Annotated in this window: 38 protein-coding genes and 1 pseudogene (1 of these 39 running past the window's edge); 24 read left to right on the forward strand and 15 right to left on the reverse strand. The window is 43.7% G+C overall.

The annotated features are described in order from the left end of the window. Positions 1-59 precede the first annotated feature (59 nt). On the forward strand, positions 60-359 hold the full coding sequence (locus tag H6F77_RS26435) for an endonuclease domain-containing protein (RefSeq protein ID WP_190491909.1): 300 nt from the start codon (positions 60-62) through the stop codon (positions 357-359). 336 nt (positions 360-695) lie between these two features. On the opposite strand, the gene H6F77_RS27525 is transcribed toward H6F77_RS26435, so the two are convergent. Further along, the gene (locus H6F77_RS27525; protein WP_199321567.1) at positions 696-1,415 is read right to left on the reverse strand and encodes a helix-turn-helix domain-containing protein; all 720 of its coding nucleotides are present in this window, start codon (positions 1,413-1,415) and stop codon (positions 696-698) included. A gap of 458 nt (positions 1,416-1,873) precedes the next feature. Between H6F77_RS27525 and H6F77_RS26445 the strand changes: the two genes are divergently transcribed. After that, positions 1,874-2,140, forward strand: a complete 267-nt coding sequence (locus H6F77_RS26445; protein ID WP_206753498.1) for a hypothetical protein — start codon at positions 1,874-1,876, stop codon at positions 2,138-2,140. 265 nt (positions 2,141-2,405) lie between these two features. Here the strand turns inward: H6F77_RS26445 and H6F77_RS26450 are convergent, their stop codons facing one another. Together H6F77_RS26450 and H6F77_RS26455 are read right to left on the reverse strand one after the other, a co-directional pair. Beyond that, the gene (locus H6F77_RS26450; RefSeq protein ID WP_190491911.1) at positions 2,406-3,038 is read right to left on the reverse strand and encodes a Uma2 family endonuclease; all 633 of its coding nucleotides are present in this window, start codon (positions 3,036-3,038) and stop codon (positions 2,406-2,408) included. A 203-nt stretch (positions 3,039-3,241) separates the two neighbouring features. After that, positions 3,242-4,531 (reverse strand): DEAD/DEAH box helicase, encoded by a 1,290-nt coding sequence (locus H6F77_RS26455; RefSeq protein WP_190491912.1) that lies wholly within the window; start codon positions 4,529-4,531, stop codon positions 3,242-3,244. Positions 4,532-4,625: 94 nt separating this feature from the next. Between H6F77_RS26455 and H6F77_RS26460 the strand changes: the two genes are divergently transcribed. Beyond that, positions 4,626-4,847, forward strand: a complete 222-nt coding sequence (locus tag H6F77_RS26460) for a hypothetical protein (protein WP_190491913.1) — start codon at positions 4,626-4,628, stop codon at positions 4,845-4,847. A 12-nt stretch (positions 4,848-4,859) separates the two neighbouring features. Beyond that, positions 4,860-5,243 (forward strand): endonuclease domain-containing protein, encoded by a 384-nt coding sequence (locus tag H6F77_RS26465; RefSeq protein WP_190491914.1) that lies wholly within the window; start codon positions 4,860-4,862, stop codon positions 5,241-5,243. A gap of 139 nt (positions 5,244-5,382) precedes the next feature. Here the strand turns inward: H6F77_RS26465 and ptsP are convergent, their stop codons facing one another. After that, positions 5,383-7,908 (reverse strand): phosphoenolpyruvate--protein phosphotransferase, encoded by a 2,526-nt coding sequence (gene ptsP / locus H6F77_RS26470; RefSeq protein WP_190491915.1) that lies wholly within the window; start codon positions 7,906-7,908, stop codon positions 5,383-5,385. Between the two features lie 231 nt (positions 7,909-8,139). On the opposite strand from ptsP, the gene H6F77_RS26475 reads away from it, so the two are divergent. The 3 genes from H6F77_RS26475 to H6F77_RS26485 all read left to right on the forward strand — a co-directional run bounded on the left by H6F77_RS26475 (position 8,140) and on the right by H6F77_RS26485 (position 13,218). After that, entirely contained in the window at positions 8,140-8,697 is a 558-nt protein-coding gene (locus H6F77_RS26475) for a DUF3122 domain-containing protein (protein WP_190491916.1), read from the forward strand. A 406-nt stretch (positions 8,698-9,103) separates the two neighbouring features. Then, positions 9,104-11,566, forward strand: a complete 2,463-nt coding sequence (locus tag H6F77_RS26480; RefSeq protein ID WP_190491917.1) for a glycoside hydrolase family 31 protein — start codon at positions 9,104-9,106, stop codon at positions 11,564-11,566. Between the two features lie 26 nt (positions 11,567-11,592). Next, the gene (locus tag H6F77_RS26485; protein ID WP_190491918.1) at positions 11,593-13,218 is read left to right on the forward strand and encodes a cyclic peptide export ABC transporter; all 1,626 of its coding nucleotides are present in this window, start codon (positions 11,593-11,595) and stop codon (positions 13,216-13,218) included. 29 nt (positions 13,219-13,247) lie between these two features. Here the strand turns inward: H6F77_RS26485 and H6F77_RS26490 are convergent, their stop codons facing one another. Beyond that, on the reverse strand, positions 13,248-14,711 hold the full coding sequence (locus H6F77_RS26490; RefSeq protein WP_190491919.1) for a phenylacetate--CoA ligase family protein: 1,464 nt from the start codon (positions 14,709-14,711) through the stop codon (positions 13,248-13,250). 510 nt (positions 14,712-15,221) lie between these two features. Between H6F77_RS26490 and H6F77_RS26495 the strand changes: the two genes are divergently transcribed. After that, the gene (locus tag H6F77_RS26495; protein ID WP_190491920.1) at positions 15,222-16,298 is read left to right on the forward strand and encodes a glycosyltransferase family 4 protein; all 1,077 of its coding nucleotides are present in this window, start codon (positions 15,222-15,224) and stop codon (positions 16,296-16,298) included. Positions 16,299-16,435: 137 nt separating this feature from the next. Here the strand turns inward: H6F77_RS26495 and lepB are convergent. Beyond that, positions 16,436-17,017, reverse strand: a pseudogene (gene lepB, locus H6F77_RS26500) (signal peptidase I). Between the two features lie 105 nt (positions 17,018-17,122). Next, positions 17,123-18,637, reverse strand: a complete 1,515-nt coding sequence (gene crtH, locus H6F77_RS26505; protein ID WP_190491921.1) for a carotenoid isomerase — start codon at positions 18,635-18,637, stop codon at positions 17,123-17,125. 322 nt (positions 18,638-18,959) lie between these two features. Here crtH and upp point away from each other — a divergent pair, with 322 nt between their 5' ends. From upp to H6F77_RS26520, 3 genes are all read left to right on the forward strand, one after another. Beyond that, positions 18,960-19,610 (forward strand): uracil phosphoribosyltransferase, encoded by a 651-nt coding sequence (upp, locus tag H6F77_RS26510; protein ID WP_190491922.1) that lies wholly within the window; start codon positions 18,960-18,962, stop codon positions 19,608-19,610. A gap of 101 nt (positions 19,611-19,711) precedes the next feature. Further along, on the forward strand, positions 19,712-20,053 hold the full coding sequence (locus H6F77_RS26515; protein WP_190491923.1) for a ssl2009 family thylakoid membrane protein: 342 nt from the start codon (positions 19,712-19,714) through the stop codon (positions 20,051-20,053). Positions 20,054-20,171: 118 nt separating this feature from the next. Further along, positions 20,172-20,453: a YggT family protein gene (locus tag H6F77_RS26520; RefSeq protein ID WP_190491924.1), complete on the forward strand. Its 282-nt coding sequence runs from the start codon at positions 20,172-20,174 to the stop codon at positions 20,451-20,453. A gap of 48 nt (positions 20,454-20,501) precedes the next feature. Here H6F77_RS26520 and H6F77_RS26525 read toward each other — a convergent pair whose 3' ends face one another. Next, the gene (locus H6F77_RS26525) at positions 20,502-20,939 is read right to left on the reverse strand and encodes an FxLYD domain-containing protein (protein ID WP_190491925.1); all 438 of its coding nucleotides are present in this window, start codon (positions 20,937-20,939) and stop codon (positions 20,502-20,504) included. Between the two features lie 309 nt (positions 20,940-21,248). Between H6F77_RS26525 and H6F77_RS26530 the strand changes: the two genes are divergently transcribed. After that, on the forward strand, positions 21,249-21,884 hold the full coding sequence (locus H6F77_RS26530; RefSeq protein ID WP_190491926.1) for a hypothetical protein: 636 nt from the start codon (positions 21,249-21,251) through the stop codon (positions 21,882-21,884). Between the two features lie 150 nt (positions 21,885-22,034). On the opposite strand, the gene H6F77_RS28145 is transcribed toward H6F77_RS26530, so the two are convergent. The 3 genes from H6F77_RS28145 to H6F77_RS26555 all read right to left on the reverse strand — a co-directional run bounded on the left by H6F77_RS28145 (position 22,035) and on the right by H6F77_RS26555 (position 36,115). Beyond that, complete coding sequence (locus H6F77_RS28145) at positions 22,035-29,891, reverse strand: non-ribosomal peptide synthetase (RefSeq protein WP_242022642.1); 7,857 nt, start codon at positions 29,889-29,891, stop codon at positions 22,035-22,037. A gap of 164 nt (positions 29,892-30,055) precedes the next feature. Further along, entirely contained in the window at positions 30,056-35,563 is a 5,508-nt protein-coding gene (locus tag H6F77_RS26550; protein ID WP_190491927.1) for a trifunctional serine/threonine-protein kinase/ATP-binding protein/sensor histidine kinase, read from the reverse strand. 312 nt (positions 35,564-35,875) lie between these two features. Then, positions 35,876-36,115, reverse strand: coding sequence for a hypothetical protein (locus tag H6F77_RS26555; RefSeq protein ID WP_190491928.1), 240 nt, complete (start codon positions 36,113-36,115; stop codon positions 35,876-35,878). A gap of 120 nt (positions 36,116-36,235) precedes the next feature. Here H6F77_RS26555 and H6F77_RS26560 point away from each other — a divergent pair, with 120 nt between their 5' ends. From H6F77_RS26560 to H6F77_RS26570, 3 genes are all read left to right on the forward strand, one after another. Next, positions 36,236-36,442, forward strand: coding sequence for a hypothetical protein (locus H6F77_RS26560; protein WP_190491929.1), 207 nt, complete (start codon positions 36,236-36,238; stop codon positions 36,440-36,442). 128 nt (positions 36,443-36,570) lie between these two features. Next, on the forward strand, positions 36,571-42,540 hold the full coding sequence (locus tag H6F77_RS26565; RefSeq protein ID WP_190491930.1) for a hybrid sensor histidine kinase/response regulator: 5,970 nt from the start codon (positions 36,571-36,573) through the stop codon (positions 42,538-42,540). Next, positions 42,537-44,105 carry a hybrid sensor histidine kinase/response regulator gene (locus tag H6F77_RS26570; RefSeq protein ID WP_190491931.1) on the forward strand — a complete coding sequence of 523 codons (1,569 nt, stop codon included), beginning with the start codon at positions 42,537-42,539 and terminating at the stop codon, positions 44,103-44,105. Before H6F77_RS26565 ends, H6F77_RS26570 begins: the two co-directional genes overlap by 4 nt. A gap of 55 nt (positions 44,106-44,160) precedes the next feature. Here H6F77_RS26570 and H6F77_RS26575 read toward each other — a convergent pair whose 3' ends face one another. Then, positions 44,161-45,129 carry a protochlorophyllide reductase gene (locus tag H6F77_RS26575; protein WP_190491932.1) on the reverse strand — a complete coding sequence of 323 codons (969 nt, stop codon included), beginning with the start codon at positions 45,127-45,129 and terminating at the stop codon, positions 44,161-44,163. Between the two features lie 407 nt (positions 45,130-45,536). Next, positions 45,537-46,172, reverse strand: a complete 636-nt coding sequence (locus tag H6F77_RS26580; RefSeq protein ID WP_190491933.1) for a discoidin domain-containing protein — start codon at positions 46,170-46,172, stop codon at positions 45,537-45,539. Positions 46,173-46,454: 282 nt separating this feature from the next. Between H6F77_RS26580 and H6F77_RS26585 the strand changes: the two genes are divergently transcribed. From H6F77_RS26585 to H6F77_RS26630, 9 genes are all read left to right on the forward strand, one after another. Further along, positions 46,455-46,628, forward strand: a complete 174-nt coding sequence (locus tag H6F77_RS26585) for a hypothetical protein (protein WP_190491934.1) — start codon at positions 46,455-46,457, stop codon at positions 46,626-46,628. A 175-nt stretch (positions 46,629-46,803) separates the two neighbouring features. Beyond that, positions 46,804-48,846: a BsuBI/PstI family type II restriction endonuclease gene (locus tag H6F77_RS28150; RefSeq protein WP_242022644.1), complete on the forward strand. Its 2,043-nt coding sequence runs from the start codon at positions 46,804-46,806 to the stop codon at positions 48,844-48,846. A 129-nt stretch (positions 48,847-48,975) separates the two neighbouring features. Continuing rightward, on the forward strand, positions 48,976-49,827 hold the full coding sequence (locus H6F77_RS26600) for a zinc-binding metallopeptidase family protein (protein WP_190491935.1): 852 nt from the start codon (positions 48,976-48,978) through the stop codon (positions 49,825-49,827). A 3-nt stretch (positions 49,828-49,830) separates the two neighbouring features. After that, on the forward strand, positions 49,831-50,913 hold the full coding sequence (gene dhaK / locus H6F77_RS26605) for a dihydroxyacetone kinase subunit DhaK (protein ID WP_190491936.1): 1,083 nt from the start codon (positions 49,831-49,833) through the stop codon (positions 50,911-50,913). A 43-nt stretch (positions 50,914-50,956) separates the two neighbouring features. After that, the gene (dhaL, locus tag H6F77_RS26610) at positions 50,957-51,589 is read left to right on the forward strand and encodes a dihydroxyacetone kinase subunit DhaL (RefSeq protein WP_190491937.1); all 633 of its coding nucleotides are present in this window, start codon (positions 50,957-50,959) and stop codon (positions 51,587-51,589) included. Then, positions 51,586-52,632, forward strand: coding sequence for a S66 peptidase family protein (locus tag H6F77_RS26615; protein WP_190491938.1), 1,047 nt, complete (start codon positions 51,586-51,588; stop codon positions 52,630-52,632). Before dhaL ends, H6F77_RS26615 begins: the two co-directional genes overlap by 4 nt. Before the next feature lie 134 nt (positions 52,633-52,766). Then, positions 52,767-54,254, forward strand: a complete 1,488-nt coding sequence (locus H6F77_RS26620; protein ID WP_190491939.1) for a polysaccharide deacetylase family protein — start codon at positions 52,767-52,769, stop codon at positions 54,252-54,254. Between the two features lie 285 nt (positions 54,255-54,539). Beyond that, on the forward strand, positions 54,540-55,052 hold the full coding sequence (locus H6F77_RS26625; protein WP_190491940.1) for a pyridoxamine 5'-phosphate oxidase family protein: 513 nt from the start codon (positions 54,540-54,542) through the stop codon (positions 55,050-55,052). A gap of 77 nt (positions 55,053-55,129) precedes the next feature. Further along, positions 55,130-55,540, forward strand: coding sequence for a DoxX family protein (locus H6F77_RS26630; RefSeq protein WP_190491941.1), 411 nt, complete (start codon positions 55,130-55,132; stop codon positions 55,538-55,540). Positions 55,541-55,622: 82 nt separating this feature from the next. Here H6F77_RS26630 and H6F77_RS26635 read toward each other — a convergent pair whose 3' ends face one another. Together H6F77_RS26635 and H6F77_RS26640 are read right to left on the reverse strand one after the other, a co-directional pair. Beyond that, entirely contained in the window at positions 55,623-56,756 is a 1,134-nt protein-coding gene (locus H6F77_RS26635; RefSeq protein WP_190491942.1) for an AbrB family protein, read from the reverse strand. Between the two features lie 71 nt (positions 56,757-56,827). Then, a protein-coding gene (locus H6F77_RS26640; RefSeq protein ID WP_190491943.1) for a cytochrome P450 crosses the window boundary here: on the reverse strand, positions 56,828-57,671 show its 3' portion. The gene runs 506 nt beyond the window's last position; the window shows 844 of its 1,350 coding nt (coding positions 507-1,350); its start codon lies beyond the right edge, outside the window; its stop codon occupies positions 56,828-56,830.

Consider the following 57,671-nt stretch of genomic DNA (forward strand, 5'->3'; position numbering starts at 1 on the left):
GTTGCTGTGGAAGAAATTCTTGCCCAACTTAGCCAAACAGTAATTGCTTCGGTGACGGGATGGGATTTTATTCTGGAAGCTTTATCTGTATCAGGAATTTAGTGAAATGGTATAAGTTTCGCAGCCAATACAGCGTCGGCAAATTCGTTGTCGATTTTTATTGCACTGAAGTTAAACTCGCTATAGAAATTGATGGAGATAGCCATTTTCAGGAGGGCGCCCAAGAATATGACCGAGAAAGGCAGGCTTTTATTGAGTCAGTTGGGATTAGGTTTTTAAGATTTACAAATGATGAGGTGTATAAGAATTTGGAGGGTGTTTTAGAGATAATTTCACTGAAGGTTCGGGAATTAAGATGAGGTGATGAATTCCCGCTCTTACCCCCCCAGCCCCCCTTAATAAGGGGGGAGCAAATACCAGCGCCAGGTATCGGGAACTTAGAACTGGCGTGGTTTCATGGCAACCGTCTCTGTAGTTGGCACAACTACTAATTTTGCTATCTGCTGGTTACTGATGCCACTTCTCAATTGACGGTTCAGGGTATCAATCGCAGACTAATTGCATCGATTGGCTCTCCATCAAATCGAAATAGCGCTTGCTTTAGCCCTAATGCTTTTACTCGTTGGAAGAGTTCAGTTTTTAGGGCAATTCTCGTTGCGTCATCCCCTACCATGCCTTGATGTTCCACGTCCTTATTACGCTTTAGACTGCAACTTGGTATCGGCTTTCTGCCATTCCTTCAACATTACATCTGTAATGTTGATGTACGAGTCGTCCACAAACTCTTTTAGCGCTTCCTTCCCACCTGCTTGAAAAGCGCTCACGAACCGCTTCCTATCGGTTAGAGGAAATGCAGCAGTGACAAAAGCTTTTTGCTGTGCCTGACTAGCAGTAGGGTTGGTCTGTTCTAGTTGCTTCAGTAGATCCTGGATCTTGGCAGCAGCCTGAGCTAGAGTTTGCCTTTGCTCAGGAGTGTAGTTATCTTGACTTAATTTAGCTGATTGACCCTTACCCTTAGTCTTCTTCCTCTTAATACCTGTAACTGCTTCTCGGATAACCTCTAAGTCTTCCGGCTTTGCCCACTTAGTTACAAGAGTTACTCTGTACTCATCTGTGCGTCCTGCACGTTTCTCTTGGGTAAGGAAACCAGCCTCACATAGGAACTTTAATGAATACTGGACGCGACGAACACTCATCTGGCAGATATCAGCTGTCTTGCTAAGACTAGCAAAATACTTACCATTAGGCTTTCCCCCTGTCCTACGAACAGCATGCGCATAAACCCGAAACTCGTAGGGGTCTAACCCATACTCATCAAGTTTGTTGTGAACAAACATTACTGAGTTAGAACTAGGTGGGCTGTTTGCGTCTGGAGCTTCTTCTTCCGTTACTAAAGAGGCTTTCTCGGTTGACATACGGTTGTTTTAGGTATGTTTTTACTACTGAAGACTGACGTTACTCTGACGGCTAGGCTTATTCCGAGGGTGTTATGTATTTCATGCCACTAGCTTTAACTATTATACATATGCTCATGCATTAAATGCGTACCACCAGTGATTTTAATGCCGTAGCCCTGGTATATATTCTAGGTATTTACTTGAGGGGCATTGATTTCAAAGGGTATAACTTGCGGCAAAACACAAAAGGCCAACAACTTAACCCGACTAAATTTTGGGATTAACATCCAAAAGTAGGGCTGCATAAGGATTGTCAAAACAGACTAACATGGGTCATACTGATAAAAGTAAAGGCTATCGACTGGACATCGATAGCCTTCACAGCACAAATATATTGGGGGACGGGTATGCTTGAGCGGCCATCCGTCCTTTAATTCAAATCCACCCACGACTTCCAAAAAGGAGGAATGTTTCGCATGGCAGGTTTATATATTAACCATGATAGCTCAGAATTGCCAGAAAACAAGCCCTGGGATGCTTTACTGGCACTTATTCATGAGTTCAATTGCGCCCAAGTCAAGGCATCAGGACTCACGCTAAACAGCAATCTAGAGAACCTGATCCGTCAATCTCGTGTAGAAGACGTTCGCTATGCTCTCAAAGTTGTTGAGGATAAGCGCAAACAAGAAGTGGTAAAAAACCCAGAAGGGTTGTTCTACCGCGTACTTGTAAATCGGCGTTAGGGTTATAGCAATTTAACTCAGTTTGGCACCACGTAGATTGACCTAGTTTAAGTACATTAAAGGAGACACACGAGAGGGGAATTCCTCCTCTCGTGGATTTCCAATACCAATCATCCGTTCAAAAATGGCTATATCAAAGTCATTAATGAGTAGCTCAGAGCCATTGCCAAACAGCGATCGCTCCTACCGTATTTTGTACCCCACCACCTGCTGACCCACAGTTGGGGAGATTGAAAAGCGCGATCGGGGTAAATCTTTCCTGATATTAACCCAGTTGTATTTTCAGTTCGCGCAGCATCCGACTGGTTCCCTCATCAATGGCTTTTTGTACCAGTTGGGGAATCATTTTGGTGATGGGAAGATCGGGAAAGATAGAACTGACAGATGATTCCGCGTAGTCACCGTTTTGGAGAATGTAAATCTTAAGTTGGCGACTCCGATAGATCCACACTTCCGGAACGCGCAGGGCTTCGTAGGCGTTCAAGGTGGTCTTTGAAGTTACATCAGACTCAATGGCAAGATCCGGGGGTGGGTAAACTGCTAAATCCATATTGGTGCAACCCCGGACACGACTGGCATTCTGGATGTAAAAGCAGGTATCGGGTTCCACTCCGGCAATTTCTGGTTGCTTCAGAGTAGTTGAGCCAAAATCTTCCCAGTCCCGCCCTTGAGCATCTAAGATAGCTTTGACAATATCGGCAATGATGCGATGAGGGCGTTCGTGCAGTGCCAAAGGAGACATGATTTCCAGCGTTCCTTGGTAGTATGCAATGCGGGTGCTGCGCTGTTCTCCCAGTTCCGTAAGAATCTGTTCAAAGTCCTGCCAAGACAAGTTATGAATGCTAATCGTGCTACCGGGAGTGAGTTCAATGGCACGAATGGGAATGGTAACAGTCATTGGTGTTCCTCTGTCGATTACTGGGGTAGCTTCTTCAACCGTAACTCGCCATTCTACCCATGAGCATCATTAATGATTAACTACCGCACCACCAGCTAACCAAGAGTTTGGGAGATTAAGAAGCGCGATCGCAGCTAATAAAAAAAGTAGGGTGGGCATTGCCCACCCTACTGAAAAATTAGAAGTTGTTTTTAGACGACTCCTTAAACACTGTGGAGGCGTTTTCGCCCGCGAGTCCCTGGGGATGCGGACTTTTTGCTGCGGGCGGGTGCCGATTCTGTCTTCGACTTCCCCCCGTTACTGCGACGTTGATTTGAGCGTTGAGGCTTCGGTTGGTCTACCCCTCTCTGGGCTGGCGAAGTTGGCTCGTATCCCGGAATCACGTTTCTGGCAAGGGTTTGATTGAGCAATCGTTCGATGTTCTTTAGGAGTAGATATTCATCCCCACAGACTAGCGAAACGGCTCGTCCTTCATTGCCAGCGCGACCCGTGCGACCAATGCGATGCACGTAGTCTTCTGGTACATCTGGTAGTTCAAAGTTGACTACATGTGGTAGTTGATCGATATCTAGACCCCGCGATGCTACGTCGGTGGCGACTAATACCCGCACTTTCCCTTGCTTAAAGTCTTGCAGGGCGCGGGTACGGGCTGCCTGACTTTTGTTGCCATGAATTGCAGTTGTTTTCAGCCCATCTTTAGAAAGCTGCTCGGCTAGACGGTTTGCGCCATGTTTGGTGCGGGTGAAGACTAGCACCTGTTGCCAATTGTGGAAGCCGATGGTGTAAGAAAGCAATTCGCGCTTGCGATCGCGATCCACAAGATATACCAACTGTTCTACCTGCTCTGCTGCTGTATTGCGGGCAGCCACTTCGATCTGAGTCGGAGACTTTAGCAGGGTGCTGGCAAGCTGCTGAATCGGTTTAGAGAAAGTAGCAGAAAACATCAGCGTTTGCCGAGACTCGGGCAGTTTCGCCAAAATTTTGCGGATGTCGTGGATGAAGCCCATGTCTAACATGCGATCGCATTCATCCAGCACCAATATCTCTATCTGGGAGAGATCTATTGTCTTTTGCCCAACGTGGTCGAGCAACCGACCGGGCGTAGCGACTACAATATCAACTCCCCGACGCAGCATATGAACTTGCGGTACCATTCCGACGCCACCATAAACCACTGTCGATCTCAGCGACAGGTATTTGCCATAGGTTTTGACGCTATCGTTGACCTGGGCTGCCAGTTCGCGAGTGGGTGTGAGAATGAGTGCGCGAGGCGTGCGATGCACGTGGTTGGGGTTATTAGTGCCCAGGAGTTGCAGTAGCGGTAGGGTAAAGCCAGCCGTCTTGCCCGTTCCAGTTTGGGCGCTGGCGAAAACGTCTTGTCCTTGCAGGATGGCGGGAATTGCTTGCTGCTGAATGGGTGTTGCTTCGGTGTAGCCAGAGTCAGCAACAGCACGAAGCAGGTCGGTCGAAAGACCGAGGTTACGAAATGTCATAAATGCGATCGCTCCTAGTAATGCCCCTATCCCAAATCAAGTGCCTGGGGCCAGTCTAAGAGCAGGAAATTTGTAGTTCAGTTGGATGGCTTGAATGAGCAAGTTCCAATCGCCAGCAACAGACCGGAATGTACTGGCAGAGTTTCATACTAACAAATATTACGGCTCTTTATCTGGAGAAGCTTGCCCTCACCCTAACCTCTCCCACAGGAGAGGGAACCGGAGTGGCTCCCCTTCTCCTGCGGGAGAAGGGTTGAGGCATGAGGGTGTTAGCGCCTACAGAAAACTTGGGTATTTTCTGAATAAGAGCTATTGAGCAATTGAATAGATGGATAATCAGCTTTCTAGGATTGCAGGCTGTCGTCGGCAAATTTCACCACAACTGTTGCAATATGCCCGCGAACTAAGGCAAAGGCAAACCTCAGCCGAAGAAGTGTTGTGGGAGTGTTTGCGCGATCGCCGTTTGTTCAATGCAAAATTTCGCCGACAGCATAATATCGGGCGCTATATTGCTGATTTTTATTGCCATTCCAGCCGATTGGTGGTCGAGGTGGATGGAGAAATTCACAAGTTGCGTCAGCTACAGGATGCAGCGCGGGATGCGTGGATGCGGGAGCATGGTTTGACGGTGCTGCGATTTACCAACGATCGGGTGTTGAACCAGTTGGAGGGGGTTTTGAGTGCGATCGCGGAGTGTTTGCCCTCACCCTAACCCTCTCCTGTGGGAGAGGGAACCGGAGTGGCTCCCCTTCTCCTGCTCAAAGAACAATTTTCCTCCCCTTCTCCTGCGGGAGAAGGGGTTGGGGGATGAGGGTCTTTAGCTCCATTGCAATGTTATTTTTAAAATAACTTTACCGAGCAGCAAGATAATTTTTAACTGCTTCGGCAGAATCTAGCTCTAAAACAGCATAGGCGATCGCTTGTGCTTCTTCCATTGTTAATTCTGAAATAACTGCCTTCACAGCAGGTATTGCTGAGGAGTTCATACTCAATTCATCTACCCCCAAACCAACTAAAATTGGTGTCGCTAAAGGCGATGAAGCTAACTCGCCGCAGACTCCTACCCAGATGTTAGCTTTATGAGCCGCGATCGCAGTTTGTTGAATCATCCGCAATACTGCTGGTTCAAAAGCATCGGCAAGATTAGCTACTTTGGGATTAGTGCGATCGCTTGCCATTACATACTGGCTTAAGTCGTTAGTTCCTATACTAAAAAAATCTACCTCTGTTGCTAATTTATCAGCCATAACAACAGCGGCAGGAACTTCTATCATAATTCCCACTTCCAGAGATTCGTTAAACTGGATTCCCTCAGTTCGCAATTCTGTTTTTGCTGTTGCTAAAATCTCCTTTGCAGCTCTTATCTCTCTCGCTGAAGACACCATCGGAAACATTAATTTAATTGGGTGTTGGTAGCTTGCTCGTAAAATTGCCCTTAGCTGAGTTTTTAATATATCGGGAAAATCTAACAAACTCCGAATTCCCCGCCATCCCAAAAATGGATTAGCTTCTTGTGGCAAGTTTAGATAATAAATTGGCTTGTCTCCACCAATATCCAAAGCGCGAATAATTAGCGGATGGGGAGATAAAGTAGACGCGATCGCTTGATAAACTTCTAGCTGTTCTTCTTCACTTGGAGCTATTAACCGCTCCATATATAAAAATTCACTACGCAGCAATCCCACTCCCTCAGCACCGTTTTCCAGGGAATTTTTTGCATCCCCAACCGTTAAAATGTTTGCCATTACTTTGATTTGATTTCCATCGCGAGTAATTGCTGGTTGTTGTGCTACTGTTTTTAATGCTTGAACTGTAGCTAACCCCTCATCTCTTTTTATTTGCAATTCGTTTAACTGTTGCTCATCTGGTTGTAACCATATTTGACCAGTTTCTCCATCCATAGCAATGAGAGCGCCATTTTCTAAACTCAGCAACTCCGCACCAACGCCGAGTACAGCGGGAATATTAAGCGATCGCGCTAAAATTCCACTATGAGAATTTGCACCGCCTAAAACTGTACAAATTCCTAAAACCTTAGTTACATCTAACTGTGCAGTTTCTGAAGGAGTTAAGTCAGTAGCTAGCACAATCGCTGGTTCTTGTAAATCTAAAGTAGTTGGTACAGTACCCACAAGCGATCGCAACACTCGCTGTCCCACATCAGAAACATCCCCAGCGCGTGCTTTTAAGTATAAATCTGACATAGCTTCGTAGGAAGCAACTGTCTCATCTATTACAGTTTTCCAAGCTGCTGCTGCAATAAAAGTATCCTCAAAAATTAGCTGGCGCGTCCGCTGTATTAAAACTGGATCTTCTAAACAAAGTAAGTGAGCATCGAAAATAGCCGCTTCCTCTTCTCCTGCTGTAGCAGATATTTGATTGCGGAGAATTTGAATCTGATGACGAGCCGTAGAAATTGCTGTTTGTAACTGCTGCCATTCTGCTTGGGGATTTTCTGTTTTCTGCTGTTCTACGGTGAGAAATGCTGGTTGATATAGTGTTACTTTGCCAATAGCCACGCCTGGAGATGCAGGAATACCAAACAAACAATTTTGAATTTTCTCTCCCTTATTTTTAACGGGTTCAGGCGCAATCGAATTTTGGCCTAAGATTGTTTCCCGTTCCCCTACTTCTTCACCGAAGTTTGCTTCTACAAGCTCTTGCAATGCTGCCAAAACTTCATCTGCATCAAGTCCAGAGGCGGCGATCGCTATCTTATTTCCGTTGCGAACTCCTAATGTAACTACCTGATTAATGCTCTTGGCGTTAACTGCATCGCTGTTATTAGTTAAGTTTTTCAGAGTAACTTTAGACTGAAATCGGGATGCGATAGTAACAAATTTTGCAGCGGGACGAGCGTGCAAACCCATTTGATTTTGAACTGTGAGATGTATTTCTCGCGGCAATTCTTGGTTGCCGCTTGAGGGAATTGAAAGTGCATCATGAGGAGATACCTGAGCAATTGCCATTTCTACAAGGCTCAATGTTTTAGCTGCTAATGCTCCTCTTGCTTCAGCCAAAACTTGCTCAAGGTTAGCACCCGTAGCTGCTTGAACTATTGCCGCGATCGCTCCTTCTACAAGTGGCGCTTCGCACAATATCACGTTTTTGCGCTGTTCTTCTGCGAGAAATTCCAACGCCATTTCTGCACTCATTACGGCGCTACCTAAATCCATAAAAACCACTACGCCATCGTCGCTATAAACTGAGTCAATGGCTTGATAAACTTGCATTACATCCGTGCCAAATGGATTTTCTGGATCGTCAATTCCAGCCGCGATCGCGCACTTCCCCGCGCCCCCAACCATCTGTTGTGCTAGCTCTTGTACTCCTTGTGCTAACTTTTGACTGTGCGATACTATTACAATTCCAACCATAATTAAATTGCCCTAATTATTATCAAATTTTAAATATTTTAAACTCATCCCAAAACCTTCTCCTAGAAAGGGGCTAGGGGTTTGTTTTTTTGCTTTGTGCTGTTATAGTGTTCAGATCCCCGACTTCTTAGAGAAGTCGGGGATCTCCCATTCACTAATTATTTAGGCTAATTTTTGGCGCGATCGCAACATTAATAATAGCGATTAGCTACTACATCGAGGCAAACTACCATGCTTTTTCATAATCAGAAAATATTCTCGCGACTACTGGTTTTGGGTGGATTACTGCTATTGTTATTCTTGGGTCAATTTATCTTAACGCAACAGCCAGCCCTCGCCATCCTTCGTCAGCATCAAGACGCACCCGGAGTAATGCGCTATCACTCCCAACAATCTTTACTAGATGAATCAGGACAAGCTTGGCAAGTCGTATTATTCAAACAAATAACACCAGGAAAGCCAACGCTTTTTCATCTCAGGCTAGTTGGCTTTCCTGGCGTTGCGGAAGTTGCTCACCCCCAACATTTAGAAATTACAACCGCAACAGGTAAAATTCTAACCGCAGCAGATATCTTTGCGCCGCGATCGCCAGCCGCCAATGTAGGCGAGTACAATTTTACAGATGCCTTAAACTTATTAGGAACCAGCGGTTCTCTCACGCTATCAATACCGCTAAAAAGCCAGCAAAATATGACATTAAAGATTCCCACAAGTCTTGTTACAGAGTGGCAATTGCTGGTAACTGAAATAACAGATGCAATGTTGCCAAGCAGCTTTTTAGAATTCTAATGCGATCGCCTTAATTTTATGGTTGGGAATTTCCCTACGATAAGGCGATTAAGGTGTAAAATTTCAACCCAGGCAATTTTAAACCAAACTGCTATAATTATTGGTTTTCACATAGCTACCCGCTCGAAATTAACCTCAATCTGCAATTTGCTCAAAACAATACTCCCCAGGATTGATGATGTAATTATGAAAAATCTGCTTATTTTTTAATAGTTTAGTCATTAAACGAATTGTTAGCTAAGCCAAAAATTTTGCTCTAAGGTTAACCCAACCCCCTGGATTCATGTGCCAAATTGCATCTAAAATCTGTCATTTCTAATCCTTCCTACCCCAGATTTAGCCCCGCATCAATCAAAAATCAAAAATCAAAAATCTAAAATCGAGTGGCTCTAACTAAAGCAACATTATGGATTTTTTAAAGCAAATATCGCTCAAATGGAAGTATTTTACAGGTACTCTGTTCTACTTGAGCTACTCCCCAAATGCATATTTTTACTCGCGCAAGCGCGATCGCCTGGAACGCGAATTCCCCCCGCCGCAAACTAGGGAAGCTTTTGACAACCCCGGAAAACTACTCCGCGCTGAACCAAACGCCAGAGGTGCTAATTTTTACTTTGAGCAAGCAGAACTGGAGATTAGTTTTCTGACTCCCGATTTAGTCCGCGTTGACTGGAAACCCGGAATTCCTCCCGTTCCCTACGGTATAGCCCGCCACGATTGGCAGGAAGTAGAGACAAAATTAGAGGAAGCCGACGATAGTACCGCTGTATCTAGCGATACCCTTAAAGTTATCGTCAGCATAGATGGCAGCCTGAAATTTTGCCACTCGTCCGGGCAAATTTTTCGCGAAGAACTACCCCCCAAGCGCAAAGGCGGAGGCTGGATTCATCAAGCGCAACTGCGTAAAGAAGAACACATCTACGGTTTGGGAGAACGCGCATTTGCCCTAAACTTGCGTGCTGCAAGGGAGACTACCGAGAAAGGAGAACTTACCGAGCAACCTAAAACCTTCCAGATGTGGAACTATGACGCTGCTGGCATGTATGGCGTTGGCTCAGACCCGATGTATATCTGCATACCCGTCTATGTGGGAATGCACCAGCAAGGAAGTTACCTGATTTTCTATGAAAACTCCTTTGAAGCCAGTTTTACCTTTGACGATGTGGCGACAGCCGACTTTGAGGGGGGAGAGTTACGTTACTATGTAACTTCCGGCACACCTGCACAACTCGTAGAGCGCTATACAGAGTTAACGGGACGCGCACCGCTACCGCCTCGTTGGGCTTTGGGCTATCACCAATCGCACTGGGGATATCGTACCGAAGAGGCTGTTAGAGAAGAAGCTAAGGGATTTGCGGCACATAACCTGCCTTTGAGTGCAATTCACCTAGATATTGACGTTCAGGTTGGATTCCGCGCCTTTACTATCGACCCAGACCGCTTTCCCAAACTAGCGAGTTTTACTCAAGAACTCCTAGAACAAGGGGTGCGGTTTATCGCGATTATGAATCCTGGAATTAAGTACAGCCGCCACAGCAACTTATTCCTAGAAGGTCAGATTTTGGATGCCTTTTGCCGACAACCAGACGGTAAGCTGATGGTGGCACCCGTTTGGCCGGGGTGGTGCGTTTTCCCAGATTTTACTAACCCAACGGTACGCAAGTGGTGGAGTCGCCAGTATGAATATCTGCTAGATGTCGGCGTGGCCGGGTTTTGGCACGATATGAACGAACCTGCTGCTTTTATATTATGGGGCGATCGCTCTCTTCCCAAACCTACGCAGCATTTTATGGAAGGTCGAGGCGGCGACCATCGCGAGGCTCATAATGTTTATGGGTTGCTGCAAGCTAAGGCTGGCTACGAAAGTCTCTGCGGACATCGACCGGATCAACGCCCCTTCATCGTCTCCCGTGCTGGTTGGGCGGGACTCCAGCGCTATGCTTGGACTTGGACGGGCGATATTGAGTGTACTTGGGCGGCGATGCGCCTAACGGTTTCAACGGTAGTGGGTTTAGGACTGTCAGGAATTCCCTACAGCGGGCCGGATATCGGCGGTTTTCAGGGAAATCCCAGCGCTGAACTTTATTTACGCTGGTTCCAGATGGCAAACTTTCTCACGTTCTGCCGCACGCACTCTTCTAATAACGTTGCTCATCGTGCGCCTTGGACTTATGGCGAACCTTATTTAAGTATCATTCGGCAATTCTTGCAATTGCGTTATAAACTTCTGCCATACTTCTACACGCTGGCTTGGGAAGCAACTCAGAAGGGTTATCCTCCCGTGCGTCCGTTGTTCTGGTCTAACCCGGATGACTCTAAATTGTGGGGTGTAGACGATGCTTTTTTGTTGGGTGATGCGCTGTTAATTTGTCCGATTTTTGAAGAGGGGGCGCGATCGCGTCAAGTCACCCTGCCAAAAGGACATTGGTATAATTTCTGGGACGATCGACTACTCGAAGGATCGCAGCAGGTTAATCTTGAAGCACCCCTAGAACAAATTCCTTTGCTAGTAAGTGCAGGAAGTATTCTGCCGATGGAGGAAGATAACCAACTGATTCTCCACCTCTACCCACCCGTGCAAGGAAGTAGCGAAGCATGCGTATACAGCGATGCGGGGGATGGATACGGAGAATCGCGACTGGATAAATTCCGGATGGTGCGATTCGATGACGGTTTAGAGCTAATGTGGCAACAAGAAGGGGAGTATGCTTTTCCTTACAAAACCATTCACTTACACTTGCATGGAATCAAGTTGCAACAAACTTGGATGGATGGAAAAGAAGTTGCTTTTGAAGGGAAATATTTGGAGTGCGCTAAGTTCGGACAAGCTTACTTTAAAGGAGAGTTTGTTGCGCCTGAGTTACTGTAAAGAGTAGGTTTTAAAATACTACTTGCATGAACCATTACCGCCTGCTTTTACGCACTTCTTGGGTAACAGTAACTTTAGCTGCGATCGCTGGTCTTTTAAGCGGAGCAAGTAGTGTTGGTCTTATTGCCTTAATTAACCTCTCTTTAAGGAACGCAAAACTACCCGCAGACCAATTAGCCTGGAGCTTTTTTGGTCTGTGCTTGGTTCTGCTCATTACAACTGCTGCTTCTCAGATTTTAATAGCCCGCCTTTCGCAAGGAGTCATCTTCAACCTGCGGATGGTGTTGACACGCCGCATCCTTGCTTGCCCCTTGCGACACTTAGAAGAAATTGGTTCGCACCGTCTTTTAGCCCTGCTTACCGAAGATGTTGAAGCTGTTTCTAATGCCTCAATTTCAGTTTCTACTCTATGCGTTAATACGGCGATTTTAGCTAGCTGTCTGCTCTATTTTAGTTGGCTATCTTTACCCGTATTCTTTTTAATGGGTGGGTTCTTGGTATTGGCATTCTTTAGTTATGCTTTGCTGATGAATAAGGGCAGCCATTTTTTCCAACTTGCCCGCGAACTGCAAGACAAATTATTTGCTCATTTCCAGACTGCTACGCAAGGTACTAAGGAACTTAAACTGCACCGCGAAAGGCGCGAAGCGTTTTTAGAGGATGACCTTAAGGTTACAGCAGCAGCTTCCCGACATTACCGAGTTGCTGCAATGACTATTTTCGCGATCGCTGGAAGTTGGGGAGTGCTATTATTTTTTATCCCCATCGGTCTGCTAATTTTTGCTTTTCCCTTATTTACAAAGATTTCTGTTAACGTTTTGTCTGGCTATGCGTTGACGATCATCTTTATGATTACACCGCTGCAAAATATCCTCAACGCCCTACCCGACTTAACAAAAGCGGATATTGCTTTGAAAAAGATTGAGTCTATTGGTTTATCCTTAGCAGCGCAGACAACTGAAGCAGATCTTAAAAATACTACTGAATCAAAGATTAAGTGGGACTCTTTACAATTGGTGGAAGTTACTCATGCTTACGTGGGAGAAGGGCAAGATAATCCCTTTATTTTAGGCCCAATCGACCTAAGCTTTAATCGTGGAGAACTTGTATTTATTGTTGGGGGCAATGGTAGTGGTAAATCTACTCTAGTGAAGCTAATCGCTGGGTTATACATCCCTGAATCTGGAGTAATTAAAATCGATAGCGACTCTATCACTGATAATAATCGCGAGTGGTATCGCCAGCAGTTTTCAGTTGTATTTTCCGATTTTTATCTCTTCGATCGACTGTTGGGGTTAGGAACCCCAGATCTCGATAATCAGACACAAAAATACCTAAAACAACTACAGCTAGAGCGCAAAGTTAAGGTAGAACGCGGGGTATTTTCTACTACTGCTCTATCTCAAGGTCAGCGCAAACGCCTCGCTTTATTAACTGCTTATTTGGAAGACCGCCCTATCTATATTTTTGACGAATGGGCATCAGATCAAGATCCTATATTTAAAGAAGTTTTTTACACTCAATTGTTGCCAGAACTAAAAAATAGGGGTAAAACAATTTTGGTTATTAGTCACGATGACCGCTATTTTGAAGTTGCAGAGCGGATAGTGAAGTTAGATTATGGCAAAGTGCAGTATTACAAACACTTATAACATCGCTGCTATATTCTGGCTTTCATCCATTACTTGACAATCCCTCGCTGCTTTATATTTGTTTCTGTTGTTTGCGATAGACTTGGCCAGGGTAGTAAGTTAAGCTTGAGAATGCGCTTTGTAGGGTCGCTGTCCCAAACGCTGTAAATGTTTTTCCAATCATCCAAAAATTCCGGCTGAACTCGCCCTAAAGTCTGCACTAAAAATTTATAAATTTGCTCTATAGTCGCTTCATCTGTAACTACTCCTTGCCTAATTTCTAAATCCAACTGCAAATATTGTCTGTCTTCTTCATAAATAATACTGGCGCGGTATAATCCGGTAAGAATGCCTTGCAGTTCATAGCATTTCACCGTCTCATCCAGCATATATTCCGTGATATTTGTACCGTTAACTATTAGACAGCTGTCGGCTCTACCAGTTACAGCTATAATATCGGGAAGCAAACGACTGGCATTTGAAATAATTTTAACTAAAGCTGCATCCTGCGAATCTAGATGCTTTGAAGTGACAATTGCTTTTTTTAATTTTTTCCAGCTATATAAAGCAACTTGGTCATAGAGAATGTAGCGCACTAAGGGGATTCCTTGCCAGCGGGTAACGCAAAACTGACCATTTATAGTTTCTAAATATGCGTCATTAGCAATGCAATGAAAAAACAGAGGTATGGGGGATTCTATACCCAGAGAATGAGCCAGATATTTGTTTCTATGCAGGAGTTTTCGTAGGGCGACTGTTGCGGGGGATTCCGTTCCAAGTCCGCCTGTATCTGCGCTGGCGTACATTGAAAGCATAAATGTTGTATCTTCAGGTATTCCAGCACTATTTTGTAGAGAAATGCGGATGCTTTCTGGAAAAGGTTCGCCAACAACTATGTACCTTAATTTTTCTAAAGGTAGAGATTGATTTAGCTGACTTGCTTTGAGGTGGAGATGCGCGATCGCTGACGGAACCAGAAATAAAATAATCTGCTCCACGAACGGATTCATCTTGCCGATAATCTCGATAATTTCATCGTGATGGTTGCCAGGAGAAAAAACCAAAAAAGGATAAGGTGTACTAACTGCCATACTTTTTAATGCCCAGGAATAAGACTCTCCCCCTAACCAACTTCCTAGACTAAGACCGACTATAGCAAGTGTTTTTTTCTTATGCACCGCGAACGCACGTTCGAGAAATATCCTGCTTTTAAGAACTACAAAACGGTTCGTTGACTTTAGAATCGGCCAGTAGAAAGAATTACCCGATGACCCGGAAGAACGAGATATAGCAAAAATTTTTTCCCGTTCGTCCGCCAACAGTTCCTCAAATGGGTAAGCTAGGGCATAAGATTCCTTATCAGACACGGGCAACATATCGAACGGTTCTCGCCCTTTAAAACCCTGCGTTTCTAAGAAATGCTTGTAAGCAGGCACAACTCGTCGGGCACGTTTGTAAACATTTTCGGCGGTTTTCTTCGAGCCAATAGCGGTTTTTATGAAGACGCTATCCAATTAAATGCTCCTTTTGCAACTTAGGATTTAAGCAAATGGCTAATATCAATTTTGACTTAAATAAACAAAAACTATATCCAAAACAAAACCGCGTCCTAGATGCAGGAGGCAGTTGGCAAAGACCTATTTAAGCGGTAAAATCAACAAAATTATCTTCGTACAATTCACTTGCCACTAGCTCAACTCGACCATTAACTTAACCTTTATATCAGACAACTATGACTAAGTGCGGTGGGTTGCGATCGCACTTGGTCATAGTTCTCTATCTCCGTTTAAACTTGGTCTGAAATTCAATTAACACTCTGAATTTCTGAATGTTAATTTAGCGAGAATTGGCAACTGAGGCTTAAGTAGTATTTCCACAAAAACTTGTTGTTCGGTTTTCCCTATTGCCAGACGGTTACTAATTTTTAAAATTTCCTCCTTAGTGGTGATGTGTAAGTTAAAAAAGTAGCGAACAATACACCCAGGGTATATATTCTACCCACGTTCCGAAAGGAGGAAAACGCAATGCGGATTGCCCAAGTTGCCCCGTTATGGGAGAGAGTACCGCCTCCAACCTATGGGGGTATTGAACTGGTTGTCGGACTGCTGTGCGATGAACTCGTCAGGCGCGGGCATGAAGTAACTTTATTTGCGTCTGGGGATTCGATTAGCCTTGCAAAACTACAGTCTGTTCATCGGCAGGCTTTGCGTCTAGATGCCACAGTCAAGGAATACGGCATCTACGAAATGCTTCAACTGAGTAAAGTGTACGAAAAAGCTTCAGAATTTGACATTATTCACTCGCACATAGGTTGTGCTGCGTTCCCCTTCGCCAAGCTGGTAAAAACGCCTACTGTCCACACGCTTCATGGCGTCTTTACGTCGGACAATGAAAAAATATTTACCCATGCTCGCGGTCAGCCTTGTGTTAATATTTCCAACGCGCAACGGGAGCCAAAATTAAACCTCAACTGCGTTGCGACAGTTTACAACAGCATTGATACAAACATCTACGAGTTCCGCGAAAAGCCGCAACAACCGCCCTATTTAGCGTTTTTGGGAAGAATATCTCCTGAAAAAGGGCCGCATTTAGCAATAGAAATTGCTAAGCGTTCTGGTTGGAATTTGAAGATGGCGGGCAAGATAGATGTAGGCGCTCGGAAATATTTTGAACAGGAAATTAAGCCTCACATTGATGGCAAACAAATTGAATATTTCGGTGAAGTAAATCACGCTCAAAAAAATGAATTGATGGGCAATGCAGTAGCAACCCTATTCCCTATTACCTGGGGCGAACCTTTTGGATTGGTAATGATTGAATCTATGGCAACTGGTACGCCTGCGATCGCAATGGAAATAGGGTCTACATCAGAGGTGATTGCTAACGGCAAGACAGGCTTTTTGTGCCGCACTCTAGAAGAGTGTGTGGCAGCAATCGATAAAGCTGCACAATTGAACCGCTACGATTGCCGAAAGCATGTGGTAAATAATTTTAGCGTGCAACGGATGACTGAGGGTTACGAAGCAGTTTATCAACAAGTAGTTGCGAATCGGTTTTCACAAAACGGTCGCGTTCGGAGTCTTAGCGCGATCGCGCGTTAAATTGGGTGAGACGTCATCCACTTTTTTTATGTAAGTTTCGCGATCGCGTTTGCTATACCAAAATGCAGGCCAAATAAACAAACTGCCGACTAGGTGCGATCGTTGCATTTAATCCATTCTTTCTACAATAATTTATATTATTTAATTTCGCCCTGTCGCTCTGGAGGCCAATATATTTGTGTTGCTTTACCAAAAATGTTTTCTCTAGGTACAAAACCCCAATAATGGCTATCATAGCTATTATTGCGGTTATCACCTAGCACAAAATAAGAGTTAGATGAAACCTTGACTGGGCCAAATTTATACTTAGGAGGTTCTTGGATATACTTCTCCTCTAACGCTTGATTATTTATATAAACAAGTCACCCTTTTACTTCTACCTTGTCTCCAGGTACACCTATGACACGAGCGACGAATGGGGAGTTAAAATTTAGCTGCTTAAGCTTTTCGGTGGGCGAAAAAATCACAATTTCTCCCCGCTTTGGATCTTGGAAGCGGTAACTCCACTTATCTATTATCAAGCGATCGTTAACTTGCAAAGTCGGAGTCATTGACCCTGATGGAATATAGCGAGCTTCTGCAACAAATGTTTTAATTAATACTGGTAGACTAAACAACAAACCTAACGGAATGCCAATTATTAGTAGAAGAAATTTTGAGTTATCTCGATTTACAGGTTGAGATAAATCCGAATCTTGAGAGAAATCTTCTTTTGGCATAATTTTCCATTCAAGAGTAGAAGTTTGGTTGCGATCGCGCTTTTATTTTTCCTCCGCATCTAAAAGGCACAGGTATGCTGCCTGTGCCTTTGGTGTTCCAAATCTTTAAAAACCCAAATCCACCGCTACTCGATGGGCACAAGCAAAACCCGAAAACGCAACCGCATTTAAACCCTGACCCGGAAACGTACTATCCCCAACGCAATAAAGTCCCGGAACAGCAGTCCTATTAAACGGCATTCCTAATAACCCTAATAACTTGCGACTAGGTATCGGCCCATAAGTACCATCCTCACGCCCCAAAAAGCGGCGATGAGTGCGAGGCGTCCCGATTTCTAAATAGTCTAACCCGGCATCTAATCCAGGGAAAACCTTTTCTAATCTATCCACAATACGCCACGCTGCATCTTCCTTCTTCTGTTCGTATTCCTTTTCAGAAAGCCCCTGCCATGCTTCTACCCAGCTAGGCGTAAAAGCATGAATTATGTGATAACCCGCAGGCGCTAAATTCGGATCGAGGAGGGTAGGAATTGACACAAAAATTGTGCCTTCGGGCGCTTCCATTTTCTCCCAATTTTCCAGCAAGATATGGTGACACTCGGTTCCGGCTGGCAACACATTTGCTTCTACTCCCATGTGCAAACTTAGGAAACTGGGCGACTTTTGATAACGCTGCTGCCATTTCTTTTCGCTAGCAGGCATTTCCTCTTCTGGGAGTAACTTTTCAAAAGTGTCCCAGCGCGTAGCATTGGAGACGATGCGTTTAGCGCGATAAACTTCACCTGTGGCTAGCTGGACGCCTACTGCTTTACCGTTTTCTGTGATTATTTGTGTTACTTTGGCTTTGTACTGAATCTTGCCGCCTGCTTTTTCCAGCCCCTCGACCAATTTTTGGGCGATTTGACCGACTCCGCCTTTAGGATAGTTGATTCCGCCATAGTGTCGGTCTGAGAATACCATCCCTGCATTAATCATAGGTGTCAAATCGGCGGGGACAACTGACCAGCAGTAGCACTCCATATCAATAAATTTCAATAGCTGCGGGTCTTTTATGTAGCGCCTTGCGATATCTCCGACATTTTGCGGCAGGTATTTGACTAAACCCAGACAAGCTAAGGGATGCTGAAAAAATACTCGGGTAAGATAGCGGGGTTCTTCCAGCGAAAGCAAATCCATTACGTTTAGGCAGTTGAAGACTTTCCAACACTCGTCATAAAACCTACGAATTCCTTGACGTTCGTGAGGAAAATGTGCTGCTAGTTCTTGCAAAAATTTCTCATAATCGCGGTGAACTTTCAGGTCTAACCCCTGCGGCAGGTGATAGTCAATTTGTACTGCGTCGGGGATGGTTTCTAGCTTGACATTAACGGCGTCGAGCGCTCTAGTGAGGAGGTTGGTGGTGCCGCTAGTGCCAAACCCAAAAATCATCGAGGCTCCGACATCAAACCGATACCCGTCGCGATCGAAGTATCCTGCACTGCCGCCTGGAATGAGGTAGCGTTCCAGCACAAGCACTTTGGCTTTTTTGGCGGCTAGTTGGGTTGCCGTTACCAGTCCCCCAATTCCAGAACCGATAACAATGACATCAAAGGCGGGGGATGTTAGGGAAGTAGCAGCCATGGGGTCAGCAGTTGCAATATATTTTCTGGATGTACAGTGTAGCGCGGGGATTGCCTGTTGCCTCTCCGCCCGAAAAAAAAACAGGGGACAAGTCTGCTAACCTGCCCCGCCTGCCGATCCTTAATGAGAGGAGAACACTTGAAATAAATATAACCTTATTGAAAATAAGTGTCAATACTGTTGAAAGTAATTTTCAATAAATAAAAGTGGAGAGGGCTGAAAGGCGATCGCAGTATGCGCGATCGCAGACAAAGATCCGTTCGATCATCTGAAGTATGATAATTCAGGTATTTAAGCTGGCATCATTCCTGGTTTCCCAATAATGACTTTGCAACTGCGCGTTTATGTTCCTCCCCATCCGCTAATTAAACACTGGCTAGCAGTGGCTCGCGATGCCGCAACCCCACCCGCACTGTTCAAGAGCGCGATGACAGAACTGGGAAGATGGCTTACTTATGAAGCGATCCGGGACTGGCTGCCCACTGTAGATGCAGTGGTGGAGACGCCGCTGGCTGCCTGTCCTGCCACATTTATAAATCCACAAGTACCCATCGCCGTAGTACCAATTCTGCGGGCTGGTTTGGCGCTTTTGGAAGGCGCACAGACTTTACTGCCCTTAGCGTCAACTTATCATCTGGGCTTGGTGCGGAATGAAGAAACGCTGCAATCTAGCTGCTATCTAAACAAATTGCCAGAACGGTTTGACCCAGAGACGCGGGTTTTAATTCCCGAACCGATGCTGGCAACTGGCGGGACAATTATGGCGGCTATGGAAGAATTAACCAAGCGGGGAGTCGATCAAGCCCACGTGCGGATTATTTCTGTAGTAGCAGCACCGCCAGCTTTGCAAAAACTGGGTACTGCTTATACGGCTTTGAATATTTACACAGCAACGATCGATGGGGAGGTAAACGATCGCGGGTATATTGTTCCTGGATTGGGGGATGCAGGCGATCGCGCCTTTGGCACTTAAATATCTACAACCTTCAAGCGCAGCCTAAAGCGGTATGCACTAAGGTCAGGCAAAAGTTAATCTGAAAACAGTTGCTTTCTTAAACACGGCGGTAGTTAAAGATGAGTCAGCGCGATGGTTTTACAAGCGGATTCTTAGCTGGCACTATAGTTGGCGGCTTAATCGGTGGAATTGTTGGGGCGATTGTTGCTTCTGGACGAGCCTCCGAAGGCGACAATTCCGATGCATCTCTGCTAAATTCTAGTTCTTCAGAAGCAAAGGCGGCTAAGGCGAAAAAGCGCCAGTTGAAGGATTCCGAAAGTATTGAAGTTGCAAGGCGCAGCCTAGAGGATAAAATTGCTCAGTTGAATTCGGCCATTGACGATGTGCGGATGCAGCTAGGAGCGGTAAATGGCAATGCAGTGGGGACAGAGAGCGATCGCTCAACTGCCCAAGACAGCTAAATCTTGATTATTCAGCAGCCCACCCGCCGACTCGCTAGCTCCGTCTCGGCTAAAAATCCGTTACACTAACCTCAAACCCTCACATTTGTTATAAGTTACCAAGGAAGATTTACTACCAATGCCTCCCGCCGCATTACTGACACAAACTTTAGCCACATTTCTCAACATCTATATCATGCTGCTGGTCGTTCGCTGTCTGTTGACTTGGTTTCGCAACGTCAGCGCTCTAGATCGGCTGGCTTCGTTGTTGAGTCCAATCACCGACCCTTACCTCGACCTGTTTCGCGGACTTATTCCGCCACTGGGGGGTACGATGGATATCTCTCCAGTTGTAGCGATTTTGGTTTTGCAACTTGTAGCTGGGCTGTTCACCGGTGTGCAGACTGGCGGTGCATTCTAAAATACAAAGATTTTAGATTTTCGATAATCGAAAATCTAAAATCTAGCCTTATCGCCGGACTGTGCCGCTAAAGCCAGCAGCCTTAAATTGTTTTAGCTGCAAAGGCTTTGGCTGACTTGCAGGAACAGAAATTCTTAGTTCAAAATTACTTTTGCCCACAGGCACTTCCTCAATTGCGCCAAGGCGAGTTCGGTTTTGCATGACTGAATCTCCATTGGCATCGTAGATGCGACCAAAAATGTCAGCGTTATAAACTGGTTTGTTAGAGGTATTTTCAGCAACGCCAGTGACAATAAAGCAACTAGCTGCACTCGCGCTACCGCTACTGGTAACTGCCCCTTGTGCAAACTCAGGCGGGCAGTCATGGTAGGAAATTTCTGATAGTTGAATCTGAGTTAAAGCAAATGCGGAGGGAGCCAATACCCAACTGGCCATCCACAGGCAAAAGGACACCGCTAAAATTGGTAATTGGCTCCGAAGTCGCATAAACCCACCATTAGTCAAAGTTTGTTTTTAAGCTCAATCATCAGCTTACCGCGAATTTAAGAAGTTGTTATTAGGGATGCTAGGCGGAGCCTATGTAAAGTCGTTATATCGATTTTTATTTGTATAGAGTAAAACGAACGAAGAGATATACGAGTTTATCTTAAATTCCTATAAGGGGTTTGACTTCTTGAGCGGTTTACTAATCGGTATCACGGATTGAAACAACCAGCCTACCTCTTTAGACACAACACGGTTGGAAGCACAAGCGCCATAATTTAAATCTAATACTCGCTTAACAATCCAGCAGCTATGACCCAAGCTGAGGTTGAGTCTGCCCTGATTGCTGCATTTGCTCAATGCGATGCGGCGTTGTGTTCGCTAACCCAGAAACAGAAGGAAATCCTGCTGCAAGCGATCGCTCTTGCATTCGCTCCCAGTCAGGTGAATAAAAAGTCAATTGACGCCGAAGAAGCCGAGAAGCCTAACCCTTTAGACGAACTGACCGCCGACGAACGGCGATCGCTGCTTGAGTTTGTCCAGGTACAGGAAAAAGAAAATCGCACCTGGACAATTGAACTGCTCAACGACTGGGTGTTGAATCGAGACTCAGGAACGGTGCAATTTATTCGCGATCGCTATGGATTCGGGTGGCTTTCTCGTATCAAACCAATTCACTTGGCTGAATATTACGAAGATGAAAACGATGAAGCATTAAAGATTAAAGTAGGTTCGCGTATTGAAGTTTCCAATAGTTTGTGGGAGTGGGTGCAAGAAACTGGCCCCTGTACCCGCGAGTGGTTTCCTTGTACGGTTATTGGCATATATGAAGCGGACGAGAATAATGGTTCATATACCAATTGTCTCATCCGCTTTGATAATGGAACCGAGTACGAAATTCAAGGAATCTATGAATGGAATCTCTATAACTGGCGCTGGAAGAAGTAAAGTTAAAGGCTAATATTTTGCAGCGCGATCGCGCTGCAAAATGGCGAAAGGCTAGTAATGTTTATACAGCGTTTCTCACGCACATTCATAACATCGTTAGAGGCTCAAAACTTGGTGCCCATAACGATGTAGTGAGGTGAATCGATAGCGCTATAATATTGCCTCCGTCGTAATAGAGGTTTTCAGATGATTGCTTGATTTGGGAGGCTCTAAGAAACCGCTACGAATAAAGTATGAGAAATAAGTTTCAATCAATTTATCATCCATCGCGGGACAGGCAATTGAAGTACCTGCGAGGCCATCCAACGTATTCTTACAATCATAACCAGGTGTATTTTGATACAACTGGACTATACTAAACGAATCTTGATAGACCCGTTCAGTTATCATGGGCACAAGAGGATAAAGAGCATTTTCTTGGGAATGTTGCGTTTGCTCAGTTAACTCATCTTTCCATTGAGTATAGGGTAACTTTTTAAGCTGGTATCCATACGAACATATCAACTCAAAAAAATTCAGTAAATCAATATTTTGGCTGGGTAAAGGCACCAAATGGAAAGCTTTTCCTAGAGATTCTTTCTGGCTGGATAAATGGACAATAGCCTTGGTGACATAATCTACAGAAACGAATTCTTGTTTTTGATCTACTATATCTGGGAAACTGCCGAGCTGGATGCAACCCTTGATCATCCTAGACATATAATCCGTCGTATTAGTGACACCTGTCTTAGTATCTCCCATAACAAATCCCAGCCTGTAGATACTGACTGGCAGTTTTCTGGACTTGGCAATATCTACAAGTTTTTCAGCTACCCACTTACTTTGGCTATAGCCGACATCCATAGAGAGATAGTCTTTGGCAATGCCAATGTCTTCATCCTCCTTAATGACTTTTGGCCCCGTAAAGTAGCCGATTGGTCCATAAATACCGCAGGTTGAAATGTAGTGGACTGGCTTGGTTTTACCCATACAAGCTAGTCTCAGAACTTCCTGAGTGCCACCAACATTAGCAGCCTTGATAGTAGAGTAGGGTTTAGAAAAATTAACCTGGGCACCATTGTGATAAATGGTATCAACCTGAAGAGCTAATCTTTCAAATTGTTCGGCAGAAAGTCCTAAAAGAGGTCGATCTAGATATCCCATAATTGGGATGATTCTTGAGCTTTGGCTTGGATTCCAGATCAAATATTTTTCAAGATTTGTTTGCAGGCGTTTTGCAGCTTCCTGCTCGTTAGCAGAACGGATAAGACAGTAAATTATTGCCTGAGTTTGCTCAAGAAGTTCATGAAGTAAAAAGGCTCCGACAAAACCTGTGGCTCCCGTGAGGAAAATATGACGCGGTTCGCTAACATCATCAGTAGGCGTGCCTTGGGGAAATATTTCCGGAGCAAGTACAGCCTCCGCATTAAAATCAATCGCAGCTGCGATCGCAGAAATTCCCTCTTTATGTATTGTCTGAATTATCTGAGCCAGCCCTTCCACAGTCGGCTTCTCAAATATATATCTCACGGGCAGTTCTACTCGGAAGGTTTGTCTCACATAAGCAATTAGTTGAGCTGCCAAGAGAGAATTTCCGCCCAGTTCAAAGAAATTATCGTTAATCCCGATATTCTCGATGCCGAGAACCTTTGTCCAGAGGCTGACGATTTGTTCCTCTAAGGGAGTCCGAGACGCCACAAAGTCTTCTTCGACTTTTACTCTGGTTTTTTCAGGTGCTGGAAGCGCACTGCGATCTAGCTTGCCATTAGGGGTAACTGGCAGCGCGTCTAGCAGCACGAACGCAGAAGGTATCATGTAGCCAGGTAGCTTGTCCTGTAAAAAGCGGCGGATCTGTGGGATGAGATTCTGAGCCAACTTCCCTTGTAGCGGTTTATTGCCATAGCAGTGCCAGGGCTTAACGGGGACGGTATCTTTAAAAGCAGGTATTAACGTTGCTGCCTTAGTATGATGCTTGAAAACTACGTCGTAGCAGCCATTTGCACCAAATTGCGACCAGGTGATGTCGATCGAGTAAGGTAAGTCATGGCTCAAGCTCCACAGAATTTCTGGATCTACCCCAGCATCCTGGAATTTTTGTAATTTCTCCGACCGCAATTCGCCTATAGTATCGTGTCCATCGGAGCTGGAGAGCCATTCTAGGGTGTGAACTTCTGCTAAGAGGCGAGCATTAGGTACGCCTCGCACGCCGATAATTTCAGGCTGGGTTTGTGCGATCGCCCTGCGGAGTGCTGGCAATGTAAGATTTTGTTGGTGCCAGTCTAGCCAGGGAATATCCACAGCGGGAGGGACTTCAGTTCCTACATGGAGAACCACATCATAGCGGAACCGTGTTAGCTCATTATGATAGCGACCTTGCTTGAGCTGAATTTGTACGTCAGCGATCTTAGGTAAATGTTGTTTGAGAGCAATGAAGAAGGCTGGATCGATAACCAATTCCTCTTCTTGAGCAATACGCTGTTGTATGCGCCCAAAAAACTGCGATCGCGTCAGCGAGTCGGGTGCCTGATGCAGCTCAACCGAAGCGTGGTAGGCTTCGAGTAACGGCAGACTGCGGATATCCCCCAGGAAGATAAAACCTCCACAGCGTACTGCATTTACCGCACTTTTCAGAACCTGCAACAGGTAGTCGATGTTGGGAAAGTATTGCACAACTGAATTAAGGATGACCGTATCGAAGGTATCCGGCTCAATTCCTTCAAAGTTATCCGCCGTTCTTTGAAGAAGAGTCACTTGTTCTAACTCTGGCTTATGCCGCTTGAGTTGCTCCAGATACTGAATCGCCTCTTGCGAGAAGTCCATACCCCAATACTGGATGCAATGAGGTGCAATGCGCGACAGTAGCAGACCCGTTCCGCAACCAATTTCTAGCACGCGGCTGGGTTGCAAGGATAGAATTCGATTAACTGTATAGTCTACCCATTCACGCATTTCCGCTTCTGGGATGGGCAAGCCTGTATAGCTACTGTTCCAACCGATAATATTAAACGTCGCATCTTGGTTGGTTGCAGTCTGGCTATAAGTTTCTTCGTAGAGCGATCGCCATTGCGAAATATAGTCACTATCTAAGTGTGGCAGTTCGTCCGATACTTTGTCGGATTGTAACTTTTGCACTAAATAGGCGACCAAGCGCTTCTGACCGGGTACGTCTTCTCGGTCTATGACCGCAGCGGTTTGCACGGCGGGGTGTTGGCTCAGAACGGACTGGATCTCGCCCAGTTCGATCCGGAAACCACGAATCTTCACTTGGTGGTCGATGCGACCTAAAAACTCAATATTCCCATCTGGCAGGTAGCGGGCTAAGTCGCCAGTTTTATACAGACGCGCCTCTGGGTCGTTGCTGAACGGGTTGGCAATGAACCGCTCAGCAGTTAGATCGGGTCGGTTGAGATAGCCCCTGGCTAAACTGGCACCACTAATATATAGTTCTCCCGGAACCCTGACAGGTACAGGCTGTAAATGTCCATCCAAAATATAAACTTGAGTGTTGGAAATGGGGCGACCTATCGTCGGTGCTACATTAGCTTGATTACTCGCAGGAACTATAGCGGAAGTTGTAACAACTGTATTTTCAGTTGGGCCATAATTATTCACTAGCTGGAAACGATGGGATGCCAAAGGATACTGATGAAGGCGATCGCCACCAGTTAGTAATATCCGTAAAGCTGCGTTATTCGGCCAATCTAATAACAAAACTGTTTCCGCTAAAGGTGTTGGCAAAAAACTAATTGTTATCGCTTTTGACACCAACCAGGCTTGCAGTAGCTCAGGTGAAAGCCGAGTTTCATTATTGGGAATGTGGATGCTAGCTCCAGCAGTAATATAAGGCCAAATTTCCCAGCCACAAGCGTCAAAGGCGACTCCTGCAATCTGTGTCACTCGGTCAAGCGGTGAGACTGCAAATGTTCGTTGATGCCAAAAAACAAGATTTAACAATCCCCTGTGTTCAATCTGAACCCCTTTAGGAATTCCAGTTGAGCCAGAGGTGTAGATGACATAAGCGAGATTTTTGGAGATAACATTGCTGTTAAGATTAGCTTCGCTTTTTTGGGCAATAGTTTCCCAATTTTTGTCGAGACAGATTACCTGAGATTTAGGCGATCGCAAACGCTCTACCCATTGCTCCTGAGTCAATAAAACTATGACTTGAGCATCTTCTAACATGAAAGCCAATCGCTCTGGTGGATACGCTGGGTCTAGCGGCACGTAAGCCCCACCAGCTTTGAGAACCCCCAACATCCCAACGATCATCTCCACAGATCGCTCTATGCAGATACCCACCAACACCCCCGGTTCCACGCCTAGAGTCTTCAGGTGGTGTGCAAGCTGGTTGGCTCGACAATTGAGTTCTCGATACGTTAGCTGCTCTTGTTCAAAAACTACCGCCACAGCATCAGGAGTTTGCTCCACCTGAGCCTCAAACAGTTGATGAATACAGGCATCGAGCGGGTAATCTGTCTGAGTATCGTTCCACTGAACTAACAGCTGATGTCGTTCGGCTTCTGTTAGCAATGGTAAGTCCGAAATGCGTTGCTCTGGATTGGCGACAATTCCCTCAAGTAAAGTTTGAAAATGCTCTGTCATCCGTGAAATAGTGGCAGCATCAAACAAGTCTGCGCTGTATTCGATCCAGCCTGTCAGACCCTCTGGCGTATCCGTTAGTTGCAAGAACAGATCGAACTTCGCCGTACCGTTGTCGATTTGCACGGAGGTTGTCTCTAAACCTGGAAGCTTCAAACCTGTAAGGGGAGCGACATTTTGGAAGGCAAACACCACCTGAAATAGTGGTTGGCGGCTCAAATCCCGTTCCGGTTGCAATTGTGCCACCAATTTCTCGAAAGGCAGGTCTTGGTAAGCATAGGCAGCTAAAGCCACCTCGCGCACCCGCGCCAACAGCATGAGGAAACTAGGGGAGCCAGAAAGATCGGTACGCAGAACCACAGTGTTGGCAAAAAACCCAATCAGCTTTTGCACATTCGGCTGATGGCGGTTAGCGATCGCCGATCCTACGGGAATGTCTTCAGAGTTGGTGTAGCGAAAGAGCAACGTTTGGAACGCTGCCAGCAGCGTCATATACAAGGTGACACCTTCCTGCTGCGAGAGAGCCTTGAGCGCCGCAGTTAAGGTCTTGGGTAGCACCACAGATTGAAGCGCTCCCCGATACGTTGGCACCGCTAGGCGCGGTCGGTCGGTGGGTAACTGTAGGCTGGGAAGCTCCGCCAGCTGCTGCTGCCAGTAAGCTAGCTGTTTCGGCTCCACTTCCTCTAGCCATTGCCGTTGCCAGATAGCAAAGTCTGCATACTGAATTCCTAGTTCCCGAAGCGGTGAAGGCTTGCCACTAGAGAAAGCTTGGTAGAGGAGTGTCAGTTCCTCAAATAACACCCCCAAAGACCAATCATCGCAAAGAATATGGTGGAGATTGAGCAGCAGGATGTACTCCTGTTCATCTAATTGCAACAAGGTAAATCGCAGCAGGGGGCCTTTGGTTAAATCGAAGAGCTGCTGAGCTTCCTTGGTAGCCAACTGTAGGACGCGAGCTTCTCGTTCAGTCTTGGGAACTCCTTGGAGATTCACCACTGACAGCTTGCAATTATAGGAATCTTGAATAACCTGGACTGGTTGCCCATCTACGGTGGTAAAGATAGTCCGCAGGGTTTCGTGACGCTTGATAATTTCGTTGAGGCTCTGTTCTAAGGCGATCGCGTTGAGCGAACCAGCTAGCCGAACGGCTTCTATAACGTTGTAAAAGGGATTTTCAGGCATCAATTGGTCAAGAAACCACAACCGCTCTTGGGCAAAAGAGAGAGGCAAGTTGCGTGAAGAGTAGCTATTCGCGCTAGCGAAATCGCGTCCTACAGGTTGGATAAAGGGAGCTTGTAAGCCTGGGTTTTCCGAACAAATAGTTTCGATGCTTTCGGCTAAACCAGCTACGGTAGGTCGATCGAACAGCTGGCGCACCGACAGCTCTACTTGATAGATATCTCGCAGGCGCGAGATAATTTGCGTCGCTAGCAGGGAATGTCCCCCTAATTCCAAGAAGTTGTCTTGGATACCGACTCGCTCCAACCCCAAAACTTCACTCCAAATTCCTGCCAGCACCTCTTCAATAGGGGTGCGAGGTGCGGCAAAATCTTCTTCCAGTTCATGTCTAATGCGATCGGGGGCTGGTAGTGCTTTGCGGTCTATTTTTCCGTTCGGCGTTAAGGGTAAGGCGTTCAGAAATACAAAGCTCGAAGGCACCATATAATTGGGTAGCTTCTGTTGTAAGAAGCTACGCAAGTTACCTACTACGGTGCGCTGCAACATTTTTAAGAATCCCTGCTGTTCGAGCAGGTACTCGAAACTTTGAGTGAGAAGAGTTTGCTCAGTTGGTGTGAGAACTAATTGAACCCCAGCCCGCTTGCCCTCACGCCATGCAACTTTCCCCTCCAGCGATCGCGCTTCGGAAACTACTGGTAGCAGCAGGTGTACGCAAACGTTTTGACCTTGTTTCCAAGTGGGGGGTACGCCTACTAAGCAGACACCATTAAGGGAAATGTCCTGTGTGGTTAAATCTAACGCGCACCTTCCATCTAATTCAGCACTAGCCGAGCTTTGATAAGGCACGCGATCGGGAATCAAGTTGGATACAATATAACCTACGAGCCGCTTGTCACCCGGAATATCTTCTCGTGCAATAACCACAGCATCTTGCACGTTAGGATGCTGAGACAGGGCTGCCTCAATTTCTCCTAGCTCTATGCGGAAGCCACGAATCTTTACCTGGTGGTCAATGCGACCGATGTACTCAATATTGCCGTCTGGCAAGTAACGAGCCAGATCGCCAGTCTTGTACAGGCGGGCATCTAGCTCGTTACTAAAGGGGTTAGTAATAAACCGTTCGGCAGTTAGTTCGGGTCGATTGAGGTAGCCCCTGGCTAACCCTGCGCCACCAATGTACAGCTCTCCAGGAACGCCGACCAGAACCGTTTGCATTTGCTCATTCAGAAGATATACTTCTGTGTTTGCAATGGGGCGACCGATGCACCTTGAGCTATTACCATCAACTTGACAGATAGTTGACCAGATAGTGGTTTCTGTAGGACCGTACAGGTTCCACAGAGAAGCACACTTCTTTAGTAGCTGATTTGCAAGTTCATGAGGCAGGGCTTCACCACCACATAATATCTTCAGTTGCTTGCTCCCCTGCCACCCTGCTCTTAGAAGTAGTTGCCAGCTAGCTGGCGTTGCTTGCATCACTGTAGCGCCAGATGCGAGCAGCATACTAGACAACTGCAACCCGTCAGACGCCACTTCACGGCTAGTTATTACCACACGCGCACCTACAGCCAAAGGCAGGAAAAGTTCGAGTGCTGCAATGTCAAAGGTAATAGTAGTTACGGCGAGAAGTATATCTTCCTCCGTCAGTCCTGGAGAAAGACGCATGGAATTTAAGAAATTGACCACAGCGCGGTGCGAAATTTGAACCCCCTTCGGCTTCCCTGTCGAGCCTGAGGTATAGATAGCATAGGCTAGGTTGTCAGGTGTTACTTCGCTAGTGGGGTTTTCCTTGTTTTGTTGAGCAATGAGTTCCCACTCTGTATCAAGATAAATGACACGCGCCTGGTGTTTGGGAAGAGATTCGGCTAGATGCTTCTGGGTAAGCAGAAGGGACACTTGCGCGTCCTCTAGCACGAAGGCCAAGCGCTCTAAAGGAAAAGCCGGATCTAGCGGGACGTATGCACCACCAGCTTTGAGTATGCCCAGCAGCCCTATCAGCATCTCCAAGGAGCGCTCCAAGCAAATTCCCACCAGCACCTCTGGTCCCACGCCAAGAGACTGCAAGTGGTGCGCCAGCTGATTCGCACGACAGTTCAGTTCGTGGTAAGTTAGTTGCTTGTCTTCAAAAACCGCTGCAATGGCATCAGGCGTTAATAAAGATGCTATTAACGAGGCTCGCTCTACCTGTAACTCAAACAGTTCGTGGATGCACTGGTTTTTATTAACAGTTTGTATGGATAAATTACTCATTTATTCTGCTGGGTTATCCAGTATTTACGTCAACGCCAATATAAATAAAGCCTCATCTATATAGATAGAGGATCTAATACTCTGAACTGTTTATAGTGTTCCCGCTTAAAGTAGAAAACTAACAGATAGAAGCACAGCTATTGAGAGCAATTTTTTTATTTAAGTTACAAATGAGTGGATAAAACAGGCTTCTGTTGATTTCTGGGCTGGAGCGGAATCTTAATCACAAACTCTGCACCTTGCCCTGGTGCTGAAATACACGTCAGCTCACCACCATGTTTATCCACTACAATCTGGTAGGTGATCGCTAACCCCATACCAGTGCCTTTTCCCACAGGTTTTGTGGTAAAGAAGGGGTCAAAAATCTTTTGGCGTACTTCCTCTTTCATCCCAGAACCATTGTCTGCAATCCGAATCTCCACCTGATTGTCGTCCAAAACGCAAGTGTGAATCCGAATATAAGGCGAAAAGCTGATATCTCTCGCTCTGTGCCGCTTACTTGCGTCTTCCAATACATCAATTGCATTAGCTAGCATATTCATAAAGGCTTGGTTCAGCTGTCCTGCATAGCACGCCACCAATGGCAGCGAACCATACTCTTTGATAACCTTAATCTCCGCCTGGTCGGGCTTAACTTTCAGGCGATTGTGCAAGAGCAACAAAGCGCTATCAATGCCTTCATGAATATCTACTTGCTTCATTTCTGCCTCATCTAAGCGAGAGAAGTTCCGCAGTGACAAGACAATCTGACGGATACGCTCAGTTCCTATGCTCATTGAATCCAACATTTTGGGAAGGTCGGAAATCAAGAAGTCCAACTCGATATTCTCGGCCTCAGCTTGAATTTTTGGCGTTGAGTTGGGGAATTCTTGCTGGTAAAGTCGCAGCAAGTTCAGCAAATCTTGGAAATATTCCTGGGTATGGATAAGATTGCCATAGATAAAATTAACAGGATTGTTAATTTCGTGAGCGACACCCGCAACAAGCTGCCCCAGACTGGACATTTTTTCTGTTTGAATCAGTTGAGTCTGAGTTTGCTTAAGTTCGAGCAGGGCTTTTTCCAGCTCAGTCGCTTGTTGTTTCAGCAGACTATTTTTTTCTTTTAATTCTAATGTCCGCTCTTCTACTTTTCTTTCGAGATTTCTGCTGTAGTTCTCTAATTGCTCCTTAGCTTCTTGCAGGTTTTCAGTAGTAACTTCTAAATTTGCATAAAGTAAAGCATTTTTTAAAGAAATGGCAAGTTGTGAAGAAAGAACTTTCAAAAGTTCCACCCGCTCTACTGTAAAGGCGCCAGAAAGCAAATTATTTTCTAAATAAAGAATTCCGATAAGGTTGCCTTGATTCACAATCGTTATGCATAGAATAGATTTTGGTTGTAATTTTACAATATAAGGATCTTTAGCAAAGATTCCTCCATAAGTTGGATTATTTAAAAGTACATTTTCTTGAGTTCTAGCTACATAATTTATTAAAGACAAAGGCAGGGTAGGTTTAGATCTGTATGTCTCTATAATTTCAATTGGTGTCGAAGAATACAGAACAACCTCATATGGTTCTACAGTACCAATGGCTTCTATCAGTAACTGCCCATTCTTCTCTAAAATAAGACAGCTGGTGGTTGCTCCAGCATTTTCCATAACAATTTTCAGTAATTTATCTAGCAACTTGCCTATAACGATTTCACCAGCAAGTGCTTGCGAAGCTTTCACAATTGTCGTCAAGTCCAGAATTTCTGCATTCCCACCACTCGTGGAGGAATTCGTACTCGTAGTTATACTTAAAGTTGTTGTCTGTCTAGAGATTTGGGAAAGTAACTGTGGATACATTAACTCCAAATCTATTACTTTAGCTGCCGCGCCCCAATTAGTATATCCATAATAAGAATCCGTTAGATAAAGCTGAGCAATTTTATCTCTACCGAGCGAGAAATAAAACTCAGCTGCCAACTCATTTGCTAGGGCTTCTTCTTGGATGTATCCCTCTTTTCTAGCACCTTGAATAGCGCGATCGTAATACTCCATCGCTTCTATTTTTTGTCCCAAAATCCGCGCTTTCTCTGCCTGCACCAGCTCATACTTATGTAAATAATTGGCAGGAGCATGCTCTGCCCATCGCTGCATTGTTAACTGATTCTCCTCGACTTGCTTCAGATATTTCCCTTGTTTGTTAATTTCTAGCTGGGGATATACAGCAATAAGAGCCAGAGAATAGTAGAAATTGTGTATAGCAAAAGTATTCCACCCCATCAAAGCTTCTGCGTGTTCGCCTGCCTTCTCGGCGTTAACAAGAGCCGGCTCGTAATTTTTAAATAGATAAAAGAGAATAGCCTTAGCTAAATATGTATTAAAAAGCAAAACGTGGTTATTTGATTGAATAAAAATTGGGAGCATTTCTAATTCGTTAAAACTTTCCCCAAGCAAACAAAATTTGTTTGTTGATTCGTTTTTTAAATTTATTATTAATTGCTTCCATATTTTTGTATAATTAATATGATATTCTACCTTTAAATTTAATAATAAATCCAGATACTGCCCTTGCTGCTGAACTACAGCTTCTAGGCGTTCCCCCATCAAAAATAAGTTGCTGCAATAGGCCATAACAGAATAGCCAACGAATTCTATATCTCCTGTTTCAAGTCCACTTTGAATCCCTTCTAGTAATGATGCCATGGTTTCCCTGAGATGCTCTTTCCAGGGTCTAATAAAAACGTTAAATAAGTCGTATACTTTACATTTAAGCTCTCTAACGTTAAATTTATCCAACATCTTTAAAGCCAATTGACCAGAGAGATATCCAGTATCTATGTCACCGAAACCTGCACACAGGAGCAAACCATACTGAGCATACACGTAAGCCGCTAGCGCTGAATGGCCGTGTTTGGTACAAAGATTGACCTGGGTGAGAATAATTCGTGGGAAAAGCTCGGGGTTAGCAATATAAGCGGGAGAAGCAAGATTCATTAAGATCCGTAATGCCGCCAGCTGATGGGGATCTGTGAGTACAGGAATATTTTCTAAGTCTTCAATCTGCGGCAATGCAACTAGCGAACTGCGATCGCTAAGTAAATTTGACACAGTGACACCTAGCCTATCCAATGCACCTAGTCCCGTATCGAGCGCTTGGCTCATTTTGTTTTGAGCCATATAAAACTGAATTTGTAACTCATATATCTTCACTCGATCGAGCAGATTGGTGGCTTGTTGCAAAAGGACTTCAGCTAAGGTAGCGGCTCGCTCAAAGTTCGTATTTAAATATTCTGCTTCCACCGTCTCTAGATAAAGAGAAAGCGTCAATTCATAGCAACTTTGCCAGCTATCTTCTGTAAGAAGGCGTAAACCAACCGTTAAATACGTGACGGCATGTTCATAAGCGGTCGCCATCTTTGCTTTTCGACCAGCCATCAAATTTAATTGAGCTAGCTTTTCTTTTTCCGAATGAGCGGTGATTAAATCCAGACCAATATTTAGATGGTTAACAATATCAAATATATTTTCTTCTGTCTGTTCTGTATTAGTATGTTTTAGAAGCAGTTGGCCAATTTTCAGGTGAATTGCTTTTTTATCATGTTCTGGAATGAGAGCATAAGCTGCTTGTTGAACTCTGTCATGTAAAAACCTGTACTCAACCCTTAACTGTTCGCGAGTCAAAGCAAGCGCTACCTCCGGTTCATCAACCTGAGCGATTTTGTAGGCATTACTCAGGGGCAGAATTAAATCTGATTGAAGCGCCTCCCAAAGTTCCCTGGCTGTAGTTGACAGAGATTTTTTATTGACAATAGCGAGAATGTCTAAATCAAATCTATTGCCAATACAGGCAGCAATTTTTAAAATATGCTGCGTACTTTCAGAAAGATTATGAATTTTACCGATCATCAAATCAACGACATTATCTGCAATGTCCCTACTTTGAAGAAGCTCTATGTCCCACTGCCAGCAACCACCAGTTATGTCGTAGGACAAAAGCTTTTCGTGGTAAAGAGATGCGAGCATCTGTGTCAAAAAGAAGGGATTGCCATCTGTTTTACTTAATAATAGTTCCGCCAGAGGTATAGCTTTTTCGTGTCCACAATGCAATGTATCAGTAAGCAAGTGGTTTACACAAGCAATATCTAAACTAGGTAAAGTAATAAGGCTTATTCTACTGCCACTTTTTTGAATCCCGTCCAATGTTACCAGAAACGAATGAATTGGGCTTACTTCATTATCTCGGTATGCCCCAATCACTAATAGACATTGGCTATCCATAGATGTCATTAGCAGCTGAAGCAACTTTAAAGAGGCTGAATCCGCCCATTGTAAATCATCTAAAAATAGAACGAGCGGATGTTCCTTTTGCGTAAAAATACCTATAAATTTTTGAAAAACTAAGTTAAACCGATTTTGAGATTCTGTAGGTTCTAATTGAAGTACAGGAGGTTGTTTACCGATGAGAAATTCTACTTCTGGAATTACATCAATAATGATCTGACCGTTGGAACCAAGAACATTTATTATTTTTTCTTTCCAAGTTTTTATTTTAGATTCGCTTTCTGTTAATAACTGCTGCACTAATTCTTGAAGAGCTTGAATCAGAGAAGCATAAGGAATATTACGCTTGAATTGCTCAAATTTTCCAGCAATAAAATAGCCTTTTTGCCGCACTATTGGTTTGTGAACTTCGTTAACCAATGCTGACTTGCCAATACCTGAATAACCAGCAATCAGAATTATTTCAACCGTACCTTTGCTAACGCGCTCAAACGCAGCCATCAACGTATCAATTTCGCTTTCACGACCATAAAGTTTTTGGGGAATTTGAAATTTTGCGGATACATCATGCTTACCTATAACGAAACTGTCAATTTTTCCATAAGTCTGCAACTGAGTTAAACAGTTGTGTAGATCCATTTTGATTCCGTAGGCGCTTTGATATCTGTCTTCCGCTGTTTTAGCTAACAATTTCATTACAACGTTAGACACCGCTTTTGGAATGCTTGGATTTATTTTATAAAGTGGCAGCGGCTGTTTTGCGATGTGACAATGAACCAACTCTATGGGGTCTGTGACTAAGAAAGGCAGTTCGCCGAGCAGCATTTCGTAGAGGGTGACACCAAGGGAGTAAAAATCTGTGCGATAGTCAATGACCCGATTCATCCGACCAGTCTGCTCTGGTGACATATAAGCTAATGTCCCTTCAAGCAAATTAGGGCTGCTGATGGTCTGGTTTTCGCTAGAAAGAAGTGAGGCAATAGAAAAATCTGTAATTTTTACTTGACCAGTATTATTATTGAAAATAATATTGTGAGGCTTAATATCTTTATGAATAATACTTTTTTGGTGCAATTCTCCTAAAATTTCACAAATTTGGATGCCTAACTGGATAGATGATGACAAATTAAGATTTCCTAAGTTAATATGCCCTTTTAAACTTATACCTCCAAAATCTTCTAATACTAAAGCTAAACCATTGTTATATTGTTCTAGCTTGTAAGCTTTTACAATACCTTCTAAATCAAGGTTTTTAATTATTTCATATTCATGCTTTAATTTATTTAATTCTTTTAAAGTAGGATAATCTGATTTAAGTATTTTAATAATAACTGTCTGTTTTTCTACACTGTGACCCCTATATACGACTGTTTTTAAATCTTCGTAAACTTTTTCTATAATTTCGTAACCAATAATATTTGTCATTTTTGTACTGTTAGGTTAAATGTATGTTTGCAGGTGACTAAGAGTAAAATGCTTTGAGCTAGACAAGGCTTTGTCGGAAAACGCTTTTAGGCAACTTTTTGGGTGTAAAATAGTAGATTTTTTTGGGTATAAAGTACTAGAAACGTCCGATACAATTCCTATATAGTTTATAGTTCCCAAAATTTGCTTAAAAATAACTCGTTGTCATACTGGTTTTATACTTTTTTGGATAAATACCTTTACAACAAGTATATTTAGTATGAATTTTATTTTATATAAGTAAAACTAATTAAATCTTATTGGCTTTAGCCCTTAAATATCAAAGGGGTTGGAGCCAATAAGGAGGCGATCGCCCTCTTGGAGATTAGGGTAAATATAACGGGGAGCCAATTCGGGTTGGGTATTACAGCCGCAGGACTTAAGCAACTGTAAGACTTTCAGGATGGTGCAATAGGTAACTCTTGCACTACCCGACTGAGGCAGGATGTAATATAGCCTTCTGAGGGAACAAGGGCAATGTTGCAGGCTAATTGCACTATAAATTCCGAGCATTAGAAATAGTACTTACGCAACTGTAACAGCGATCGCACAAGAACGAAGGGCTGGAGGTCGCTTTGTTACTTAAATTGGAGGCTTTTGAAGTGAGGTAGTAGCCGTTGCTGCAATTTAGCGATGCTATTTATTTTTTTGAATGATTATGTATTTAAAGTTTTATTAATCGAGTATGGGGAATATGCAACCGAGCAAGCGAACTATTTCCAAGCAATTTTAGTTTATTGGGATGCGATCGCTATTATCGTCAAGGGCTGTCTTGATATCTTTAGCAAAACTTTAGTATTTGGGAGTGGTTGGTGGGCAAATACTAACTTTTATTTCTAAATATTTAAGTTTATTTAGCTTTGAAGAATTTAGTGATGGGCTGGGAATTATAAATAAAGCTAGGTAAAGCCCGGTACGCATCCATCCAGTCTTACTCAATTCACAGTACCGATTAATTCTACAAAAATATGCTTACTCTTCCCGCCTACGAAATTACTCAAGTTTTGCATGAAGGTATATCTACAATTATTTATCGGGCTTGCAGACAGTTAGATAAATCTTCCGTAATTGTTAAAGCCCTTAAACCAGAGTATCCCACCCTGGAAGAACTGAGCCGCTTAAGACATGAATATAAAATTTTAGAAAATGCAGTAGATATAGAAGGAATTGTTAAGCCCCTAGCTTTAGAAAATTATCACAACGGTTTAGCGCTAATTTTGCCAGATTTTGGGGCAGAATCGCTGAAAAAATATCTTGGCGATCGCTCCTTGGAAGTAACTAAATTCCTAAATATAGCCATACAGCTAGCATCGACCTTAGCACAACTCCATCAAGCCCAGATTATTCATAAAGATATTAAGCCCCACAATATTGTAATTAACCCCGAAACAGGGCAAGTTAAATTCATCGACTTCAGCATTGCATCGCGCCTAGAGAGAGAAAACCAAACGCTTGGCAACCCCACGTTACTCGAAGGCACCCTCGCCTATATGTCGCCAGAGCAAACTGGCAGAATGAATCGGTCAATTGACTACCGCACTGATTTTTATTCTTTGGGCGTTACCTTTTATGAAATGCTAACGGGTAAATTGCCTTTTGACGCGATTGAACCGCTGGAATTAGTACATTGCCATATTGCTAAAGTTCCAGTTCCACCTCATCAGGTCAATTCACAAATTCCCGAACCGGTTTCACATCTGGTAATAAAATTATTAGCTAAAACTGCTGAAGACCGCTACCAAACTGCGGCGGGATTAAAATTTGACTTAGAAACTTGCTTGCTAAAATTGCAAACTACTGGAACTATTTCTGGTTTTATACCCGGTAGTGCAGACAAAGCAGGTCAATTACTGATAGCACAAAAGCTTTATGGACGTGAGGCAGAAGTTGCTAGGCTTTTGGCAACATTCGAGCGCGTTGCTGTTGGCACGACGGAAATGATGCTGGTATCGGGTTATTCCGGAATTGGCAAAACTGTTTTAGTCAATGAAGTTCACAAACCTATTGTGCGGCAACGGGGTTATTTTATTGCCGGGAAATTCGACCAATTCAAGCGGAATATTCCCTTTGCTTCATTAATTCAAGCTTTCCAATCGTTAATTCAACAGTTACTCACCGAAAACTCGTCACAAATCGAAACTTGGAAAGAAAAACTGTTATCGGCTTTAGGCGTTAACGGGCAAATCATCATCGACGTGATTCCTGAAGTCGAACTGATTATCGGAAAACAGCCACCCGTCCCCGAATTAGGTGGAACGGAATCGCAAAACCGTTTCAGTCGCGTATTTAAACAATTTATCGGTGTATTTACAACCCAAGAACATCCCCTCGTTGTCTTCTTGGATGACTTGCAGTGGGCTGATTCAGCATCGCTAAAATTGATCGAATTGCTGATGACCGATAGTGACAGCCAATATTTATTGCTAATTGGTGCGTATCGAGATAACGAAGTTTTTCCGACGCATCCAACCATTCAGACGATCGAAAAAATCCAACAAGCGGGTACTGCTGTCAATAATATTGTACTCGGCCCGTTACAACTCGTTCACGTCGAAGAATTAATCGCCGATACGTTAAATGAATCGGTTCGTTCCAAGCTGCTAGCGGAGTTACTTTTCAACAAAACTCAGGGAAATCCCTTCTTCTTAACTCAACTGCTCAAAACTCTTTACGAAGAAGACTTGTTAACTTATGACTTATATTCGGGCGCTTGGCAGTGGAATATCGAGCAAATTCAAGCGATAGGGATTACCGACTATAACGTTGTCGAACTGATTGGCAGAAATATTCGCAAGCTGCCAGAAGATACGCAGAAAGTATTAAAACTGGCAGCTTGTATTGGCAACACATTTAACTTAGAAGTCTTGAGCGTTGTCAATGAAGAATCTTCTTTAGTTACGGCAGCACAGTTGTGGTCAGCACTTCAGGCTGGGTTGATTTTGCCTTTGAGCAATGAATACAAAATTCCCCTCGTATTTAGTCAGGAGGAAGCGGGCGGGTTTAGCTTAACAGATGTCAAAGTTGACTACAAGTTTTTACATGACCGAGTGCAGCAAGCTGCTTATTCTTTGATTCCCGATGACCAGAAGAAAGAAACACACCTGAAAATTGGGCAACTGCTGCTGCATTCGACGACGCCCGAAGAACGGAAAGAGAATATCTTCGCCCTCGTCAACCAACTCAATTACGGGACTGACTTGCTCGCGGCGGAAGCCGAGAAATACGAGCTAGCCGCTCTCAATCTCATCGCCGGTCAAAAAGCCAAAACCGCCACAGCGTATGAGTCGGCTGTCAAATATTTGAATGTGGGGTTGGAACTTCTTCCATCTAATAGCTGGGAAAATCAGTACGAATTAACCCTCAATATTTATGTAGAAGCAACCGAAGCAGAATATCTAAATACTAACTTTGAGCGCACAGAAATTCTGGCGAAATTGACTTTACAAAAAACGCCTAATCTTTTAGACAAAATCAAAGTATACGAAGTAGAAATAGCCTCTTATATTTCTCAAGGGCAAATGCTTAAAGGCATCGATGTGGGACTGTCAGCCCTTAAAATGCTGGGCGTTAATCTGTCTAGTGACGATCCAGATAGTCAGTGGATAGTGAAGTTGCCGCGGATTGAAGAATTGAAAAATATGCCGCTGATGACAGACCCTTATCAACTAGCAGCAATGCGGTTGTTAATGCAGCTTAGTACTGCTCTATATATTGCTAGACCGGACTTAATGCTGCCAGCTATGTCAACCATGATCGATTTATCTATAAAGCAGGGAAATTCTCCAATCTCAGCTTATGCCTACGGTTTTTATGGCCCACTTTTAGTTCATGCTGGAAATATTGAGGCTGCATATCATACTGGCAATCTGGCTTTCAGTCTCTTAGAGCAATTTGATGCCAAGTCCCTCAAGGCTAAAGTATATGGTCTGTTTTATATTTATACCCAACCCTGGAAAAAGCATATTAAAGATACCTTTATACCATTACAGGAAGGATGTCAAATTGGATTAGAAACTGGAGATATAGAATGGTCGAGCTATTGCAATCTAAACTATTGTTCTCACTTATTTTACAGCGGAGAACACCTGCCCAGTGCAGATAGTAAGATAGCTCAATATTTTGAACTTGCAAAAATAAATAAATGCGCTACAGCCACCTACAGTAATAGCTTGTGGAGGCAATTAATCTTAAACTTGCGAGGATTGGCCGCTGATAAATATTGTTTGAAAGGTGAAAGTTTTGACGAGGTAGAAATGCTGCCTCAGTTGGAAGAATTAAAAATAAAGCCGATTATTTGTCTTTGCAGATTGGCCAAAGGAATGCTTTTTTATCTACTAAAAGATAGCACTAAAAGCGTCGATAATCTTAGATTTGCCTTGGAAACCATCCAATCACTGCAAGGATTTATAGTGGTTGCTATACACAACTTCTACTATTCCCTATCTCTCCTCGCTGAGGCTTCCAATTCTACAGAAACTAGCAAGCAGCAACTTTTGATAGACGAGGTGACAGCGAATCAAGAAAAGATGCGAAAATGGGCAATGCACGCTCCAGAAAATTTTCAGCATAAGTACGAGTTAGTAGAAGCAGAAAAAGCGCGAATTTTGGGGCAGAAGGAAAAAGCAATAGATTATTACGATCGCGCCATTAAAGGAGCAGCAGAGCAGGGATATATTCAGGAAGAAGCTTTAGCCAACGAACTGGCAGCAGAGTTTCAGCTATCTCTGGGCAGAGAGAAAATTGCTAAGACTTATATGACAGATGCCTACTATGGCTATATTCGCTGGGGTGCTAAGGCGAAAGTTGAAGATTTAGATAAACGATATCCTAAATTAATTGCGCGCTCGCCTGTCGCAGAAATCCACAGTGGCTTCGACTTCACTGCAACAATTGCCAGTTTAACCACCACTGGTAGCCACGCAGAAATTCTGGACATGGCATCGGTAATGAAAGCGTCTCAAGCGATTTCTGGCGAGATTGTATTAGACAAACTGCTAGAAAAATTAATGAAAATATTGATAGAAAATGCAGGCGCTCAAACTGGCTTGCTCATCTTATCAAAGCAGGGTCAGTTCTTTATAGAAGCAGCCGGGAATAAAGAAGAAGTACAAGTGCTGCGATCGCTACCCGTTTCCACCAGCCAGCAACTACCAGCCACAGTCGTCAACTACGTCACCAGAACTCAAAAAGATGTCGTTTTAAACGATGCCTTCCAAGAAAAAATATTTAACAACGATCCTTACATCCTCCAAAACAAACCAAAATCCCTACTGTGTGCGCCCATCATCTATCAAGGCAAATTAACAGCCATCCTTTACCTAGAAAACAATCTGATTGCGGGTGCATTTACGCCGAAACGTATAGAAGTTCTGCGAATATTATCCGCGCAGGCGGCAATTTCAATTGAGCAGGCTCGTTTGTACGCAGATTTAGAAGTAGCTAAAATCAGTTTAGAAGCAAAAGTACAAGAGCGAACGTTGGAGTTACAGGAAAAAAACGTGCATCTGCAAAAAGCAGAAGCCGCCGCACAATCTGCCAACCATGCCAAAAGTGATTTCCTGGCGAGTATGAGCCACGAACTACGCACGCCACTTAATGGCATATTGGGTTATGCCCAAATTCTCAAACGAGATAAAACTATAACTGACTCGCAAAAAGATGGTTTAAACATCATTTACCAGTGTGGCGATCATCTACTAAATTTGATTAATGACATTCTAGATTTATCTAAAATTGAAGCTAGGAAGATGGAACTCCATCCAACGGATTTTCATTTTACAGAATTTCTAGAAGGTCTAGCTGAAATTTGCCGCATCAAAGCCCAACAAAAAGGCATTGCGTTAATTTACGAACCAATTACAGCGCTTCCTGCTGGAGTTAGAGCCGATGAAAAACGCTTGCGGCAAGTATTAATTAACTTACTGGGAAATGCAGTTAAATTTACTGAAACTGGCGGAGTTGCTTTTAAGGTTGGCTACCACGAAGGCAAGATGCGGTTTGAGGTGGAAGACACGGGGGTGGGGATGGCGCCAGAGCAATTAGAAGAGATATTCTTGCCGTTCCACCAGGTAGGAGACAACAATCTCAAAACTGAAGGAACTGGATTGGGGCTGGCAATTAGCCGTCAATTAGTGGAAATGATGGGCGGTAAAATTAAAGTGAAAAGTACCCCCGGTAAAGGTAGTATTTTCTTCTTTGATTTAGATTTACCGGAAGTATCCAACCAAGGTGGATTTACTAAAAAAGAACAGCTAAATATTCAAGGTTTCAAAGGCCATAAGCGCAAAATTATTGTAGCAGACGATAAAAGAGAAAATCGCTCAATATTGGTAAAAATGCTATCGCCTTTAGGGTTTGAAATGGTGGAAGCTACAGATGGTCAAGAATGTCTGAAGAAGGCAGAAGAAATACATCCTGATTGCATCTTAATGGATCTAATGATGCCTCAGTTGAATGGCTTTGAAGCTACCCGACGGATTAGGCGATCGCCAGACCTAAAAGATGTGGTAGTGATTGGCACTTCCGCCAGCGTTTTTGATTTCGATCAGCACAAGAGTAAGGAGGTAGGTTGCAACGATTTTCTCCCCAAACCTATTCGAGTAGAAGAATTATTAGATAAGTTAAACCTTCACTTAAAGTTGGAATGGGTTTATGAAGAAGGCAAAAACGAAAACACAATTAAGCACGTAGCAGAACATTCTCAGGATTCTAGCCTTTTTCCTCAGCATTCGTTTGTAGTTCCCCCTCCTGAAGAGATGGCTGCTTTGTTTGATTTAGTAATGAGGGGGGATATCAATAGTATTGTAGAAACAACTGTTAAACTGGAAAAAACAGATGCTAAATTTGCACCTTTTGCTAGGGAAATACAGGAGTTAGCAAAAGGGTTTCAGGTCAAAAAAATCCGCGATTTTCTTAAAAATGTAGGTATAAATAAATGAACGATCAAAATATTGATAGTGGCGTAATTTTAATCGTTGATGACAACCCTACTAATTTAAAAGTGTTGTTCAAGCTTTTGGCTGATTCTGGCTTCAAGGTTTTGGTAGCTCAGGATGGCGAAGATGCAATTGAGCAGCTCGATTATGGGTTGCCAGATCTAATATTATTAGATGTACTCATGCCTGGTATGGATGGGTTTGAGACTTGCCGCCACTTAAAAGCTAAGGAATCAACGAAAGACGTTCCCGTAATTTTTATGACGGCGCTTTCAGAAACGGTGGATAAGGTCAAAGGTTTGAATCTTGGAGCCGTAGACTATATTACTAAACCACTCCAGCATGAAGAGGTTTTAGCCCGTGTCAAAGTTCATTTAAGCTTGCGAAATTTAACTAAAAGATTGCAAGAGCAAAACGTGCGTCTTGAAGTGGAGATCGAAGAGCGTGTAAAGGCAGAGTCAGCTCTCTTAAAGCTAACGTCTGAATTAGAAACACGAGTACAAGAAAGAACGAATGAACTTTCACAATCAAATCAGTTGTTAACCGCATCAAATGAGCAGTTGCAACAGGAAATTCAAGAGCGCATTACTACGGAAGCAGCATTGCAGGAATCAGAAACACGCTATCGAGATCAAGCTAATCAGCTAGAACTTGCCTTTCGCAAACTTCAACAAACCCAAAGTCAATTAGTTCACAGTGAAAAAATGTCCAGTTTGGGACAACTGGTTGCGGGTGTCGCCCATGAAATTAACAATCCTGTAAACTTCATCTATGGTAATCTTACGCACGCGCATCACTATAGTAAAGACATTCTTGGTTTATTGAAGCTTTATATTAAATACTTTCCATCAGCCCCGGCAGAGATCGAAGAGTACGCTAACGCTATAGATTTGGACTTTTTGATTGAAGACTTGCCTAAATTACTGGGTTCGATGAAGGTGGGGGCAGATCGCATCCGCGAGCTAATTCAATCGTTGCGGAATTTTTCCCGCGTGGATGAAGCACAAATGAAACCAGTGGATATTCATGCTGGGCTTGATAGCACGCTGTTGATTTTGCACAATCGGTTTAAACCTAGCGCTAACAATCCAGGTATTCAGCTAGTTAAAGAATATGGCAAGCTGCCCGCAGTAGAGTGTTATCCGGGGCAGCTTAACCAGGTATTTATGAATCTGATTGCCAATGCAATTGATGCTTTGGAGGATCGTGACAAAGAGCGATCGCCCGAAGATGTTTACTGTTTCCTCAGCTCAATTCGGATTCGCACCGAAGTAACCGATAGTAACTTCGTGACTATTCGGATTTCGGATAATGGCCCCGGTATGGCATCTGAAGTACGCGATCGCCTATTCGATCCTTTCTTTACAACGAAACCCGAAGGTAGAGGCACTGGTTTGGGCTTGTCTATTAGCTACCAAATTGTCGTCTCCAAACACGGTGGTCAGATAATTTGTCTTTCAGCACCTGACGAGGGTGCAGAGTTCCTGATTAAAATTCCCATCCGACAGCAGCCTCTGGAATCTGCTTGCAAAGTAGCCAGTTGGAAAAAAATGCCTACTCTCAGCTAATCTTCAATAACTGTCTGGCTACCAAAATATGCGGGGTTTTAGACCCCGCAATAGCTTACGCAATTCCAACTAGCTTGGCGCTCAGATCCCACAGCTTTTTAGCTTTGTTATCATCGCTGGCTTCGTCAGACACCTCTTGGACAAAAGACTGACGACCTGGTTTCTGGCGATTTCCCCAACTCCAATACATCGCGGATTCTTTGTATTCAGGATCGGCGACGATCGCTGCAACCCTCTCGCCCGCTAACTCCTGCGACACGTATCCCCCTGTGATGTTCTTCTGGAACAGAGGGAAGATCTTCTGAAACAGAGGATAGTGGTTGCGGAATAGAGGCGTATCTGCAACGCATCCCGGATAAAGGGAGTTAAAGGTGATGCCTGTTGACTCGTGATAGCGCCGATGCAGTTCCCGCATGGTTAGAACGTTGCAGAGCTTGCTGTCTTTGTAAGCTTTGCCTGGTTTAAACTTCTTGCCATTAATCATCGCAATCGGAGCTTTGAAACCAGCTTCAAAACCTTGGAGATCTCCCAAATCTGGAGGCGCGGGAATGGGAATTTTACCTCCCAACTCCTTGGGATTGGCTGTCACGGTTCCCAAAATGACAAGCCTGCGATCTGGATAAGAGGACTTTTTCAGATCCTCCAGCATCAGGTTACACAGGAGGAAATGACCCAGGTGATTTGTAGCGACGCTCAGTTCATAACCGTCGGCGCTCCGCATTGGTTCTTTTAATAAAGGTAGATAAACTGCGGCGTTGCACACCAATGCGTCTAGGGACTTGCCGCTTGCTCTGAAGTTATTCACGAACTGGCGGACGCTCTCTAAAGAGGCTAGGTCGATATGCATGAGCGTGTAGCTGTCTTGGGGGATTTCCACCGTTTCGGCAGCTTTTTGCCCCTTTTCTAAATCCCGACAAGCCATTACTACGTGCCATCCCTTTTTGGCAAGCGCTTTCGCAGCGTACAAACCAACCCCTGATGAGGCACCCGTAATTACAACCGTTGACTTCCGCTGTGGTTCCATTGTGTTCAGACTCCGTTGACCGCCTGTGACTGTCTCTAGGATCTAGGATTTTACACCAATGAGTCATTCGCTCTTATTTTTCGAGGTGCGCTGTTATGAGTATCTTGGGAAAAGTTTTGTATCCAAACTGGTTCTGTAATTGTCCATAAACAACACCAATTCACTAGCGATCGCCCTACCAACAATTTTGCAACTACCCGGCGATCGCCTACTTGACTTGCTAATACCAAAGGTCAGCAGCAGCAAGCAACCTTGAACTGCGATGTTAAATCGCACTTGGTTTCGGTTGATACTACCTTCCTTCAACATACAGAGCTGAAACTGAACCGGATTATATTTGCAGCCAATTTCGCCAACTTTAGCTTTATCTAATACCTCTGTTTTACTTAGAGCGTTCAGCGTAGCGATTACCGTTGAACAGACTTTGAAGAATAAGCCCTGAGTTGATGAAAAGTACCCCAACCATTCCATTGTCCGTCTGGCGGTTCCCAATATTTGACATATCTCGCAGCAGTCGGTTTGATTGCAACATCAATATCAAGTTTATTGAAAACAGTTGTTGGAGAGTAAGGATGAACAATGTTGGAAACTAACTGCCAAGACTTGTTATCTGTTGATACTTCAACTCGAAATGTCAATGAATTCTTAAACGCACCATCCCAATCGATGTTATAGCCGATTCCATTGAGTTGATAAACGGAACCCAAATCCACGACTTGAAAGGTGCCCTTGCCACTATTCGTTTCATTTCCCCATCGGCCTATCTGGGGATAATTTGTTGTTGTTTTGTAATCCACATCATCATTAGCATTACCCCAACTTGGGTAAGTAATTCCTCCGCCTCTTGCAATCACCTGTTTTTTCGCAGCAACGTTAACCCCTGGGAAGTTAAGTTTTTTTGCAACTTTAACTTCTCGATCGGGTTGAGCTTTTGATGGAAGCGGGGAGGAGTTTTTTAAGTCTTGTGTAGATTCAGAACAACCAATTAACGTGAAAGCGACAAAAAAGGCAAAGGCGGATAATTTAACAATGTGGATTTTCATTGTATGTCTCCTTTGGAATTTCACAAAAGTTAATTTAAATTCACGCAAATAGATATTTTTCGTCAGAATTTATAGATAAATAAGAAATAAAATTGTATTGGCTTCTATTCGATTGAAGCAATAAAATATAAAAACGTCAATAGCCTTTTATACTAAGTGCTTTTTGCAGTTGTAAGACAAAAGTAAGATCAATTTTTTTTTTGTTAGAAAGTGGGTCGGAGTCTTGTTAAACCGCTTGAATGTGCCTATAAGTATAGGATAAAAATCCGAAAGTTATGCAAAATGTTGGACAATTACCAGGTGGAAGCGCCTACGCTGAGGGCGGAAGACATTGCGGTCTCGTTTGATGCGATTGACGTTCTTTGTTATGTGCGCGGAATAGTTCTTCGAGATGCTATAAAAAATGAATGGATAGTGCGATCGCCAGGCGAAAATGTTTTTACAAGATATTTGTAACCAGTGATAAAGGGCTTTAACCCCCGCTAAAGTTCCGGTAATTTTATGAGTGCGATCGCATCTAGCATTTTACAGTTATATTCAGCACAATCTTGTAAAGACGCCATCTATCCCGTCTTCCAACACCTAGCTGGGGTATAAACTGTAGTCAGGAGCGCACAAAGTCTGGACGAAGATGAAGACAGCTATCTTTAAAGACAAATCATTTTACATTAATTTCTTAGAGCAAGAGCTTCGACTCCCCAAAATAGAGAACACAGAACCTTTAGTAATTGATCTCTTTGCTGGATGTGGAGGGCTGGCTCTGGGTTTTGAAGCAGCTGGCTTTAGAACAATCGGTTATGAAATGTTATCAGATGCGTGCAAAACTTATCAACACAATTTGCAGGGCTTATGCCATCAGTTTACTCTGACACGCAACCCAGATTTAGTAGAAGGGGCAGCAGTGATAATTGCAGGCCCTCCATGCCAACCTTTTAGTGTTGGTGGACACCAACTAGGACTAAAAGATAGTCGCGATGGTTTTCCAATATTTCTTGACGCTATCGAGCGCTATCGCCCACAAATTGCGTTATTTGAAAATGTGCGTGGGATGCTTTTCCGCAACAAAACTTACTTTGAAGAAATAGCGATCGCTCTTAAAGATCTAGGTTATATCGTTGAATGGGAAATCCTCAACGCTGCCGAGTATGGTGTTCCTCAGCGAAGGGAACGTCTTTTTTGTGTAGCACATCAAGGCGGTTGGAAATGGCCAAACAAGATAGGCATCAGTTCGCCTTACACGGTGGGTGAAGCTCTGGGAGAATTAGCCTTTATTGCACCGACTGACTCAAAATTTCTCACTCCCAGCATGGATGAATATGTAAAAAAATATGAGATAGCATCTAAATGTATCAGGCCCAGAGATTTGCACCTTGACGCTCCTTCTAGGACAGTAACTTGTCGCAACCTCAGCGCTCCCACGGGGGATATGCTGCGTATACGTTTGCCTGATGGACGCAGGAGAAGGCTAACAGTTCGGGAAGGCGCTCGCTTACAAAGTTTTCCTGATTGGTTTGAATTCCAGGGAGCCGAAGAAAGTCAGTACAAACAGATTGGCAATGCAGTGCCTCCTATATTGGCGAAAGCTTTAGCTTGTTCTATCAAAGATTGTTTAGAAAATAGCAAGGGAGTACCATTAGAAAAACTCCGCACACTTAGTCAACCCATACAGCTATCTCTGCAATTCGTAAAAGAGGATTTGCTTTATATGCCTGATAACACTAATTCTCTCGAAAAGCAGGTTAATAGGAAAATTGAGGAAGCAAAGGCTGTGCTTAGAGATATTGGCCTGCCGCCTGCACAGCACAACGAAAGATCTGCCCTCACCTTGCTGGCTCTGCTAAATCTAAAGCCGAATACTGCCTGGTCTGATGCAAGCAATCCTTTAATAGGAATAACTCCCATAATGGAGTTTATTGCTCAAAACTACTCGAAGCAATACAAACCCAATACTCGCGAAACTATACGTCGCCAAACTGTTCATCAGTTCGTAGAGGCTGGTATTCTTATCGCCAACCCTGATAAGCCCTCAAGACCGCCAAACAGTCCGAAAACTGTTTATCAAATTGAGGACAATACGTTGCAGTTAATTCGTGCCTACGAGACTAATGAATGGACTGAGAAGCTGAGAATATACCTGACATCTGTAGAAACGCTAAAAAGTAGGTATGCACTGGAACGGCAGATGGAATTGATTCCTGTGGCGGTGGCTTTAGGGATAACAATATCATTGTCACCGGGAGGCCAGAATATACTCATCGAGCAGATTATCAACGAGTTCTGCTCTCGATTTACTCCAGGCGGGAAGCTGATATATATAGGTGACGCAGCGAATAAATGGGCTTACTTTGATAGGGAGTTGCTATTAGCATTAGGTGTCAAGGTCGATGCTCACGGGAAGATGCCCGATGTTGTGGTTTACCATGTACAGAAGAATTGGCTTGTGTTAATTGAGGCTGTAACAAGTCATGGCCCAGTAAATGCAAAACGCCGCAATGAACTCCAGGCACTATTCAATGATTCAACAGCTGGCTTAGTCTTTGTTACTGCTTTTCTCAGTCGCAAGGACATGGTGAAGTACGTGAACGAAATTTCTTGGGAGACAGAAGTTTGGGTTGCGGAGTCTCCCACTCACATGATTCACTTTAACGGTGAGCGTTTTTTGGGGCCATACTGACAGATTGTGTGGAGCGATCGCGCATTTCTAAATTTGAACATACAACACTGAGTAGCCAAGATTGAGAATAAAAAAGTGCCAAAATAAGCAGTACACTAAAAGCAACTATATCGAGAAAAAACTGCATTTATGAATATTGAATTCGCCGACCTGATTGTTACCTGCTGTCAATTAAGCGAACCAGATCTGCGTTCCTATATTAAACAAGTTCTTATAGAACGTGATTTCTCTATTCAAGAAGATAGCTATATTTCTCCAAGAGGCGGAGAGTATTTAAATATTCATAATCTTTTAGCTATTCGAGGCAATCCAAAAGTCTGCCTTGTTAGCCATACCGATGTTTGCCGAGATCATGATAAGTTTCAAGGGTGGCTTCCAAATGAAACTGCTCCCGAATATAAAGTTGAGCCTGTAATTAAAGATTTAATGCATTTCAATGAATTAGTATTGGTAGTTCAAGATAAAGAGTGTTTAGCTCAAGTTGGAGGAGATGATAGGGCAGGCGTAGCTGTATTATTATGGTTAGCTCTTAAAACTGAGTTGCCCATTGGTATCCTTTTAACTACAGATGAAGAAATTGGATTAATTTCAGCCAAAGAGGTGGCATTCCCAGAATTAATAAATTTTGACTTACTGATTCAAATAGATCGAGGCAATCAACAAAATCACCAAATTGTTACTAAAATTAGTCAACTTAACCTTTGCGACCAAAATTTAGCTAAATCTTTAATTGAGTTAGCTAAGATAAAAGGTAAGCCTAGAGAAGAGGTAATTGGAGGCGGCACAGATGTTTTCGCTATAAAATTAAACGGCAAATGTAAGAATGCTATTAACCTCACTTGTGGATATCATAATAGCTTAAGTTCCAATCCTTACGAATACATCGTTATCCATGAACTAGAAGAAACGATGGAATATGTAAAAGATATTATTGAATTTTTATCGATGGGAATAGAAAATTTTGTAACTGCCATCAACTAAACCATGAAAAAACTAATCAATAACCCCAACGACGTAATAAAAGAAAGTTTGGAAGGAATGGCAGTAGCGCATCCCGACCTTATCAAAGTTCAATTCGATCCCAATGTAATCTATCGTATAGATGCGCCCGTACAAAATAAGGTTGCTATCATCTCCGGTGGCGGTAGCGGACACGAACCAATGCACGGCGGTTTTGTTGGTTACGGAATGCTTGATGCAGCTTGTCCTGGTGAAGTTTTCACCTCTCCCACGCCAGATCAAATGTTAGAAGCAGCCAGAATTGTTAACGGTGGCGCTGGTGTCCTCAATATCGTCAAAAATTATAGCGGCGATGTGATGAACTTCGAGATGGCTGCTGAATTAGCTAACTCAGAGAACATCAAGGTAGCTAATATTTTGATTGATGATGATGTGGCTGTTAAAGACAGCCTTTATACTCAAGGACGGCGGGGTGTCGGTACTACGGTACTAGCTGAAAAAATTTGCGGTGCTGCTGCCCAACAAGGTTATAATTTGCAGCAAGTTGCCGAACTTTGCCGCAGAGTTAATATTAACGGGCGCAGCATGGGAATGGCGCTGACTTCCTGCACCTTACCCGCAAAAGGTAGCCCTACTTTTGATTTGGGTGAGGATGAAATTGAAGTTGGTATCGGCATTCATGGAGAACCGGGACGGCAACGAATGTCGCTTAAATCAGCCGATGAAATTACCGAAATGTTGGCTATTTCAATTATTGAAGATGAGGCCTACACTCGCACGCTTCGGGAGTGGGATGCAGATAAGGGAGAATGGGTAGAAGTGGAAATTACTAACCCGCCGTTGCAGAGTGGCGATCGCGAGACTCGCGTCCTCGCTTTTGTTAACGGTATGGGCGGTACTCCCCTTTCTGAACTGTATATTGTTTATCGCAAATTAGCAGAAATTTGTGAGAAAAACGGGATCGTAATTGTTCGCAACTTAATCGGTTCTTATATAACTTCTCTAGATATGCAAGGTTGTTCGATAACTCTGCTCAATCTAGATGATGAAATGATTAAACTTTGGGATGCACCAGTTAAAACACCTGCTTTGCGTTGGGGAATCTAATCGATTTTAAATTTTAAATTGGTCTAGTGGTTAGGATTGAAAAATGGTTACTAAAGAACAAATATTGCAATGGTTGCAATCAGTGGCAACCGTTATAGAGAAAAATAAAGATTATCTTACCGAACTGGACTCCGCAATTGGAGATGCGGATCACGGTATTAATATGAATCGCGGTTTTCAAAAGGTGGTAAGTCAGTTAGCCACTGTCGCAGATAAGGATATAGGCAGCATTTTTAAAACTGTTAGCATGACTTTAATTTCCAGCGTCGGGGGTGCTAGCGGGCCGCTTTATGGGACTATGTTCCTGCGGGGTAGTACAGCAGTAGCTAACAAATCGGAACTCATTGATGAGGATATGGTGCTGCTTTTTGAAGCGTTTGTGGATGGCGTCGTGCAACGTGGTAAAGCAAATTTGGGCGATAAGACTATGCTGGATTCGCTAGCGCCAGCAACAGAAGCTTTTAAACAAGCGATCGCCGCTAATTTAACAACAGTAGAAGCATTACAAAAAGCCGTCGCTGCTGCTGAGGAAGGAATGAAAAACACCATTCCTATAGTTGCTAAGAAAGGGAGAGCTAGCTATCTAGGCGATCGCAGTGCTGGTCATCAAGACCCAGGTGCAACCTCAGTTTATTTTATCCTCAGAACGCTGTTAGAAACTGTTAGCGTTGCATGAGCCGAACTCGTCGCCAATTTCTCAAAACTTTTGCAATTTCAGCGATCGCTACCCAGTTTCCGCACGTTGCGATCGCTAACTCATCTCCCCAGACCATATTGCAGCCACCCCGCTTAAAAATAGGGGATACGGTAGGATTAATTAACCCCGCCAGTCCTATTGATGCGAAAGACATAGAAGAAGTTAAGCAAACTCTAGCAAATTTGGGTTTAAAAGTTAAATTAGGAGCGCATATTCTCGACCGTTACGGTTATCTAGCGGGAAAAGATAGCGATCGCGCTGCTGATGTAAACGCCATGTTTGCTGATTCCTCGGTGCAAGCGATAATTGCCGTGCGTGGCGGTTGGGGTTGCAATCGAATTTTACCTTTAATAAATTACTCGCTTATCAGACAACATCCCAAAATTTTGATGGGATACAGCGATATTACTTCTCTGCTTTTAGCAATTTATGCTAAGAGTGGGATTATAACTTTTCACGGGCCAGTTGCCACATCTACATGGAATCAGTTTACTGTAGATTATGTTAAGCGCATTCTGTTTAATGGGGAAGCAGCGACTTTACAAAATCCCATATATACTGGCGAGAATTTGAACCAAAATAAATCCCGCGTGGAAGCGATCGCGCCTGGAAAAGCTAGGGGAATATTGTTGGGTGGAAATTTATCCGTCTTGGCGGCTATGGTAGGTTCAAATTATCTTCCAAATTGGGAACGAACTATTTTATTTGTCGAAGAAATTGGCGAAGAAGTTTACCGAGTAGATAGGCTGCTGACTCAGTTAAAACTAGCTGGAATTTTAGATCGAATAGCTGGATTTATTTTTGGACAATGTACCGATTGCGATCCGAAAGGCAAGGAAGATTCCCTAACTTTAGCTCAAGTATTGAGCGATCGCATCCAACCTTTAGGCATTCCCGCTTGGTATGGTTCATCGATTGGACATATCAAAGATAAATTTACTCTTCCTGTCGGTGGATTAGTAGAAATTGATGCTAGTAAAAACATCATCCAGATGTTAAAGCCTGCTGTCAGTTCGTTATAGAATCTATAGTCCGGCAGTACGAGACTACAAATTTATATATTTGGTAAATTGTATTTTTAAGGTAATGTGAAGTTAATAACGGCTAAACCCAGTTTTACAAAAACTCAGTTTCACCAAATTTGAGAGAACCATAAATGCTTACTTCATCCCCAAAAGCAACGCTACCTCAGTTGTCTGAACTTATTGAAGGATTGCCCAATATTTCGGGTTGGGAAGAAGAGGTGATGTCTGTAGTAAAACAGGATAAACCTGTATTTTTACCTACCACGAATATTAAGTTAGAGGAAATAACAGCGACGTTTGCGATCGCGCTCCACATGCACCAGCCTACTATCCCCGCTGGCTGGAATGGCGAATTCATCAGCAACCTGCAACACATGTTTGAACATCTCCAAGAGGGAGACAACCATAATGCAGGGCCATTTGCCTATTGTTATAGTCGAATGGGCGACTTTATTCCTGAACTTGTTGCTGATGGTTGCAATCCTCGCGTCATGCTAGATTACTCCGGAAATCTCCTCTGGGGACTGCGACAAATGGGACGTGGAGATGTCTTAGATAATCTGAAGCGCATCACTTGCGACCCCACTTACCAGCCTTATGTAGAATGGCTTGGTACGATGTGGAGTCATGCTGTTGTACCCTCAACTCCAATTCCCGATATTAAACTGCACATTCAAGCTTGGCAACATTATTTTGCTGCTGTATTTGGATGGGATGCATTGGCGCGTGTAAAGGGATTTTCTCCCCCAGAAATGCACCTTCCAAATAACCCCGATACTCTTTTTGAATTTGTTAAAGCACTAAAAGAGTGCGGATATCGCTGGCTGTTGGTTCAAGAGCATTCTGTTGAAACTTTAGATGGTCAATCGCTGCAATACAAGCATCTGCCTCACCGTCTTGTTGCGCGGAATTCCAAAGGCGAAACAATTAGTATCACTGCACTGATTAAAACCCAAGGTTCCGATACCAAATTGGTGGCTCAGATGCAGCCTTACTACGAAGCTAAAACATTATCTCGACAGCAGGTAGGGAAAGTCTCGATACCGCCAATAGTCTCGCAAATTGGCGACGGTGAAAATGGCGGCGTGATGATGAATGAATTTCCCAGCGCCTTTAAAAAGGCTTGGTATGAAATGAAAAATCAAAACGTTGTGGGAGTTAACGGTACAGAATATCTGGAATTAATTGAAGCTGCGGGTTGTACTCCAGATGATTATCCAACGTGCCAAGCAGTTAATCAGCACCAAATTTGGCAGCGAGTACCAGCAGAAAATTGTACGCCGGAAGCTGTAGCAAATGCCATTAATGAGTTGAAGCAGAATAACCATAATTTTCATATGGATGGAGCTTCTTGGACTAATAACTTGAGTTGGGTGAAGGGATATGAAAATGTCTTGACGCCGATGAATGAACTTAGTGCTTTATTCCATGAAAAAGTCGAGCCATTACTGCAAGAGTCGGGAGGAAAATTTACTAAAGAATGCCGCTACCGCGAAGCATTAATGAACAATCTTTTGCTTCAAACAAGCTGTTTTCGTTATTGGGGACAAGGTGCTTGGACTGACTATGCGAGAGAGATTTATTCAAGGGGTGAAAGGGTACTTCGGAGTAATTTTTAATTAGCGCGATCGCTCCTTATAAACCTTTCCCCCGCCAGGGGAGGGGAACATGATAACCCCATTCATCATAGGACTGGGGTTATGTTTTTATGAGTGAAGGCGAGATCCCGGAATTCTCTAAGAATTTCGGGATCTGAACTGCTTGTATCTCATAAATCAAATAAAATTGCTATATCGCTTTTTCTATCTAAAGGAGGCGTTTAAATTAGGAGTCTGGTTGGTAGCCTAAGTTGAAGAAGTGCGGAAGCGATCGCGCTTTTCTTTCAAATACAGGATTAATCAAGAATGGACCCAACAACTACAGAACGCCAAGAACACATTGACAAGCTGCGTAAGATGATTAAAGACATCGATTACGCCATGCTGACTACTATTTCAGAAGAAGGGACGCTACACAGTCGTCCAATGTCAACAAATGGCGAAGTTGAATTTGATGGCGATTTGTGGTTCTTTACTTATGCAAGTTCGCACAAAGTATCGGAAATAGAAAGCCACAATCAAGTTAACGTCAGCTTTGCAGATCCGCATAATATGCGTTACATTTCGATGTCGGGTACAGCGCAACTGGTGCGCGATCGCCAGAAGCTTTCTGAACTATGGAAGCCACAACTTAAAGCTTGGTTTCCTAAAGAACTAGACGAACCAGATATCGCCTTACTCAAGGTAAACGTACAAACCGCTGAGTATTGGGATTCGCCATCTAGCTTCGTAACTCATGCAATTGGTTTGGTGAAGGCGGTAACTACAGGAAAGCCTTACTCTGGCGCCGAACACGAAAAAATTGAGAATTTATCCTAAGCTCAGAATATAATTGGCGGATGTTCGCGCAAGTGTTACCACTTTACCCTCATTTGTAGTTAGAGGATTAGAAAAACATGAACAAATACAAGGAAATTTTGCGCGTCATCCTCGCCATCGCCATAATCTTTGTCGGCGCGACGCACTTTATCATTCCCAACCCATACATTAAGCTTATCCCGGCGCAACTTCCCTACCCTGTGTCGTTGGTTTATATCAGCGGCTTCTTTGAAATATTGGGCGGAATTGGGTTATTAATTCCCCCGGTAAGTCGTGCGGCTGCTTGGGGATTGCTTGCTCTTTTCATTGCTGTTTATCCAGCCAATATCAACATGGCTGTTAATCACATTGAACTTCCAAATATCCCAAATACGCCCTGGTTTCAGGCGATGAGACTTCCTTTTCAGGCGGTTCTTATTATCTGGGCTTGGTGGTACACTAGACCAGCAGATGAGGAGAAACAACCTGCATCGAGAAACCCAGAATAACTAATATCCAGTTAGTTAGGAGTTAAGAGTTAAATTCTTATCAATTCCTAACTCCTAAATTTTACTTTCAAAACATAATTTCCTAATCATTAACTGAAGTTGGGACGAGACCGTCGAGATAGCGAAACAACAACAGCCATAATGGAAGGGATGCATGAATAGCTATTAGTCGTACTAGATGACCCGCCGTTACAATTTCAACATTATGATCTAATGCTAAGGAAACTAATATCATTTCTGCCGAACCGCCGGGTGCTGTAAGTAGCAGACAGGTAAGCCAATCCCAATCTGTTAACAGCATAGCAATTTCTGCCGCTACAAATCCCGCTGCAATAGTCATCCCTACAGGGATTAAAGCATATAATATTGTTTTCTTATCAAGATTCGGGTTGCTTCCCCAATATTCGCCTATACTAATCCCTAACAAAGCTTGACCAATTAAGTTAATTATAGTAGGTGGTGTTAAATCTAAAGCGGGTGTAAAAGAAAACAAACTTAGCAAATAATTAAAAGTAGTACCGACTATTAATGCACCAAAGAAAGGCGCTGCTGGTATCTTCAAAGTACCAGCTACGCGAACTACTAATAAGGTTACAAGTCCGGCTAAAAACAGTAACGGTAAATCTTGTAAATCGATATTAAACAAATTTTTAGGAAAACCGATGCTCGCGCTAGTAAAATTGCCAGCCGATATCCTAGCTAATATAGGAATTACCAGGACAACGGTGGTGACGCGAATTATTTGTACTAAAGCAACGAGGGATACATCTTTACCATAATCTGCGGCAATACTTGACATAATTCCTACGCCGCCGGGGACGGTAGCAAGCATTGCATTTAGCAGGTTATTTTGGCTAATTAGCGAGTAAATATAGCCGATTGAGATACCAGTTAGCAGTAGGAATGCTGTAAGGAATACAAAAATAGGTAATTGAGAAGTAAGACCAGCTAAATTTCCATGCGCTATGCGAAAGCCTATGGCAAGACCTACAAGAGCTTGTCCTATTTTTCTAGCATTCTTGTTAGGGACGAGGGAAGATTTATAGAGAATGCGATAAGCGGTAAATACCAATGCAGCAGAGGCAATACCACCAAATATCCAAGCGACGCCGCCTATGCCAAATAGTGATAACGGTAAACCAAAGGGCAAAGCGAGGAGTATTTCTAAGCTAATAATTATTATTAGCTGTTTTGTGGATATACCTGGTTGTTGCATAGTAAAAGATTCCTGAGTAATAACGCGATCGCCCGCTATCTAGCTAAGGCGATCGCAAGTTTTATCTTAATTTAGAGCTTAGCTGGAATGTTGTGATGCTCCATCGTGGGAACCATCTGCATATTTGCAGGAGGTGATATAGTAAGACCGCGACGTACAGGCTTAACTGGACGGCGATCGCTCTTAGTAAGTCGATACTTGGAGATAATTGTAGCCAGTGCCAATTTCATTTCATATTGTGCAAAAGCCATCCCAATACAGCGACGATTTCCACCACCAAAGGGTAAATATTCATAAGGTGAATATTGCCGTTCTAAAAAACGTTCAGGCTTAAAACGTTTCGGTTCTGGGTATACCTCTTCCCGCTGGTGCGCCATATAAATACAAGGAAACAGCACCGCACCCGGCTCAAATTCATAATCCATTACCTGCAATGGCTTTCGCAAAATTCGCGGAAATGCCACTATCGCAATCGGATAAATGCGTAGAGTTTCTTGACAAACGGCATTAAGATAGGGAAGTCGGGCGATTGCAGTTGGATCTGTAGTATCAAGTTCGTTCAGCAGCTTTTCGCGAACCTCCGGGTGATGGTCAATCCAGTATAAAGCCCACGACAGCGCCGAAGCAGTAGTTTCGTGTCCAGCCATCAACAGTGTAATTAACTCATCGCGCAACTCGACATCTGTCATCGGTTCACCCGCTTCATCCCTCGCAGCCATCAATAGAGTAAAGATATCAGTCCGAGAGGGATCGAATTGTTTCCGACGTTGCCGAATTTCATCATAAATAAGTTCATCAATTTGCTGCTTAAGCCTGATAAATCGCCCCCAAGGACTCCAAGCGCCTAAATCTTTTTGGAGAGATCCAAAAAATAGCATACTGGAAGTGAACGGGGAGTTAAAACCATCCAGAAGG

Origin of the sequence: Microcoleus sp. FACHB-831, assembly GCF_014695585.1 — a bacterium.
Classification (GTDB): domain Bacteria; phylum Cyanobacteriota; class Cyanobacteriia; order Cyanobacteriales; family FACHB-T130; genus FACHB-831.

Excerpts from the sequence above, each read along its gene's own strand:
- H6F77_RS26475 (WP_190491916.1), top strand. The coding sequence starts at position 8,140 with ATGCTTTTTCATAATCAGAAAATATTCTCGCGACTACTGGTTTTGGGT.
- H6F77_RS26435 (WP_190491909.1), top strand. The coding sequence starts at position 60 with ATGGGATTTTATTCTGGAAGCTTTATCTGTATCAGGAATTTAGTGAAA.
- H6F77_RS26525 (WP_190491925.1), bottom strand. The coding sequence starts at position 20,939 with ATGCGACTTCGGAGCCAATTACCAATTTTAGCGGTGTCCTTTTGCCTG.
- H6F77_RS28150 (WP_242022644.1), top strand. The coding sequence starts at position 46,804 with ATGAAGACAGCTATCTTTAAAGACAAATCATTTTACATTAATTTCTTA.
- H6F77_RS26625 (WP_190491940.1), top strand. The coding sequence starts at position 54,540 with ATGGACCCAACAACTACAGAACGCCAAGAACACATTGACAAGCTGCGT.
- upp (WP_190491922.1), top strand. The coding sequence starts at position 18,960 with ATGACTTTGCAACTGCGCGTTTATGTTCCTCCCCATCCGCTAATTAAA.
- H6F77_RS26455 (WP_190491912.1), bottom strand. The coding sequence starts at position 4,531 with ATGACATTTCGTAACCTCGGTCTTTCGACCGACCTGCTTCGTGCTGTT.
- H6F77_RS27525 (WP_199321567.1), bottom strand. The coding sequence starts at position 1,415 with ATGTCAACCGAGAAAGCCTCTTTAGTAACGGAAGAAGAAGCTCCAGAC.
- H6F77_RS26565 (WP_190491930.1), top strand. The coding sequence starts at position 36,571 with ATGCTTACTCTTCCCGCCTACGAAATTACTCAAGTTTTGCATGAAGGT.
- ptsP (WP_190491915.1), bottom strand. The coding sequence starts at position 7,908 with ATGGTTGGAATTGTAATAGTATCGCACAGTCAAAAGTTAGCACAAGGA.
- H6F77_RS26445 (WP_206753498.1), top strand. The coding sequence starts at position 1,874 with ATGGCAGGTTTATATATTAACCATGATAGCTCAGAATTGCCAGAAAAC.
- H6F77_RS26620 (WP_190491939.1), top strand. The coding sequence starts at position 52,767 with ATGCTTACTTCATCCCCAAAAGCAACGCTACCTCAGTTGTCTGAACTT.
- H6F77_RS26600 (WP_190491935.1), top strand. The coding sequence starts at position 48,976 with ATGAATATTGAATTCGCCGACCTGATTGTTACCTGCTGTCAATTAAGC.
- H6F77_RS26570 (WP_190491931.1), top strand. The coding sequence starts at position 42,537 with ATGAACGATCAAAATATTGATAGTGGCGTAATTTTAATCGTTGATGAC.
- H6F77_RS26495 (WP_190491920.1), top strand. The coding sequence starts at position 15,222 with ATGCGGATTGCCCAAGTTGCCCCGTTATGGGAGAGAGTACCGCCTCCA.
- H6F77_RS26515 (WP_190491923.1), top strand. The coding sequence starts at position 19,712 with ATGAGTCAGCGCGATGGTTTTACAAGCGGATTCTTAGCTGGCACTATA.
- H6F77_RS26465 (WP_190491914.1), top strand. The coding sequence starts at position 4,860 with ATGGATAATCAGCTTTCTAGGATTGCAGGCTGTCGTCGGCAAATTTCA.
- H6F77_RS26580 (WP_190491933.1), bottom strand. The coding sequence starts at position 46,172 with ATGAAAATCCACATTGTTAAATTATCCGCCTTTGCCTTTTTTGTCGCT.
- H6F77_RS26530 (WP_190491926.1), top strand. The coding sequence starts at position 21,249 with ATGACCCAAGCTGAGGTTGAGTCTGCCCTGATTGCTGCATTTGCTCAA.
- H6F77_RS26585 (WP_190491934.1), top strand. The coding sequence starts at position 46,455 with ATGTTGGACAATTACCAGGTGGAAGCGCCTACGCTGAGGGCGGAAGAC.
- H6F77_RS26520 (WP_190491924.1), top strand. The coding sequence starts at position 20,172 with ATGCCTCCCGCCGCATTACTGACACAAACTTTAGCCACATTTCTCAAC.
- H6F77_RS26480 (WP_190491917.1), top strand. The coding sequence starts at position 9,104 with ATGGATTTTTTAAAGCAAATATCGCTCAAATGGAAGTATTTTACAGGT.
- H6F77_RS26615 (WP_190491938.1), top strand. The coding sequence starts at position 51,586 with ATGAGCCGAACTCGTCGCCAATTTCTCAAAACTTTTGCAATTTCAGCG.
- H6F77_RS26485 (WP_190491918.1), top strand. The coding sequence starts at position 11,593 with ATGAACCATTACCGCCTGCTTTTACGCACTTCTTGGGTAACAGTAACT.
- dhaL (WP_190491937.1), top strand. The coding sequence starts at position 50,957 with ATGGTTACTAAAGAACAAATATTGCAATGGTTGCAATCAGTGGCAACC.
- H6F77_RS26575 (WP_190491932.1), bottom strand. The coding sequence starts at position 45,129 with ATGGAACCACAGCGGAAGTCAACGGTTGTAATTACGGGTGCCTCATCA.
- crtH (WP_190491921.1), bottom strand. The coding sequence starts at position 18,637 with ATGGCTGCTACTTCCCTAACATCCCCCGCCTTTGATGTCATTGTTATC.
- H6F77_RS26450 (WP_190491911.1), bottom strand. The coding sequence starts at position 3,038 with ATGACTGTTACCATTCCCATTCGTGCCATTGAACTCACTCCCGGTAGC.
- H6F77_RS26560 (WP_190491929.1), top strand. The coding sequence starts at position 36,236 with ATGCTATTTATTTTTTTGAATGATTATGTATTTAAAGTTTTATTAATC.
- H6F77_RS26555 (WP_190491928.1), bottom strand. The coding sequence starts at position 36,115 with ATGCTCGGAATTTATAGTGCAATTAGCCTGCAACATTGCCCTTGTTCC.
- H6F77_RS26630 (WP_190491941.1), top strand. The coding sequence starts at position 55,130 with ATGAACAAATACAAGGAAATTTTGCGCGTCATCCTCGCCATCGCCATA.
- dhaK (WP_190491936.1), top strand. The coding sequence starts at position 49,831 with ATGAAAAAACTAATCAATAACCCCAACGACGTAATAAAAGAAAGTTTG.
- H6F77_RS28145 (WP_242022642.1), bottom strand. The coding sequence starts at position 29,891 with ATGAGTAATTTATCCATACAAACTGTTAATAAAAACCAGTGCATCCAC.
- H6F77_RS26550 (WP_190491927.1), bottom strand. The coding sequence starts at position 35,563 with ATGACAAATATTATTGGTTACGAAATTATAGAAAAAGTTTACGAAGAT.
- H6F77_RS26635 (WP_190491942.1), bottom strand. The coding sequence starts at position 56,756 with ATGCAACAACCAGGTATATCCACAAAACAGCTAATAATAATTATTAGC.
- H6F77_RS26460 (WP_190491913.1), top strand. The coding sequence starts at position 4,626 with ATGAGCAAGTTCCAATCGCCAGCAACAGACCGGAATGTACTGGCAGAG.